The following is a 57671-nucleotide window of genomic DNA, read 5'->3' on the forward strand; positions in this document are numbered from 1 at the left end:
AAAATGAAAGACAACAACCTTGGTACTATACTCACTAAAAAGAGGACCTTGGGCTCGAAAAAAAATCCTTTGAAGGTTTCTGCAATTCAGTTGGGTTGTATGGGTATGCACACGGGTCGTGGCGTTCACCCAGACCATAAAACAATGTTGAAACTGATACGGAATGCGGCAGAACGTGGCTGTGATTTTTTTGATACTGCCGAAGTGTATGGTCCATACATCAATGAAGAACTCGTGGGCGAAGCTATGAAACCCCTCCGAAATCAAGTAGCAATATCCACAAAATTCGGATTTGCCATTGATGGTACCAATGCTTTAAACAGCAAGCCGGAGCATATTCGCAAAGTGGTGGAACAATCGCTCAAACGTTTGCAAACCGACAGAATTGACCTTTTGTATCAACATCGGGTAGATAAAAATGTTCCGGTTGAGGATGTTGCCGGAACCGTAAAAGACCTTATAAAAGAAGGAAAAGTATTGCATTTCGGGCTTAGCGAAGCAAAGGCAGAAACCATCCGGAAAGCTCACGCCGTTTGTCCAGTAACGGCGGTGCAAAGCGAGTATTCTTTAATGACCAGACTGCCGGAAGAGTTTATTTTTTCTACTTTACAGGAGCTGGAAATAGGTTTTGTGGCATACAGTCCGTTGTGTAGAGGTTTGTTGGGCGGAAATTTGAATGAATATTCTGATTTAAAAACAAATGATATTCGTGGAGCCTGGCCAAGATTTCAGCCCGATGCTATAAGGCAAAACCTTCGCATTGTAGATGTGTTGAATGAATTTGGCAAAACGAGAGGAATGACCTCTTCCCAAATATGCCTCAGCTGGATGCTTTCAAAATATCCTTTCATCGTTCCATTACCCGGCACCACCAAACTTTCACATTTAGAAGAAGATTTCAGAGCCGCAGATTTTACATTATCTCTGGCAGAAATTACTGAACTTGAAACCAAAATAGCAAAAATAGGAATTGTTGGAGACCGCTACGATGCCAAACAGCAGGCACAGGTAGAATACTGATACTTGCCTGGAAGAAATCATTTAAAATAAAATAACAATCAATTATGGAAAATAATATCAAAAATAAAGTAATAGTTATTACCGGTGCAAGCAGCGGAATGGGCGAAGCTGCCGCAAAACATTTAGCTGAATTGGGTGCAACAGTAGTTCTTGGCGCAAGAAGAGCCGAAAAAATTGAACAGTTAGCAAAACAAATCAATGAAACCGGCGGAAAAGCACTTGCCGTAAAAGCAGACGTAATCCATCTGGAACAGGTAAAAAATCTTGTAGATACGGCTGTAAAACAATTTGGCAAAGTAGATGTGATTTTAAACAACGCCGGAATAATGCCTTTGTCGCCTATGGACAGAATTAATGTGGAGGAGTGGAACTCGATGATAGATGTGAACATAAAAGGTGTACTGAATGGTATTGCTGCGGTTCTTCCGTATATGAAGGAACAAAAATTTGGTCAGATTATCAACACAGCATCTGTTGCCGGTCATAAAGTGTTCAATGGTTCTGCTGTTTATTCTGCTACCAAATATGCAGTTCGTGCCTTAACCGAAGGCCTGCGAATGGAAGTGAAACCCTATAACATCCGTACCACGATTGTCTGCCCCGGAGCTGTAAAAACAGAATTGCTGGAACATATTTCCGAAGCAGATATTCAGCAGGCCAATAAAGATTATGTGGGCGAAGTGGGCATCAGTCCGGACAGTTTTGCCCGTGTAGTAGCTTTCGCCATCAGCCAGCCAGAAGATGTGGATATTAATGAAGTTATTTTTAGACCGACGGCGCAGGAGATGTAATAGATTTATTTCTATAAAAAATGAGGTTTACGTTGGTTTTTTTGGTAAAACTGAGGTAATTGTTTACTACTGAAACTGAAGATTTTTTAGAACAAATTTAAAATCAGACAGAACTAAGAAGAAGGGCATCCGCTAACAAGGTATTGGCAAAAGCAGGGCTGAAGTGCAAACTTCGGCTTTTGTGCTTCTATTGAACTTTTGTACATTAGCCGAACGGTAGTGCTTCGATTGCCCTGCCTTCGCCAATACCCGAAACGTTGGCAGTAATGCTGAAAATCCGACGAAATATGAAACACACGACAATAATATTTGTATTTTTATTGCTTCTTTCCTCAATAACTTTTGGACAGACAAAAAAAGATTTGGTCATTGACTTTATGCTTCGTGGAAACATTTATGCTCAATCAAGCATTGAAGATTCTACCGCTTTGGGTGGATTTGGTGGTTCAGAAAACTTACCTAAAATTATTAACGCCAAGAATGATTTTTCCGAAAATGGTTTGTTTTTAAAAATCGACACGACAAATTTAGTTACAATAAATGACAAATTTAATGGCTACAGATTTTATATCGTCAACAAAAGCGACACCATTACCAAACTTGATGCGTCTGACAGCCGACTTTATGTTATAGCAGAAGTATTATACAAAAATGAGTGGAAACCGATAGAATATTTGCCAAGTAGTTCGTGTGGAAATAGTTATCACCAAGTTTATTTAAAACAAAATGAGTATTGGGAATTTACTGTTCCGAAATTTTCAGGAAAGATAAATACCAAATTAAGATATAAACTTATGATAGGCGAACAGAAATATATTTACTCAAACGAAATATTGACAAGTATTAACAAAAATCAACTAAAACAAAAACAAGGACATAAACCTAATGGAATTATGGACCCATATAACGATTGACAAAGCACTACTGCCAACATGAACTGTGAAAAAATCAAACATTTTAAGCACTTTTTATAATAAAGCAATATTTAAAAAGCTGTATCCTAACAAGATTATAAGACAAAACACAAAATTTTAATGAATCAAATCCGCAATAAAAATTCTTACGAAATTTTAGTTTATGATTTTACTGGAGAAGTCTATGTGATTTGTCCGAATTGTGATAAAAAAGCAATCGTAAAATCTGAAAAATTTTATGATGAAAATGTGAAAGTAATTTGTACGTATTGCGGGTTCAGTAAAACTCCTGAAAAAGAATATAGTGGACATTCAAACATAAAAAATCCTAATAATTTATTTAAAAATATAGTTGTAATTGGAGGAGGAATTGACCCATATTTTCAATTACCATTATGGCTATCAATGTACGTTGGAGAAAATTTATTTTGGGCACATAATTATCAACATTTGAACTTTATCAAAGCTTTTGTTTCGGCTAAACTGAGAGAAAGAAATATTGAAAATATGAGTAACAAAAGCTTAGGAAGCAGGATACCAAGATGGATTGCATCGCATAAAAACAGAGATTTAATTCTCAAAGCTATCGAAAAACTTGAAAAAAAATAATCCTGTTGCTAGCGTGAACTGTGCAAACATAAATCAAAACTCCAAGCTGTGAGAAATCATTGCGAATTTATGCAACGTGTTCCCCAATATTTAATCGCTTCTTATCCAGGTTTCACTCCCGAATATTTAAGCGAAATCTGAAGGAGGCTTCTTTCTTAAACCAGTTTAAGTTTTTTTATTTTCTTATTTTCCAATTTTGCAGTAAACAATTTTAAAAGAATTATATAATGCAAAAACGATTTAACTTTAAGGAAGTTGCACCAAGCGCACTAAAAGCAATGGTTGGTTTAGAAATGTATCTTTCAAAGGCTTCAATATCTGAAACAGCCAAAGATCTTATAAAGATCCGAGCATCACAAATTAATGGCTGTGCCTATTGTATTAACATTCACACTCAAGAGGCAATTAAAAATGGTGATACAAACCAACGAATTTTTTTATTGAATGCTTGGAGAGAGGCTGAAGATATTTTTACGGAAGAAGAAAAAGTAGTGTTGGCGATAACGGAAGAGATAACATTAATCCATCAAAATGGATTGTCAGATGACACCTATTCAACCGCATTACAGTTTTTTAGCGAAAGTCAAATTGCAGATATTATAACTGCCATAATTACCATTAACCTCTGGAACAGGGTCGTATTAAGTACTCACTTACTGATAGGACAAAGTCTGGCATAGGAAGAACTTTATGTTCAAACAAACCTGTATGGTTTCGAGCAAGAATATGAGCAGGGATAATCATGTTTGTGAAGCCTAATTCTTAAAGCATTTGCAATCATATTCTGCTCATTTTTTCTTTCTATTTTATAGTATTATATTTAAGGAATTGCAATCACAGGATAAAATGCACAAACATAAATCAAACAATGACAGTTTTTTAAAGAATTTATTACAATCAAAAGTAAATGTTTTAAATAAAACTCCACTCAAAAAAATTTTACGCTAAAAAAAAATCCCTCTCAAAACTGAAAGGGATTTATTATATAAAAAAACTTTGAATTACATATAAGCTTCAATCGGCTCACAAGTACAAACCAGGTTTCTGTCTCCGTAAGCTTCATCAACTCTTGAAACTGAGGCAAAGAATTTGTGCTCTCTTACCCAATCCAAAGGATAAGCTGCTTTTTCTCTGCTGTAAGGTTTGTCCCAGGAATCAGAAATAACGATCTGCTCGGTGTGAGGAGCGTTTTTCAGTACGTTGTTTGCTTGGTCTGCTTCACCATTTGCGATCTCGTCAATCTCCTGTTTGATTGAGATAAGCGCTTCAGCAAAACGGTCGATTTCAGCTTTGTTTTCAGATTCTGTTGGTTCGATCATCAATGTTCCGGCAACCGGGAAAGAAACCGTAGGAGCGTGGAAACCATAATCCATCAGTCTTTTGGCAACATCAGCCACTTCAATTCCTAAAGATTTGAACTGTCTGAAATCTACGATACACTCGTGTGCAACCCTACCCTCAGTATTTGAGTATAAGATTGGGAAGTGTTCTGCTAAAATTTCTTTTAAATAGTTAGCATTTAAAATTGCGTGCTCAGTTGCTTTTTTCAATCCGTCAGTTCCTAACATTTTAATGTAAGAATAAGAGATATTCAGAATTAAACCTGAACCGTAAGGCGCAGCAGAAATACCTTCAATCGAATCTTTAGTTCCCACTTTAATGTTCGCATTTGATGGTAAGAAAGGAACCAAATGTTTAGCCACGCAGATTGGGCCTACTCCAGGACCTCCACCTCCGTGAGGAATAGCAAAGGTTTTGTGAAGATTTAAGTGACAAACGTCTGCACCAATATTTCCAGGACTTGTGTATCCTACCTGAGCGTTCATATTGGCACCGTCCATATAAACCTGTCCGCCGTGCTCATGAACAAGCGCTGTAATCTCTTTAATGTTGGCATCAAAGAATCCGTAAGTCGACGGATAGGTAATCATCACGCAAGATAAATTTGCAGAATGCTGTTCTGTTTTTGCTTTGAAATCTTCGAAATCTATTTCTCCGCTTTCAAGGTTTTTAACAACAATAATTTTCATTCCAGCCATTGCTGCAGAAGCCGGATTGGTTCCGTGTGCAGACTGAGGAATAAGCACTACATTTCTGTGACCTTCGCCTCGTGAAATGTGATATTCTCTTATCACCATCAAACCTGCATATTCTCCCTGAGCCCCTGAGTTTGGCTGAAGTGAAGTCCCCGCAAAGCCGGTGATTTCAGCCAAATCCTTTTCAAGTTCAAGAATCATTTCCTGATATCCTTTCGCCTGGTCTACAGGTACGAAAGGGTGCACACTTCCCCACTCACCCCAAGATAGAGGCAACATTTGAGTCGCTGCGTTCAGTTTCATTGTACAGGATCCCAAAGAAATCATTGAGTGCGTTAAAGAAAGATCTTTTCTCTCCAAACGTTTGATGTAACGCATCAATTCTGTTTCTGTATGGTATTTGTTAAATACTTCTTCCGTCAGAATTTCGTCTTTTCTCAACAAATCATCAGGAATACTGTATTCCTCTTTCAATTCTAATTTTGAAACCTGTTTTTCTTTAAAATAACCGAATGAAGACATCAGATCGTCAAGCTTCTCAACTGTCGAACTTTCATTGATGGCGATACTTACAACACCTTCTGTGAAATAATTCAGATTGATCTTATGATCCTTCATCATTCTGAGAAGTCTTGTCTTTTCTTCTTCACTCATAAAGATTTTTACAGTGTCAAAGATCGGCTCTTCTGCAACATCATAACCTAAGGTTACTAATCCTTTTTTAAGTGCATTGGCTTTATAATGAATCTGATCTGCGATGAAATTTAATCCTTTCGGACCGTGGTAAACAGCGTACATTCCAGCCATAACAGCCAAAAGAACCTGAGCCGTACAGATATTTGACGTAGCTCTCTCTCTTTTGATATGTTGCTCTCTTGTCTGCAAAGCCATTCTCAAAGCACGTTTTCCGTAAGCATCCTGAGAGACCCCGATAATTCTTCCCGGAATATCTCTTTTGTACTCTTCTCTACAAGAGAAAAATGCTGCGTGAGGACCACCGTAACCCATCGGTACACCAAATCTCTGTGAAGTTCCTACCGCACAGTCAGCACCCATGGAGGCCGGAGATTTCAGTTTAACTAAAGCCATCGGATCACAAGCTAAAACAACCTGTAGATCTAATTTTTTATATTCTACAATATCTTCTGTATAGTCTAAAACGATTCCGTTTTTACCAGGATACTGTAATAAAACTCCATAGAAAGAAGCATCCAACTGGTGAGCTTTGTGATCTCCCTGTACGATTTCTATTTCTAAACCTTCTGCTTTAGTTCTAAGAACCGAAACAGTTTGAGGCAACACCAAGTCTGAAATAAAGAACTTGTTTGCTCCTGCCTTCTTCTGATCTTTTGTCCTGTTATTAAAAAACATGTGCATTGCTTCTGCTGCTGCCGTAGACTCATCCAGTAAAGACGCATTAGCCAAAGCAAAACCTGTCAGGTCACAAATTACGGTCTGATAATTAAGCAAAGCTTCCAGTCTTCCCTGTGCAATTTCTGCCTGGTACGGCGTGTAGGCTGTGTACCAGCTTGGGTTTTCAAAAATATTTCTTTTGATAGCCGCCGGTAAAAGCGTATTGTGATATCCGAAGCCGATATAATTGGTAAAATCAGCATTTTTCATAGCCAGTTCTTTTGAATGTCGAATCATTTCGTATTCTGAAAGTGGTTCTGAAATGTCTAAATCCTTGGCTAAACGGATGGAAGAAGGTATTGTTTGGGAAATTAACTCCTCAATACTTGAAACGCCAACTTTTTCCAGCATCGCCTGTTTATCGGCTTCATTTAAGGAAATGTGACGGCTCACAAACTGTTCTGTATTCATTTTTTATATTAGATTTTGTTTGTAAAAAAAGATTCGTAAAATTACGTTTTTTTAAGCAGATTCACAACCTAAGTCGCTGTCGGCGATTGGCTTTTTACAATTGACATTAAAATATTAGTTTTGAAACTTCGCAATGTCTGATTAAAGGTGATAAAATGGAATTTATTTAAATCTTCTATGGAAGCGATTTTACCTGATATCCCATGAAATACTGACTCTTTCTGAACATAAAAAACCCATTTTTTTTTGCATCTGACTGTTTTTTAGTTTCACAAAAACCGTTTGACTTCGTCGAATTTTCGATTTCACTCAGAAAAGCTAACGACCTTTTTACGTGATGATATATTTAAGATTTCTTTGCAATTTAAAGCCAAAAACATTCTCAAATCATTTGTTAATCAGCATTTAAAGAAAATTGAAATTTTATTAATTATATTTATTCTAAATTAATATATTTGCAGTATGAATATGACTGTACCTTTCAAAATTGCTCCTTTGGCTCCCGCATTTCAATTGAATACTGAAGAAATCTTCTGTGGCGATAAAAAATCTTGCTGTAAGAAATTCAAAAAAGGAAAGCGTTGCAAGAAATGCCCGGGGAATAAGAAGCTGGCTTAGAGCTGAGTGTTGGATGATGGAAGTTTGCAATTCGGAAACTTTGAACTTTGAATTCTGAATTTTAAACCTTGAATTTACACAGCATCAATAATCCAAAAATAAATAAGAATTGCTAAAATAATAATTCCCCAGATCAAAAACATGATCTTAGGATAACCTCTTTTATTAATCACTGTTCGTGATTGTGGTTTAAATAATTCCTCCGCTCTGTCTCTGAATTTCTCACCGTCAGATTCAAAAACTTCTGTAATCGTAATTCCCTGAACAACCGTCTTATGCAAAAGTGAATTGGTCGCATGCAGCAGCAGCTGGAACTTTCCGTTTTTGAATTCAGTGATCTTAAAAACTCTTTCTCCGTAAGCTTTCTCCAATCCAAAGGGTAAAACTTTCACTACATCAGTGTTCTGTGTCTGCCATGTGATGATGATTTCCTCTCCTTTTTTCGCATGAATTTTATTTGCCGAAAAAGTTTTAATCGATGGCGGAACGGTATATCTGAAACTTTTCTGTAAACTTTCTAAATTCTGATCGTAGGTAATTCTTCTCCCTTTATCACTCAGCGTTTCATACGCTTCCTGAATTTCTTTAAAACGATCGGCAAAAAAAACATCGTTTTGGTTTTTATCGGGATGGTATTTTAATGAAAGTTTTCTGTATGATTTTTTGATGTCTTCATCCGAAGCATCACGAGAAATCCCGAGAAAATAGTAATAGTCTTTCATTTAGGCTAACAAAAATAAGGATTTTGTTTTTGTGGCAAAAATAATGATGCCACGAATGCACATATTTATGACGCTGGTCATTTTTTAAACGCAAAGTTCGCTAAGGGTTCTTTAAATAATTGAGAATATTATTCGTTCGCAAAACGAAGTTTCGCCGATTCAAAGGTAATTAAATTTAAAAATGAGGTGTTTCACTCAGCAAAGCAAGACTTATTTTTCACTTTAATATTTACCGAGTTTGTCATTCAGAAGGAATGTAAACTATTATTTAGATTCGTTGCAGAAGTTCCTCCGGAAATCAAAGATTCGACGTAGTCAATGACAAACGTTGTGTTGATTTGAATTTAAGGATATTTGTGCATTCGTGGCATAAAATATTCACCAAAAAAATTCCGAAACAAATCTGTATCGGAATTCAACAATTTCAATTTAGTTATTTTTGATTATGCTTCTGCAAAATCTTCTTTTCCCGCATTTTTTCGGCAACATCTCGAAGCAAATTCTTTTTTGAACTTCCCTTTCAGTTCCTGATATTGCTCTTCATCCATTTCTCTGATTTTGTCAGCCAACCCGAAAGGTGATTTTTCTTTGATTCCGTATTCGTTGAAAATACCTCTTACAAATCTTTTTCTTTCGATAACTTTTTTGGCAACCATTGCAACTCCGGCAACGGCAAGTGCTCCAAGAACACCTTTTAATACTGAATTTTTCATTTTCTTAAATTTTAAATTTTACTACTTCTTGTTTTTATAATGACGAATTCGTTTTGATTTTTACTTTACTACTTCTTAAAAATTTTAAACTACTCGTTTGTTTTTTTGTTGCGGTTGAAGAATCCGTTTTCGCATTTCTGTCTCCAAACTTCTTTGAATTTTTCTTTTTCTTCGTCAGACATTCCTTCCATTTTATGCTGCAGATGCTTCTCCTTCATATCCCTCATTCCTCTTCCGAATTTTCCGTGAAAACCCCCAAAAAGAATTTTACTCAACACCAAAATTCCCATCGCCTGCCAGTAATTAATCGTTTTCACACCAATAACTTCAGGCAAAATGCAGTTCCAGAGCCACATCACAATCAGCCCAACAGCAAGGAAAATCAATGGCGGACATAAAATTAAAAGTGCCCAGCTTTTTTTATATTTATTGTTCATTTTATTTATTTCTAATTATTTAAATCTTCGTACAACTGTCTCAATCTGTTTCTCAAATGCTTCACCGCGTAATTTTTGCGGCTGATGATGGTTTTTATGTTTTCTCCCTGTTCATCGGCAATTTCCTGTAGCGTTTTGTCGTTCAGCTCATTTTCCATGTAAACCAGTTTCTGTTTTTCAGGAAGTTCTTCTAAAGCTTCAAACAATTTTTTCCAAATCTCATCCTGAAACATTTTCACATCCGGTCCGGCACTTTCATCCAAAAGCAAAATATCTTTTATAGAAAACGAACCATCTTCATCTTCGTAGACGAAATCCTCAAGATTTTCAGTTTTCTTTTTCCTGTATTTGTCTATGATTTTATTGGAAGTGACGCGATACAGCCATCCGCCGACATTTACAATTTCAGAAAGATTGGTCAAACTGCTGAACTGATACCAAACCTCCTGCAGAATATCCTCCGCATCTTCGGTATTTTTCACTTTCGGGCGAATAAAAGACATCAGTTTTCCGCCGTAATTCGATACGGTCTGCGAGATGATATTTTCTTTCTCCTTTTTTGGCATTGTTATTTTCTCGGCAATCTCCATATTGCTATGACGATTGTACTTTTTATTTTACTTTAATGAATGTAAAGATTTTTTCTGACATTACAATTTTTCGTCTGTCAATCAAGTTTTTGTAGATTCTTTTTCAGGAGCTAATCCGGCTATCCACTATTACTCCTCGCAAGCCCGCCTGCCCTGAGCCTGTCGAAGGGCTTGCTGTGGGGTAACCGTTACTATCCGGGCTAGGAGACAATTCCGCTAAATTTCAATCTTTTTTTTTCGCTAAAACCTGTAAATCTAAATTCTTATTTTTAGAAAATTCAATAGTATACAAACAACCCTGCCAGCGTTTGAAACGCTGGCAGGGTTCGATGAGTATATTTTTTATTTAGAAAATTCTAGTTTGCTTCTGCAAGATTCTTCACTACTTCAAGACCTTGTGTAAATCCTTTATTCATGTGCTCACGCCAGTCTTTTTCCACCTGAACTTCCACATGGAGTTTGGTTTGTCCGTCGTAATCGATGAGAATATACTTTTCAAAACATCCGCTCCATTGTTTGATTTCCATACTCTCGGTGTCTTCTACTCCATCTTTGTCCACCATTCCCAGATGTTTAAAAATAACCTGATCCGGTTTTTCCAAACTGTCGATGGTTGAGACCATTCCTTCCCCTTCAGGATTGGTAAAATAGGTTTTTCCGCCGACTTCCCAATCTGTTTTCATTTGCGAACCCGGACTGAAAAACTGCGTCCACTTTCCATAATTTTCGTTTCCGAAAAGTGCGTCCCAAACTTTTTCTTTTGGGGCATTGATGATGATTTCGTAATCTAATGTTTCCATATTTTTGTTTTTTTAAATGTATTTAAAAGTATTTTCAATGTTTTTTCACACAAGTGGACATGAAATTTATTTCAAATTACTGAGAATATTCCAAGCAAAATTGAAATTCTTGATTCAGTAGCAAAATCAGATCATTTTCCAATACAAACTGAAGATTCATCTCGTGAAAATTCGAAAAAATTCGGGTCATTCGCAAAATTACAGTTGATTTTCAGAAAGATGCTTCACATTTTGGATTGCCATAGGAACTTTTTCTTCAAAAAAACTTTTAAATTCTTCAGAACTGTTTATCTCTAATCTTAGCTTTGTAGAGTATTCTGTTTCTTCAAGAAAGTAAGATTCCGTTGCGTCGCCCCAATCCATAGGGGTTTCGATACCACTGTAAATTTCCCCAAGATGCAGAAAAACCATTTCTTTCTGCGGAATGTTTTTTACTACTTTACTGAACATTCCATTATTATCAGGATCTAAAAACTGTACTTTACTGTCTTCTTCCAAAGTTCCTATGTAAAAAGAGCCTTCTGTGAACGCCGATGTCCATTGACGGTAGGAGAATTCGTCCCAAAGCACACTCCAGACCTTTTCGGGAGCAGCATCTATTGTAATTTCAAATTTTAAAAGTTGCATATTGTTTAGTTTAGGTTTAGGCTGAGGTTAAGGTTAAGGTTGAGATTGAGATTGTGGATTATCCGCCGACGAAATCGCCGCCGTTGATGTGGATAATTTCTCCGGTGATGTAACTTGAATCTTCTGAAGCCAGAAAAACGTAAGCCGGTGCAACTTCCGAAGGCTGACCTGCCCTTTTCATAGGAGTATCTTTTCCGAAAGATGCAATATCTTCAAAAGTTTCTTTCACTAATGGTGTCCAGATTGGTCCTGGCGCAACTCCATTCACGAGGATTTTCTTTTCTGCTAAATTGACGGAAAGTGATCGGATAAATGTCGCGATCGCACCTTTCGTTGCCGAATAATCGATAAGATGATCGCTGCCGCGATAGGCCGTCACCGACGTCGTGCAGATAATTCTTCCGCCTTTATTCATCAAATCTAAACAATCTCTGGTGAAAGAAATCATGGAAATAATGTTAACATCAAATGTTTTTGAAATTTGGTCATCCGCTATTTTTTCAAAATCGATTTTCGGAAACTGAATTCCTGCATTATTAACCAGAATATCTAAAGTTTTCCATTGTTTTTTAATCCTTTCAAGACATTTGGTTCTGAATGCTTTTTTAGAAATATCACCTTTCATCAGAATACATTGCTGACCTTCTTTTTCAACGAGTTTTTGAGTTTCTTTGGCGTCTTTATCATTTTCCTGATAAATAATGGCAATGTCTGCTCCTTCACGTGCAAAATGGACTGCAACTGCCTGACCAATTCCACTGTCACCACCTGAAATGACAGCTTTTTTATTCAGTAATTTTTTACTTCCTAAATAATTTTTACGGATAATCTCCGGATGAAGTCCATCTTTCGGGACTTTTGATAATGATTTTGACTTGTTCTGCGTCTTCATAGGCAAATCTTTTCGGTGAAAGTATCAAACAGCAAGCCGAAACGGGGCGGGATGAGGGTTTAAGGTTTGAGATTTGAGATTCAAAATTTAAAGTTGTAATTTAGAGTTTAATGAAATAAAAGTGATATTTCTTTAATTAACTCTAATTATCTTTTTTGACACTCGAAATTTTTCGCATTGTCCCAAAAAACCTAACCACTTGTCACTTCTTATTTTCCGTTGCATCCAAGCCGCTCAGCAAAACCTGAAACACGAAAATAAATATGCAAAAAACCGAAACTGCCCTTCCAAAACTCAAAATTCGAATCCCGAAACACGAAACACAAAACACGTAACCCGCATCTTCACCCCGTATACGCCTCCTCCAAATCTTTAATCACAATTTTCTGCATTTTCATCATTGCCTGAACGACTTTCTGTGCTTTTTCCGGATTTGAATCATTCATCAGTTCAATTAGTCTTTTAGGAACAATTTGCCAGCTTACACCAAACGGATCTTTCAGCCAGCCGCACATACTTTCCCTGCCTCCGTTTTGAGTTAAAGAATTCCATAGGTGGTCGGTTTCCTCCTGATTACCGGTCATCACAACGATTGAGATGCCTTCGTTGAAATCAAATTTGTGGTCGTAGGAATTGTCCATGCAGAAAAAACTGTAACCGTCGATTTCAAAATGAGCATGCTGTATATTTTCCGGAACTTCGTGATTTTCATCGCCAACGCCTTCTCCATACTTCAAAACTCCGCCGATTTTTGAATCAGGAAAAATTTCAGTGTACAATTCCATTGCTTCTAGCGCTTTTCCGTTGTTTTGGTGGATATACATCAATGTCGGAACAATTTTCTGTTCGCCCTGTTTTTCACCTAAATAGACCTGCCACGTCACTCCATATTTATCGCGGACCCAGCCGTATTTCTTGCTCCATGCGTATTCGCCAAGCTCCATGAGAACGATTCCGCCATTAGATAACTGATCCCAATAATTCTGAACTTCATCTTCAGTTTCACACAAAACCATAAATGAGATAGATGCATTTTTCTCGAATTGCGGACCGCCATTCAGCAACATGAGTTTCTGTCCGAAAAGTTCAATATTTAAAACGACGGGAGTATCTGCTGTAATTTTTCCGCCAAAAACTTTGCAGTAAAATTCTGCTGATTCTTTCGCATCTTCGTTATACCAAAGGCAAGGAAATATGTTGTTATTCATAATTGAAGTCTAAGATTTTAAAGAAACATTTTTTTCTTTAAGATGATTTTTAAGTTTTAGCATTGCATTTTTTCCGAAACCGTGCAGTTTCATAAGCTCAGATTCTGAAAAGCCGCAAAGTTTTTCCAGAGAATCTATTTTTTCTTTTGCCAATGCTCTTCTAGCAGGCATGGCAATAATTCCGTGCAAAAATGAGTTCTCCAGATTTGAACTCTCCGGATTAAAATTTTTAAGACTTTTTGCCATAGTTATGAGATTAATAATGATGAAAAATTTTATTAGTTTATTAAGATCATAAGTATTAGTGAGTAGACCTTGGTAACTTTTGTTTAATGTACATCCTTCGAAAAACTCAAAGTGGTTATCTTTTATTCAAATATTTCAGACAAATCCCGCAGAGGCTCTTTACTGTCAAAACATAAGCCTGAATTTCATTATTTAATTATTTTCAACATGTTTATGAAAATTATTTAAAATCGCATACCAACCTTCACGCTGCATCTCTACAGAATTCTGAGTTTCAGGATCAAAACTGATTTTTATTTTCGTTGTATTTTCGTCAATCTCTTCAAAAATAATTTCTACTTTCCGGCCGTCTTCCATGTGGTATTTAATTAATTGGTTTTGTTCAACTTCATCATAAACTCCCACAAAATCAAACCCGAAACTTCCGTCCTTGGCTTCCATTCTGTTGTTGAATTTTCCACCAACCCTCAGGTCATTTTCCGATTTTGGGCATTCCCATGATTCATGTGCAAAGTTCCATTTAACAATATGTTCTGGGTCGTTGTAATAATCCCAAACTTTTTCTACAGGTGCTAAAATCGTGATGTCTATATTAATCTGATCCATTTGTTTCTGTTTTTTTAGTTTAAAATAAGGGCGACTTTAGCCACCCTTTTTGTTTCTTTAAATATAGTTTATTTTGAGCCTTCGTAGCCCTGATCTGTAGAAAAATTGATCATCCAATAGACTCCGAATTTATCCTGAAAACTTCCGAAATAATCGCCCCAAAACTGGTCTTCCAACGGCATTTCAATATTTCCATCCTCAGATAATGCTTTGAAAATTCTATCGGCATCTTCTCTGGAATCGGGGAAAATTGAAACATAATTATTGTTTCCAACGGTTAAATTCTGTCCGAATGACGGCACAATATCCGAAGCCATCAAAAGGTCGCCACCCACAGGAAGTGCGATGTGCATCACCCGGTTCTTCTCTTCGTCTGAAAGATTTTCGGTACCGGGAGCATTGCCCATTTTGTGGACTCCGCCCACGAACTCGCCGCCGAAAACGGATTTGTAAAATGTTAAAGCTTCTTCGGCTTTACCGTCGAAATTGAGGTAGGGATTTAATTTAGGCATAATTTTAATTTTTAGGTTAAGGTTTAAGATTTAAGGTTCGGGATGCGGGATGCGGGATTTCGGATCTAGGTTTTAGACCTAACATTTTATCAGAAAATAATTTTTAATCCGAAATCTCGAAACACGAAACACGTATCCCGAAAACCAGAATTAATATTTCATGTTTTCATCAAAGTCGTATTTCATTCCTTCGTAATTGAAAATTCTGCGCATCAAACCGATTTGTCCGGAAAGATAATCTTCGCGACCGATGCACATTCCCACAAAATTGAGAACGTTTTCGGGAAAGAAATCGATGTTCATTCCCATTGGAAAGTCTTTGTCTAAATCTTCATCGCTTGTCTCCAGTAATTTATTGTACAACAATGGCGAAATGTGATGAAAACTTTTTTTGAGCTGCTCCAAAGTCGGATATTTAAAACTTTCGTCCAAAGCTTTTCCTTCAGCGAAATATTCTTTGAACTCAAATTTTTCTTCCAGTCCGAGCACATTTCCCATGGCGTAGCGCATGTCGAGCCAATTTCCGACCATCCAGATGATGTGGTTGGTGCGTCCTTCTATTCTTTTCAAAGCATCTTCTTCAGAAATTCCGTCGAGAACCATCAGAAAATTCTGACTGTGACCGCGGAATGCAGGAATGATGATGTCTAATTTTTGTGATTTTGGTTGGTCCATAAATATTTGAGATTTGAGGTTTGATATTTGAGATTTTTGTGTTCCTACAGATTGCACAGATTTACACAGATGATTGTAGGAATTAATTTGAAATTTGAGGTTTGTATTCGCACAGATTTCACAGATCTGCACGGATGATTATGATTATTAATTGTGGTATTCCTGAATAATTTTAAACTTTATCTCACGCAGATTTTACGGATTGAGCAGATGTTTTTCACATTTAAATCTTTTGTATCAGCTCGATCTGCGGGAGTTAGAATTTACTCTGTCGGCATCTGAGACATATCTGCAAAAGTGACGTTCCAGCCGTGACCGTTGATGTCCCAGAACGAGTTTTGATACATCCAGCCATAATCCTGCGGTTCTTCATGTTGTGTTGCGCCATTTGCCACTGCGGTGTTGACAATCTGATCAACTTCCTCACGGGAATCCATGCCGAGTGCTACCAAAACCTGCGTGGTGTCGCCCTTGGGAACGGGTCTTTCGGAAAACGTCATAAAATATTCTTCGGTAATGAACATTACGCAGATATTTTCGCCCAAAATAAAACATACCGCCTTTTCATCTGAAATATTTTCATTCACCGGAAAACCCAGATTCGTCCAGAATTCCTTTGTTTTCGGAATATCTTTTACCGGAAGATTCACATAAATTTGATTGATTTTCATTTTATTTAAATTTATAGTTGTTTAAAATTTTATTCTGAAGGAATCTGAGAAACATCTCCGTGCATCACTTCCCACTGATGACCATCGGGATCTGCAAATGCCCACTGATACATCCAGCCGTGGTCCCGTGGTTCACTGTATTCAGAACCTCCGTTTTCCACGGCAGTTTTCACCATTTCATCTACTTCGGAACGGCTTTTAACACCGATTGCCAAAAGAGTCTGCGTGGTTTGTCTGTTTGCAACAGGTCGGTCGGTAAAAGTTTTGAAGAAATCTTCATGCAGAAACATGGTGTAAATATGATCTGTTTTCATAATGACACAGATTGCTTTTTCATCTGAAAACTGTTCGTTAATCGAAAAGCCCAGCTTCGTCCAGAATTCTCTGGTTTTCTGAACATCCTTTACGGGAAGGTTGACATAAATATCTGTGATTTCCATTTGTAATTTTTAGTGTTAAATTTTAAACCAAAATTAGCAAGTCGGAGTGGAAATCTACTTGCCATAAGACAAGATTTAAACTTTTCTGGGATGCGAAACCAATTCTTTGCGGATTCTGCTTAATGAAGTGTCTGTGACACCCAAGTAGGAAGCGATTTGCTTTAAAGGTGCGAACTGTACCACCTGCGGTTTCTGTTCTAAAAGATTGAGATATCTTTTCGTTGCTGAAAGCGTAAACATCTCCACGGAACGTTGTTTATAGGCAAAAAGTTCGTTAGACATCCATGCCCTGCCCCATTCACTGAGGTTTTGTATTTTGTGGTAAAGTTCCTGAAATGTATCGAAGTCAATTTTTAAGCACTCACAATCTGTGATGCAGACGATATTTTCCTGTGTGGGAATTCTCTGAAATAATGATGAAACTTCAATAATGATTTCATTTTCAACAAAAAAATGTGTGGTCACATCATTTCCGTTAAAATCGGTGACAAATGATCTTGCCAGACCTTTTTCCAAAATAAAATATTCATTGGCCGTCTTGCCTTCCTGCAAAATAAAATCTCCCTTTTGAAAAACCACTTTTTCGTGAGCCTGAAAGATTTCTGCAAGCTCTTCTTCGAAAAAAAACGGAAAATCTGAGTATACTTCAAAGGCTTTGCTGGTCATGAATTTCTTGTTTGTGTTCAGGTTTTAAATTTAAAATTTTTATTTGGAATATTGGAGAGAAAATTTTCAGATCAGAACATCAGAGTTTTAAACAAAAAAAAATCGCTTCTAACATAAACGCTTCGACAGGCTCAGCGTGACAGTGCATAAAACAAGTATCGATTGATTTGTCAGGCTGAACTTGTAAAAGCCCTTATTTTGTTTATTTATTACAAGTTTAAAACAAAGAAAGCTGAATCGGTTTGGAAAGAGCGGGTTTTTCAGCGTCGCCAAAGACGGTTTTTCCGCCGAAGCGCCATGAATTCTGCCTTTCTTCTTCAATCACATCATTAATATCGAAGTCAGGCGTGAAATTTTTCTCAGCCTCCGAAATGATTGTATGAAGCTTATTAATAGACTGCAATTTATCTGAATTTCCAAGTTTTGATTTTTCAATTCCCTTCTGTAAAATAGAAATTGTTTCATCATAAACATTGATTGGCACAGGAAACGGATGCCCGTCTTTCCCACCATTGGCAAAGGAAAATCTCGCCGGATCTCTGAATCTCGAAGGCGCACCGTGAATGACTTCACTTACCAAAGCCAGACTTTGCAATGTTCGTGGGCCGACTCCTTTTAGCAAAAGTAATTCTTCAAAATTCTCAGGCTGATTTTCTCTGGTCATGTACAACAACGTTCCAAGCTTTTTTAAATCAACATCTGACGTGCGAACGTCATGATGGGCAGGCAAAATCAAATTAGCAAAATCCTGCATGATTTTTTCTGAGTTGGTATGAGAAATTTCTAAAATTCCCTTTCGGCTGTCTGCGGCTTCATGGGCAGTTAAATTCAGAATATTTCCACGATTGATGCCCTGAATTCCTTTGTGTGGTTCATCGACAAAGGATTCCATGTTTTCTGAATGCCAGTGATAACGGCGAGCTGTTCCGTCAGCATCGTTCATTCCCTGTTGCACGACAGACCAATTTCCTTCATCGGACAAAATAAAATTGTGGAGATACAATTGATACCCATCCTGAATCGCCGTGTTATCAACCTTTGCGGAGAGTTTGCTGGCGCGAACAAATTCATTTCCATTCAATCCGGTTTTATCAGCAATAAGTAAAAGTTCGTTTGGAGTTTCTTTTGAAAATCTTCCCTTTCCGCCACAGATATAAATTCCGAGCTCTTTAGAATTGGGATTGATGGAACGTTTTAAAGCGCCCATAACGGAAGTTGTAATTCCTGAAGAGTGCCAATCCATTCCCATCACAGCACCAAAACTCTGAAACCAAAACGGATCTGCCAATCTGCGGAGAACTTCGTTTTTTCCGTAATCGGCCAACATCACTTCAACGATTGAAAGTCCGAGTGTCGCCATTCTTTCATAGAGCCAAGGCGGGACTTTGCCGTAGTGAAGAGGTAATGTTGCAGTTCCGGAGCGTTTCATATTTGATGATTGATGATTGATGTACAAAATTAAAGCCTTACGAAAGAAATTCAGAAGGCTTTAAACATATTTTTTAAATTTTTAATGTTTTACTATTCTTGTACATTTAGATTTTAAGATTATCATAAGGTCTGAAATATCAACAAAGTCTGCAAAAGCAATTTTCAGAATAACTTACGACTGAAAAATATTCATTATTTCAAAGCCGCTACAGCCGCTTCATAGTTCGGCTCCTGCCCGATTTCGGGAACCTGCTCTGTGTAGATTACTTTTGTATCTTCATCCAAAACCACAACGGCTCTGCTCAAAAGTCCTTTCATCGGAGAATCTGTAAGGGTAACTCCGTAATCTTCGCCAAAATTACCTCTGAAATCAGATAATGTTTCAACATTTTTCAAACCTTCAGCTGCACAGAATCTCGACAATGCGAAAGGCAAATCTCTTGAAACGTTGATGACAACTGTATTCTCGAGTGCTGAAGCTTCTTCATTAAATTTTCTTGCGGAAGCCGCACAAATTCCTGTATCGATGCTTGGGAAGATGTTTAAAACAACTCTCTTTCCTGTGTAATCTGCAAGATGTTTTTCAGATAAATCTCCGGCAACCATGGTGAATTCCTGAGCCTGATTTCCTACCTCGGGAAGATTTCCTATTGTGTTTATCGGGTTTCCTTTAAATGTAATTGTAGACATAAATTTATTTTTTTAATGTTACTTCAAATTTAGTCAAATCATAAAATATCTGCTTTCTGAGAAAGGTTAAATAATTCTTAAAATATCATCCGGTAAATTCCTTTTAAATATAAATCAAATCAGTTAAAACGGAAGTTTTTAAATCAAAAATTTCCACCTAACTTTAATGTTTCAAAATCCAAAACTATTAAATCAAAAATTTATGAATTCAGAAAACACATCACCATTCGGAAAGATTTTTAAAGGCGAAAACGATATTCCCGAAGAATTTAAAATAAAAGAAATCCATCAGCGAGAATACCTTCTCAATGGTGAACTCATCCCATGGAACGGCGAGACAACGGATATTTATTCTCCTGTTTGCATTCGCACAGAAAATGGTTTACAAAGAAAACTTTTGGGAAGCATCCCAAATATTGGTGTAAAAGAAGCAATGGAGGTTCTTGATGCCTCAGTAAAAGCCTATGACAACGGCTTTGGCGAATGGCCAACCATGACCGTAGAAGGACGAATAAAATGTATGCAGAAATTTGTGTATCTGATGATTAAGCAGCGTGATTTGATTATTAAATTACTCATGTGGGAAATCGGAAAAACGCTTCCGGATTCCACAAAAGAGTTTGACAGAACTGTAGATTATATCAACCAAACCATCGACGCACTCAAAGATCTCGACCGTGAATCTTCCCGTTTTCAGCAGGCTGAGGGAACGATTGCCCAGATCAGGAGAGCGGCACTCGGTGTGGTTCTGAGCATGGGACCTTTCAATTATCCTTTAAATGAAATTTTCACCACTTTGATTCCTGCATTGATTATGGGAAATACGATTTTGTTTAAACTTCCGAAACATGGCGTTTTAGCACATTATCCATTATTGAATGCTTTCAAAGAAGCTTTCCCGAAAGGAACTGTAAATACTTTATACGGCAAAGGTTCAGAAATCATTACCCCAATAATGGAAAGCGGAAAAGTGAATGTTCTTGCCTTCATTGGATCGAGTAAAGTTGCCAACGGACTGAAAAAACTGCATCCAAAAGTCAACCGTTTGAGAGCAATTTTAAGTTTAGATGCAAAAAACGCAGCGATTGTCACTAAAAATGCAGATCTGGATGTCGCAGTGAGCGAATGTCTTTTGGGCGCTCTATCTTTTAACGGACAGAGATGTACAGCTTTAAAATTGATTTTCGTTCAGAATGACGTTGCTGATGAATTTACACAAAAATTGAGCAAAGCCGTCAGCGAAATGAAAGCTGGTTTGCCATGGGAAAACGATGTAAAAATCACGCCACTTCCAGAAGTAAACAAGCCTGATTATCTTAAAGAATGCCTTGAAGACGCTCAAAATAAAGGTGCAAAAATTTTAAATGAAAACGGTGGTTTTACCGAGGAATCTTTTGTTTTTCCTTCCGTAGTTTTTCCTGTAAATTCAGATATGAAACTGTACCACGAAGAACAGTTTGGGCCGATTATCCCAGTGGTTCCATTTGAAAATATTGATGAACCAATTGAATATCAAGTCAATGCATCGCACGGAATGCAGGTGAGTATTTTCAGCGAAGATCCTTTGGAAGTTTCAAAACTGATAGATTCTTTCGTCAATCTGGTAAGCAGAGTGAATATCAACTGCCAGTCTCAGCGTGGTCCGGATGTTTTTCCGTTTACAGGAAGAAAAGACAGTGCTGAAGGTACCTTGTCGGTTTTTGATGCACTGCGTTCGTTCTCAATTCGCTCATTGGTTGCTGCAAAAGCTACAGATTCAAACAAAAATCTTTTGAATACGATTGTGAGAGATCATGATTCTAATTTTTTGAGTACGGATTATTTGTTTTAAGATTTAAATCATAATTAAACACAAAGGGCACTAAGATTTTTTCCTGCAAAAACGTTTTGAGGCTCACAGAGCCGTAAACTTGCAGAAGATGAATGGGTTTTAAAATTAAAATCGATGAACTTTAGTAAGCTTTAACGGTTTTGTGAAACGAGAACAAGCTGAATATTAAAAAACTTAGCGAACTCTGTATTCAAAATTAAAAAAATCCAAAATATTATGAAATTCAAACAAATCTGGGCAAATTTTGCCGTAGAAAATCTTGAGAGAACAGAAAAATTCTATAAAGATTTAGGTTTAAAATTAAATTATTCCGGTGTTGAAAAATCGGACAAACCAAAGCTCGTGAGTTTTTTCTTTGGTGAATCTGATTTTGTAATTCACTTTTTCGAAAAAACACAGCTTGAATTTGCAATGAATGGAAAAGTTAGCGATACGCAAAATGGTAATGAAATTATCTTCTCCATTTCGGCTGAAACTGTGGACGAAGTAAATGAATGGGCTGAAAAAGTCTTGATTGCAGGTGGAAAAATTCACAAAGAAGCCAAAAGACAGGAAGACGGTTTTTACTATTGTGTTTTTGCTGATCCGGACGGGCACAAATTTAATGTCTTATTAGTGGAAAAAGGGATGTAAAAATCATAGAGCCTGTTTAAAAATAATTAAAAAACAAATTTTCAAGTCATTTTTCTTTTCCCCAGCCCTAAAGGGTGTAACAATGCCTTGAAAATTTCATCAAAATTAACTCCCTTTAGGGTCGGGGAAATTAATTTTTATGAAATTTCAACAGGCTATAAATAAAAAAAATCGGGCGGTCAAAAATGGCCGCCCGATTCACTGATATATAAATGTCTAATTTGAAGTCAAAAATCTGCGCAGAATTTCGTTTAACTTGTCTGCATGGGTTACGTTAAGTCCGTGTGGAGCACCTTCAACTACGATAAATTCGTTGCTTGCAATGCCTGTTGCAGCCTGTCTCGCGGAAGTTTCTATCGGAACAATCTGATCGTCGTCACCGTGAACAATTAATGTTTTCTTATCAACATTCGCCAGTTCCGAACGGAAATCCGTATCAGCCCACGCTTCTGCTGTTTTGATCGTCGCCAATGGCGATGCCTGCGAAGAAGTCTGCCAATCGTAATTCAATTGTGCCTGAGTGACTGTTTGAGACAATAATCCGTAGTTGTAGAAATTTTTGTGGAACGTTTCAAGAAAAGTAACTCTCTCTTTTTTCAGACTTTCTAAAATTCCGTTTAAATCATCCAAAGGAACACCGTCAGGATTATCATTTTTCTGTTTTACCAGAGGAATAATTGATGCAATTAAAGCCACTTTATCAATGTTTTCTGAACCGAAATTGGTAAAATATCTCACCACTTCGCCACCACCCATTGAGAAGCCCATTAGAATAACATGTTTTAGCTCCAGCTGTGTAATCAACTCGTGCAAATCGGCAGTTAATGCATTATAGTCGTATAAATCTCCCGTTGGAAAAGACTTTCCGAAACCTCTTCTGTCGTAAGTAATCACTCTGTAGCCCAAGTCGGTAAGTGTGGGAATCTGAAGTTCCCAGCTTCTTCCGCTCAACGGCCAGCCATGAATCAGTACAATCGGCTGTCCGGAACCGTAATCTTCGTAATACAGATTAAAATCTTTGTCATTTTCTTTTGTGATGTAAGGCATAATTTGAATATTTTAAATTTGATGTTGATTAGATTTTAACAAATACTAAGCCATGAAAAATACTGTGGTACGAAAGGTTGGATTTATAAAACCCAGCCAGCGTTTTGAACGCTGGCTGGGTTGAGTCCAGCCGTACAAGCAATTTCTACTAAAATCTGTAACATTATTTAATTTTGTACACTAACTTTTCAGAGTTAATTAAACCATGAACTTCGAAAAAGAATTTTTAGAACGTATTGAAAAACATAAAGGAATCATCTTTAAGATTTCGAAAATGTACATGGACGATTCTGAAGACCGCGCTGATCTTTTTCAGGAAATAACATTTCAGGTCTGGAAGGCATATCCAAAATTCCGCGGAGAATCTGAATTTTCGACATGGCTTTACAGAATTGCTCTGAACACCGCAATTGTATTTTTAAAATCTGAAAAGAAAAGAAGTTTCATCGGAAATGAGGATTTTTCAAACTATAAAATTGTTCAGGATGAATATGATCTGGAGAAAGAGGACAAACTCAACAAAATGTATAAAGCTATCAACCAACTGAATGCCATAGACAAAGCTTTTATTTTTTATTATCTCGAAGATTTCTCTGGAAAACAGATTGCCGACCAGATGGGGATTTCCGAAGGAAACGTGAGGGTAAAAATGAACAGAGCGAAAAATAAACTGAAAGAAATTTTGAGTAGATAAGATGGGAGATGGAAGTCTGAAGTCTGAAGTCTGAAGACAGGAGATATTCAACACCCAGCATCAAACACCCAGCATCCATCATCCATCATCCAACCAAAAATTATAAAAACAAATATTATGAATATCGACGATCTAAAAGATACGTGGAACAGAGAAAATCCCGAAGCCACACCCGAAATCAGCACCGAACAGAGAAAATCGATGAACCTTCCACTGGAAAAGATGCGTAAAAATATGCGTGGAGAATTCTGGTCCACGGTAGGAATTTTTGTTTTTGCCTTTGCCTTGATGTCGGTGAGTCCGGCTCCTTTTAAGTTTAATTTTTATGTCAATCTGCTCCTTGTATCAATGCTTTTTGTAACCGTTTTTTACTTCAGCAAATTTTTTAAACTGTATAAGGAAATGGGAAATCCCGAACTCAAAACGTACGACGGACTGAAAGATCTTCTTCACCAACTCGAGCTTAACAAACAGTATTACATGTCATTTTACGTAGCGTTCGCTCCGTTTATCGTTTGTGAAATGATCATCGTTCTGGAATTCATCCCAAGACCGGTTCCGCTAAGCAATATTCAGATTGCTTCTATATCGATTGGAACTTTGGCAGCAGGAATTTTCGCTTTGTTCTATCTCGGAAAATGGTGGTTCAAAAGATTTTATGGCAAAAACATCGACACCATAAAAAAAATGGTAGATGATCTGAAATAAATTCCAAAAAAATCGGCAACCCTCACGAATTGCCGATTTTTTTTATTTTAATTCAAATTTAACTTGCGTTTCAACTGAACCTCAACCTCAACCTCAACCTCAACCTCAACCTTAACCTCAATTTCCCGCTTTCTCCTTCTCAATCTCAGCCTTAATCCAGTCCAGTTGCGGATCCTGTTTGTTTAAAGTGCTTTCGAGATTGTTTAAAATTTCAACATTGGGCCTAACCCCCTTTTTGGTTCCTGTAAAATCAATATTTGGCTGTACTAAAAGTAATCCGATCGGAAGCTGAAGTTTGGAATTTGGAAGACTTTGGTAAGAATAAAATCCCGCAACCGTTCCGTCATTCGCTCCGCCTGTTTCTTCGCCCACCAGGATTGCGCGCTGGTCATTTTTAAGTTTGGAAGTAATGATTGATGATGCTGAAAAACTTCCGCCGTTGATCAAAACATATACTTTCCCGTGAAAAGCAGTTTCCTTTGGCTTCGTTTCCTTGCTTTGTTTCATTCTGTAATACACTTTTCCGTCTTTTCCTTTTTTACTGACGAAAAGTTGTCTGGTAAAAACAAATGGCGACAAAATTCCTTTGATTAAATATCCAACCGGACTGGTTTTTCTGAAATAATTGGTCTTCAGCGGACTGTATCTTGATGTCATCTCAGGCTTATTAACCAAAGTAAAAGGTTCTTTTGCCAGATACGAATAGAGATTATTGATTTCAGATAGTGAACCACCATAATTTTCGCGAACATCGATGACCAGATGAGTTGCTTTTTTATCTTTTATTTTCTGAAAAGTTTCCTTGTAAAAACGGTCGGAGTAAGATCTTGAGAAACTTTTCACTTTAATATAAGCAATCGTGCTGTCTTCATCCAGATATTTGAAGGTTCTGTTGTAAGAATCCGTTGCGGCGACGTAATCGTTTGTTCGTTTTTCTGTATTTAATTTCTTTTGCGCCTTGTCTTTTTCTTTATCGGCCTCAGATTTGGATTCGCGGGTAAGATGAACTGTTTTAATGACATCTTCGTACCTTGTTTCAATCTTAGCACTGTCCATAAACCCGTTTTCAGCGGAATAATAATTGAAAAAACTGTCTTTCAGATAGTACGGATAAAATGTAGAATTATATCCGTCACTCGTCATCAGTTTTCTGTATTTCTTAATATAATTTTCCACAGGAACGCCGTTGATTGCAAGAATTTCTGTTCCCGGAAGAATGTTTTCTATTGAATCCTTATTTGCTTTTACAAACAATTTTTGGTTTTCAACATAATAATCCAGTCTCGTAAACAGACCTTTTTTATTTTTCATCCCACGGATTTCCTTGTTGGAATATCTTTTTCCCGGAATTCTCACTGCCAAATGCCCCTCTCTGACATCCGCCACGACAGGCTGTATTTTAAAATAAAAATCCACTGGTGAAAGTGAATCTGTAATGCTCAGTTTCAGGCTGTCAAATTTTTTATTTAAATCTTTTTCAGATACGTACCAAAATAAGTTCGGATGAAGTTCTTTAAGCTTTTCGTAGGCATAATCTACATCATCTTTAAGTTCGTTTGGAGGTAATTTTGTTTCCCGCTGACGGTTGTATTTCTGTACAGAATTGCACGATATAATGACGGCTAGTACGGCTAATAAAGAAAATTTTTTCAAGGTTTAAGTTTTTGATGTCTAAAAATATAAAAGTTTTCACAAAAAACTGAGGCAAATAAAAAGTAATTTGATTTTTAAACCGTTATTAAAGGTAGATTTGATTTTTTTTAATCGTTTAATTTTAATTTATGCTCTATTTATTGATTTTGGTTTTGGCACTTGCCGGATTTGCGTATTACGTTTTATCACAGGAAGTTTTCGGTGCGAAGCCTCAGGGAAAGCGTCTGGAGAAAATGCTTCTGTCTCAGAATTACAAAAACGGACAGTTTCAGAATCTTAGTGTGACGCCACAACTTGCAGAGGGTCAAAGTATGCCGAAAGTGATGTTTAATTTTCTTTTCGGTAAAAAAAATCCGGATTTGAAACCCAAAAACAATATTCCGTTCGTGGAAACTGATCTTAAAAATTTAAATAAAGAAGAAAATGTTTTTATCTGGTTTGGGCATTCATCGTATTTTATACAATTAAATGGCGTGCGGTTTCTTGTGGATCCTGTCTTCAGTAAATTCGGTTCGCCTTTCAAATTTTTCAACAAGGCTTTTTCTGGTGCAGATTTCTATACTGCTGACCAGATGCCTGAAATAGATTATCTCGTAATAACCCATGATCACTATGATCATTTGGATTATCCAACTGTAAAAAGTTTAAAAAATAAAGTGAAACAGGTGATTCTTCCTTTGGGAGTTGGTTCTCATTTTGAAAAGTGGGGTTATGCAGAAGAACAGCTTTTGGAAGAAGACTGGGGCGGAAATTTTGTTCTGAAAAACAATCTTCAGATCACATTCACGCCTGCGAGACATTTTTCCGGACGAAAATTTAGCAGAAACAATACGCTTTGGTCTTCTTTTGTGTTGCAGAGTTCTGATAAGAAAATATTTTTGGGTGGCGACAGCGGTTACGCCAGCCATTTTAAAATGATTGGTGAAAAGCATGGCCCTTTTGATTTTGCCATCCTTGAAAACGGGCAGTACAACGAGGCGTGGAAGTACATTCATGCACTTCCGGAAGACGTTATTCAGGCTTCTGAAGATTTGAATGCGAAGAAAATAATTCCAGTACATTCAGCGAAATTCGCATTGGCACTTCATGCATGGAATGAACCTTTACAGAAAGTTGCGGAATTTGCACAAAAGAAAAATCTACCCGTTCTCACACCGAAAATCGGACAGATTTTAAATTTAGATCAGGAAAACAATACGTTTGAAAAGTGGTGGAAATAGGCTAATCATGCCAGATTCCCCTGTATCTTTTTGGATGGTTTTCGAGCTGCTGTCTTACAAAATCACACTCCGGATCGATCATATAATCTTTGTCTTCGGCAAAACGCACAAGCTCGTCAAGCAGTAATTTGGCATAACCCTGACCTTCCAGTTCGGGGTTTATTTTTGTGTAATAAACGTTGATGAGCCTGCCGTCTACCGCAATCGACATGTAACCGACCTTCTCGCCGTCTTTAAACATTTGAAGCTCATCCTGATATTCTGATATTTTGAAAGTTACATTATCCATAATTTCTTATATTTTATTAGACTTCATTTTCATTTTCTCAAAATTATTTCAACTTTGATTTCCTTAAAATTACAAAATTTAAATGAAATCAAAACTTTTTAAAACTGATTAACCTAAATAATCTCCGAAGTTTCATCAATTTTTGTTGCTAAAATCTTATCTACACGATTGCCGTCTTTGTCTACGATTTCCAGAAGAAGATGGCTGATTTTTACTTTGTCACCCGTTTTGGGAATGCCTTCAGCTTCATTGAAAAACAAACCCGAAACACTTACAAATTTGCTTTCAATCTCTTCATCCACTTCGATGTCGAAATACTTTTTAAAATCATAAATTGTACATTTTCCGTCAATCAGCCACGAAGTTTCATCACGCTGAATAATTTCCGGTTCGGTATCAATTTCATGTGAAACAGTTCCCACAAGATCATCGAGAATGTCATTTAAAGTAACAATTCCTTTTGTACTTCCATATTCATCAATCACAACAGCAATATGCGATTTGGTATCCTGAAAACTCTGCAAAAGCGGATAAATAAAAGAATTTTCACTTACGAAAATCGTTTTGTGCATGTGATCACCCAGTGAAAATCCGTCTTCACAAAAATCGAAGAGATCTTTCATCTTCACAATCCCGACAATATGATCAATATTTCCGTTTTCGGTAACCGGATAGGTGGAAAAAGAGGCGTTTTTTATTTTCTCTTTCACAGTCCTGCAGTCGTCTTTTAAATCAAGAGAAATTATTTTTGTGCGGTGGGTGATGATGGAATTGACCTTTCTGTCACCAAGATCAAAAGCATTTCTGAGAATATCATGTTCTTTATCTTCGATGATTCCGCCTTCGCTTCCTTCTTTGATCAGAGATTTTATTTCTTCTTCGGTAATGGCTTCCTTGTGGTCATTGTAAATTCCGAAAATCTTTAAAAACAAATTGTTAGTAACCGTCAAAAGCCAAACGAAAGGCGAAGCAACAGCAGAAAGCCAGTACATCGGTCTTGCGATGAATATGGAAATTCTTTCCGGAAATTTCAGCCCCAGACGTTTCGGGATGAGTTCGCCAAAAACAATGGAAACAAATGTAACGGTGAAAACAATGAGAAATGAAGCAACGCCGTGAACGTAATCTGCATTTATTCCCAGATTCAAAAGCTGTCTTTCAAGATCGGAAATAAGCCTGTCACCCGAAAAAATACCGAGGAGAATTCCGATCAAAGTTATCCCAATCTGAACGGTAGAAAGAAATTTGTTTGGATTTCCGGCAAGTTTCAGGGCAGTTTTGGCATTTGACAGACCTTTTTTGGAGGCTGTTTCAAGCTTGTATTTTTTAGAGGAAACCAATGCCATTTCAGACATTGAAAAAATTCCGTTGAGAACAATCAGCGCAATAATGACGAGAATTTCCATATTTTTTGTGTGGTGATTTTTAAATGTAAAAAAACTACAGAAAAAAAGATGCCTGTTTTGATTGAAATTAAAAATATCATATTTAATAATTATTAATCTCTACAAACGTGCTATATCAGATTAATTGTCGGAATTTTGAGCCCATTAAAAATCAGTACTGATGCTTACAGAGAAAAACAGATTTATTGCGACAGTTTTGGCGTTTGCAGTGATACCGATGTCTGGTCTGGCGACCGATATTTATTTGCCAAGTATGCCGAGCATGGCGAGAGATCTTCATCTTCCTGAAAGCAGCATCCAGCTTACACTTTCTCTTTTTCTCATCAGCTATGGCGTGACGCAGTTTTTTGCGGGAAGCGTTGTAGATTCTTACGGTCGTTACAGGATTACACTTATTTCACTGGCTCTTTTTGTGATTTCATTTTTAATCACTGCCAATACAGCAAATATTTATGTGATTTATGCGATGAGAATTCTTCAGGGCGTACTTTCGGGATTTGCAGTGGTCGCCAAAAGAGCTTTCTTTGTGGATGTCTACGAAGGCGATGAGCGCAAACATTATCTCAGCATTATGACGATCGTATGGTCTGTAGGTCCCATCATTGCTCCGTTTATCGGTGGTTATCTGCAGAAAATTTTTGGTTGGGAATCCAATTTTTATGTGCTGGCAGGTTACAGTTTTATCCTTTTGATATCTGAATATTTTTTCTCCGGTGAAACTTTAAAATTGAAAAAAGTTTTAAGTTTAAGTCTGCTGAAAAAGGAATACAACATGATGTTCAGAGCAAAAGATTTCTTCTACGGAATGCTGATGTGCGGTCTGAGTTACTCGATGATTATGTTTTTTAATCTCTGCGGATCGTTCATCATCGAGCACAAAATGGGATATTCTGAAGTGGTTGCCGGCTATGTTTCCTTAATTTTAGGTTTTGCGTGGATGCTCGGCGGTTTTATTGGTAAAGCTTTAATCAATAAAGCATTTTTACCTAAAATAAGAATTGCTAATTTTTTGCAGATCGGTTTAATTGGAATAATGATTTTCGCATCGTTTTTTCTGAATACCATTTACAGCCTCGTCGCTTTTGCATTTGTTATTCATGTGACAGCAGGATTTATTTTCAACAATTATTTCTCGTACTGTATCGGAAGATTTCCAAACTCTGCGGGAATTGCGGGTGGATCAACCGGCGGGATGGCTTTCATCATCACTTCTGCAATCAGCTATGGAGTTGTGGCTGTTTTAAAACCTGAAATCCAACTCGACGTTGCCGAAGGGTATCTGGTGATGGGAATTTTAGGGCTGTTGGTTTTAAGTTTAATTAAATTCAGAAAGGCGCATATCTGATTTCTGAGCACAAAAAAAAGCCGCCAATCGGCAGCCTGATATTTTTTTGTTGATTCTTAGTCTTCCTCTTCTTCGTCGTACTTAGCCAACTCTTCGTCGCACCATTTGAACGCAGCTTCAACTACTTTTGTAGCCTCATCTGCCATCGATTCTTCATCATCGCCTTCCAAATCGTCTAACCACTCAACTTCCTCTTCTTCAACGTTCAGGATAAATCTTGGATACTCTGTATGAACCACGAATAAATCTTCTGGAAATTCCGAATTGTCTGCTAATAAAAACTTTGGTAATTTCATTTTTTGTAATGTTTTAACTTTAATCAAAGATAATAAAATTATTGAAACTTATTCTTTCTGAGCTTTATTTTTTCTAAAACTTTATGTTGTGTTAACGTTGTTTTCTTCAAGGTGTCTTCCACCTTGGAAGTGAGATCAATATCCGGATTTACAGTACTTATGAGTTCAGCAATCTGCACTTCATCAAGTTTTTCAACATCTTTCACATAAAACAAAAGCTTTGTATTTTCAAGTTTTTCCTGTTTAAGAAACCGTGTGATTTCTTTTCGGTTTTCAAGGTAATCTCCTTTAGATAACCATGTAAATAAAGCTCCTGAAATTAAACTTAAAAACCCCAACGCATAGGTTTTAACATTAAAAATCTCAAACAGCTTTTTGAAATAAACCAACCAAACCGGAAATGAAAACGGTGCCAATAAACGATAATCCAGCGGCGTAATCCAGTAAAAATACTGTATAAAATATGAGCAAACTATACCGCAAACACCAATTAGCAAAAGAAATTTATCAGTTTCAGAAAGTCTTTTAGTAAAAAACAGATAAAGCATTAGCACAATATTCATAGCCCCAATTCCGTAAATGGCGACATTAATTTTTCCTCCACCAGGATCTGCTATATGAATGAAAGGATTAAAGGAAGTCGCAAGTCCCTGAAAAAATTCCGGAACTAATTTTGAAGTCGGATTGAGTCCGATTTCTAAGGCTTCATTGATGTAATTTGAATTAAAGTAATCTATAAACAAAAATTTATATACTATGATAAAAAGAAGACCAATAAATGCTGAAATAATAAAGGTTTTAGCATAATTTCTCTTGCAGAAAATCAATCCGAAAAGTCCGGTTCCTCCTACAAAAAACAAAGAACTGTATCTGATATTATATAAAGCAATCAGCGATATTGACAGGTAAAAAATGGCTTTTCCGCCAGAAATTTCTCCGGTTATAATCTGATGAGCACAATAAAAAAACAGGAATACGAAAGGCAAAATCAAGGCTTCACTCATCGTAAAAGAAAAGATGGAAAGAAAACTGAAAATGGCTGAAATCAAAACCGATTCTTTAAAGAAAAATCTCTTTTTCCAAGCAAAAATGATGATAAAAAGGAAAGCCAAAATACCGACAATTTTACTTGCCCAAAATTCATCTGTTCCGAATAACGTAAAAAACTTAATGGATAAAGGATATCCAAGCGGCGTAATCGTGTTATCCACTTCCGGCAAAACGTGGGCAAACCTCATGTATCGGATCGAATCCGGATTTACCCTACCCTTTTCGTTCAGTAAAAAACGCAAAATGGTCATCACTAAAGTAATGATGACCATTGATATCTGAATGTTTCTTTCTTTAAAATTCAAGGATTCAAATTTAAGATTCAAGATTTAAAATTTAAAATTCAATATTGAAGACTATTTTGACTTCCTACTTCCAGCACCCAGCTTCCTACTTTTTCGCAAACATCTTTGCTACTTTTTCAGCTTTTTTGCTTTCGGAATAATCATAGAAACCTTCACCGGATTTAACTCCTAATTTCCCTGCCATCACCATGTTCACCAACAATGGATTTGGGGCATATTTCGGATTTTTGAAGCCGTCGTACATTACATTTAAAATGGCCAGACAAACATCAAGACCAATAAAATCTGCCAACTGAAGCGGTCCCATCGGATGAGCCATTCCAAGCTTCATCACCGTATCAATTTCCTCAACACCCGCAACGCCGTTGTACAAAGTTTCGATGGATTCGTTGATCATTGGCATCAAAATTCTGTTCGCCACAAAACCCGGATAATCGTTCACTTCAACGGGAACTTTACCTAAAGTTTTGCTCATTTCGTAGATCGCATCGAAAGTTTCCTTTGAAGTAGAATATCCTTTGATGATTTCCACCAGTTTCATAATCGGAACCGGATTCATAAAGTGCATCCCGATTACTTTGTCTGCTCTTTTTGTAGCGGCAGCAATTTTAGTAATAGAAATAGATGAAGTGTTTGTAGATAAAATGCAGTTTTCAGGAGCAAATTCATCCATCTGAGCGAAGATTTTCAGTTTCAGATCCTGATTTTCCGTTGCAGCTTCCACTACAAGATCCGCATCGGTTACAGCGTTCTTCAACTCTGTAAAAGTTGAAATATTTCCTAAAGTTTCAGCTTTTTGGTCTTCTGTAAGGTTTCCTTTTGCAATAATTCTGTCAAGATTGGTGGTTATCGTTTTTAAACCTTTATCTAAAGCATCCTGAGAAATATCTACAAGATTTACTTTAAAACCGCTTTGTGCGAAAGTGTGTGCAATCCCATTTCCCATGGTTCCTGCGCCGATAACTACAATGTTTTTGATCATTTTATTTTCTGTTTTGTTAATTCTGTTTTGTTTAAAGTAGTGTTGGGTAAAGCTGATAAAGCACTTTTCGAAACCATCGAGGTTCCCATGAAATCTACTGTTCCATCGCTTCCTCCTTTTGAATTATTCTGTGCATTAATTGCAGCTTCAAGACCCGAAATAAATTTTCTTCTGTTTGATTTTGACAGGGCATCAATTCCTACAAAAAGTTTGAATTCACCTTCTCTTCCCAAACCGGTCTGCTTATAGATTTCAACGGTTTTACTTTTATTTTTACCCTGAAATTTCTGGATATAATCTCGCACAGGCTTTTCTGAAGGCGGCCCGCAGCAGATGCTGTTGTAGCTGATCTGATAGAAGTTTTCGCTCTTCTGTGCAAAGAAAATTGCAGAAGTGAAAATCCCGAATATTAATAATACTTTTTTCATTTTTGAAGTTTTTAAAATTAAGCTTAAATTTTTATTTATTAAAATAATCCCAGACAACTTTAGAAATATCTGAAATCATTTTACAGTTGACCTCACTGCTTTCTGTTGAGTTGCTGACGAATACAGCTATTGCATAATGTTTGCCATTGGGTAAAGTGACGATGGCAATCTCATTTTCAGCGCCTGTAAGACCGGCATTATTCTTTCCTGAAGCTCCCGTTTTCCTTGCTACGGGCGTGTTTTTGGGAAGCTGATCGATCAGTTTATTTTTTCCTGTGGAAGTTGAGAGCATTACTTTCATCAGATAATCTGTCGATTTTTCAGAAAGAAGTTTATCGTCGTAGAGTTTTTTTAAAGCATCCACCGCGGCGTTTGTGGTGGAATAATTTTTATACTGCACATTCCAGTCTTTGTGCATTTCTGCCTCGCCTGAAATAATCTGAAAGTTCTTTACATTTTTAGAATCGAAAAACTGCTGTACTGTTTTTGGTCCGCTCAAAAGTCCGAGCAAGATATCGCAACCGCTGTTATCGCTTTGTGCCACGGTAAGCTCAACAATTTCACTCAAAGGAACTTCTACTCCACCATTTGGATATTTATCACGCAAAGGCGACCATGTGTTTTGCATTAAATTATCCTTGGTCAGTAAAACTTTCTGATCGAGAGACAGTTTTCCTTTATCAACATAATCCAAAACCGCTGCAGCGATGTGAAATTTGAAAACACTCTGCATCGGCAGTTTTTTTTCCGCGTTTTTGCTATATTTAAAACCATTTTCAAATCCCAAAACAGAAATTCCGACTGTTGCTTTTTTATCTTTTACGATTGCATTTATTTTCTTGTCTAAAACCGATTGCTGTGCACAGAAAAATGCAGAAATCAGGAGGAATAGTAAGCTTATTTTTTTCATATAAAGTCGTGTTGTTTTTTTCTTAATTGGATTGTGTTTCATATTCAACAGATTGCTTCGTTCCTCGCAATGATGTTAACTACGAAATCAATTCCATAATCTCCAAAGCCACTTTCAAAGCTTCAGTCCCATCTTCCAAAGAAACTTCTACATTTTTCTCCTGAAGAATGGCATCTGCAAACGAATTCAATTCATCCAAAATGGCATTATTCGCCTGAATATTAGGATATTCAAATAAAATCTGATTCTTTTCACCTTCAGCATTTTCAATAATCATATCGAAAGGTGTTGGGTTTTCCGGCGCTTCTTTCATTCGGATAACTTCGGCCTTTTTTTCCAAGAAATCTACAGAAATATAAGCATCTTTCTGGAAAAAACGGCTTTTTCGCATGGCTTTCATTGAAATTCTGGAAGTCGTTAAATTGGCAACACAACCGTTTTCAAATTCAATTCTCGCATTTGTAATATCTGGACTTTTACTCACCACACAGACACCGCTTGCGTGAATATTTTTCACTTTGGATTTCACCACACTCAACAAAATATCAAGATCGTGAATCATTAAATCCAAAACTACAGAAACATCGGTTCCACGCGGATTAAACTCTGCCAAACGGTGAATTTCAATAAACATCGGATCCTGAATATAATCTTTCGCACCAATGAACGCAGGATTATATCTTTCAACATGTCCAACCTGTGCTTTGATCCCGTTCTCACGGCATTTTCTCACGATTTCTTCGGCCTGTTCCAACGTTTGAGTCACCGGTTTTTCAATGAAGAAATGAAGTCCTTTTTCAATTGCTTTTAAAGCATAATCGTAATGATAAAGCGTCGGCGTCACAATGTCCAGCATCTCAATCTGATCCAGCAACTCATCAAAATTTTCAAAATATCTGTACCCGAATTCGGCTTCAAGTTTTCTGCCGTTTTCTGCATCCTTATCGTGAAAACCAACAAATTCATATTTATCTGACTGATTAAGAAGCCTCAAATGGATTTTTCCCAAATGACCTGCACCTACCAAACCTGCTTTTAACATAGCTGTATTAAATTTTTGTAAATATAAAGCTTAATTTGAAATTTGAGGTTTGAAAATTTGAGATTCGGGGTGCGGGGTGCGAGGTTCGGGATGCGAGATGCGAGATGCGGGGTTTGAGATTCGGGATTTGTTGTTCGGGGGTTTATTTAATTTTAATATTTGATGGTTATGTAGATTTTTTGAAAATTGAATCATGGAAAGTATTGGTTTAATTTTTATTATATCACGGTAAGATTTCAAATCTCAAACTTCAAATTTCAAATTGAAAATTGTATCATGAAAAGTATTGGTTTAATTTTAATAAAATCACGGCAAAATTTCAAATCTCAAACTTCAAATCTCAAATCAATTCCTTATTTTTGCTCTATGCAGGATTCATTTGTACATAAGGGAAAGAGAAGGAATTTGGTAGATTATCTCAGACGCAGCATCGGGATTTCTGATGAAAATGTTCTCGCTGCCATCAATCACGTTCCCAGACATCTTTTTATTGAAAGTATTTTTGAAGATTACGCCTACGAAGACCGCGCTTTTCCTATCGCTGCACACCAGACGATTTCGCATCCTTCCACGGTAGCAGAGCAGTCTGAACTTCTGGAGGTAAAGGAAGGAGAAAAAGTTCTGGAAATCGGAACCGGTTGCGGTTACCAGACTGCAGTTTTAATCGCTATGAAAGCCTTGGTTTACACCGTTGAAAGACAGAAAGATCTTTTTGATTTTTCTAAAAAGAAACTGAGGGAAATGAATCTCTACCCTAAATTTCAAAGTTTCGGAGATGGTTTTGCCGGACTACCGACTTTTGCTCCTTTCGACAAAATTATCGTGACTTGCGGCGCTTCAGTTTTGCCTACGGAATTATTGAAACAGCTGAAAGTGGGTGGCAAAATGGTGATTCCGTTGGGGCCGACCGATCAGCAGGTTTTGTACAGATTTACCAAAATTTCTCCCACGGAATTTGAAAAAGAAGAATTCGGTGCCTATAAATTTGTTCCGATGCTGAATAATACCAATCAATAAATATGATTAATCCTGATATTCTTGATTACATTGAAAAACAGTCAGGTTCAGACAAAGAAATCTGCGATATACTTTCAAAAATAATTGATGCGGAACTGAATGATGCAGAAAATAAAATCTGGCATTCTCATCCCGTTTGGTTTCTGGAGGAAAATCCGATTGTAGGTTTCAGCAGACAGAAAAAAGGAATCCGTCTGATGTTTTGGAGCGGAAAATCTTTTCAGGAAGAAAAACTGAATGTAGAAGGCGATAAATTTCAGGATGCTTCAATATTTTTCAATGATAAAACTGAGATTAACGAAGTTGATTTGAAGCGATGGCTTAAAAAATCTGTAGAAATACAGTGGGACTATAAAAATTTAGTTAAAAGAAAGGGCGAATTGATTAAACTTAAGGGCTAAATTTCCGGCGTTCGGAATGATAATTGAATTTAAAAGTACTTTAAAAACAATTTAAATTAACACTAACACACCTCATTTTTATATAGTGAGGTTTTTTATTTGAATAAAAAGATAGATCTTATGAAAGTATTTGTAAACAAAAGAATTCCGGAAGTTGGAATGAAGATAATGAAAGAAAATGGTCTTGATGTTTTCGTCCCTGAAAACGACAATCTTTCCCATGAAGAATGGCTGAAATATTGTCAGGAAAGTGATCTGATTCTGAATGTGGGTTTTCATAAATTCGATAAAGATTTTTTCGAACAATGCCCAAACTTAAAAGCTATTGCTCTTTTTTCAGTAGGTTTTGATCACGTTGATATTAAAGAAGCTACATCAAGAAAAATTCCTGTTGGAAACACACCGGATGTTTTAAGTGCAGCAACGGCAGATACTGCGTTTCTTTTAATGCAATCGGTAGCACGCAGATCAAGCTTTTATTTTGAAAGAGTAAAAAACGGCGAGTGGGGAGATTTCGATCCTCTTTTTGCACTGGGTCAGGAACTTACAGGGAAAACTTTGGGAATTTTCGGTTTGGGAAGAATTGGTTTTGAAATGGCTAAAAAAGCGAAATATGCTTTCGGAATGAATATCATTTACCATAACAGAAATCACAACGAAGAAGCGGAAAAAGAGCTCGATGCTAAATACGTTTCGTTTGATGAACTGGTGGCTCAGTCTGATGTGCTGTCCATCCATGCAAATTTCAAACCTGAACAAAGCGAACTTTTTAATGCTGAAGTTTTTAAAAACATGAAGCCTAATGCAATTTTTATCAATACAGCGAGAGGAGGATTTCAGAATGAGCACGATTTGTACGAAGCCCTGATCAACAAAGAAATCTGGGGAGCCGGTTTGGATGTCACCAATCCAGAACCCATGAATAAAGAAAATCTTTTGCTCGGCCTATCCACCGTCTGTGTACTCCCACACATCGGTTCGGCAACCGAAGAAGCCCGAAACGGAATGGCAAAAATGGCCGCCGAAAATCTGGTCGCCATCTCAAAAGGAGAAAAAATGCCAACCTGTGCGAATGAGGAAGTGTACGGGTGAGATTTGAGATTTGAGATTTGAGATTTGAGATTTGAGATTTGAGATTTGAGATTTATCAACAACTTTTTTCTCAAGCACTTATTGTGTGAAGCAAAAACTTGAACATATTAAACTTGGATCATTTTACTTTCCCTGACTCTTAATCCTACTTGCCTCTTTCTACTTTTTACTTGGCTCTTTCATAATTGGACTCATTTTTGTCTTATCCGAAACATCACAAAAAATAATATTATGATTACAGAAGACAATGCCGCAGAGCAAGAAAGAAAGCTGGATGAGATGGATTACAATCCGGGTGAAGATATTTTCAACAGGGAAGAGCACATCCCTTTGGATGGAGACGGAAACCCAATTTTAAATCCCGGCCATGTAAATGATGGAATGCCTTACGGACTGGATATTCCGGGAGCGGAAGATGACGACAATTTTGAACAGATTACCGATCAGTTACCCGCAGAAGAAGACGATGTTTACAATATCGCTGATGATGAAGAAGACCAGTTTGAAGACGAAGATGATCTGATCGATGACATGGAAAATGAAGAGGAGGATGAGAATTATGAAAACGAAGATAGGGAAGATGATATTGATAATTAAATCAATATAAAATTACAAATTCTACATAAGCAAAAACAAAGGCTGTCTCAATAGGGACAGCTTTTCTTATGTTAATTCATTTTTAAATAATTATAAATAAATATTTATGAATATGGTATTAATATTTTAAAAGTTATAAATTTGCAAAATATTTAAACATAACCAAGTTTAATTAGAAAATAACTAAATATTTATTTTTAATGAAAAGAATTTTACAAATTATTTATTTTTTCATCAGTTTTACAGTTTATTCGCAAAACAACTTAAATGTTTTAATAAAAGACAATTCAGGAAACGAAAATTTTCATGTGACCTGTACGAATGATTTAAATACAAACGGATGTATAGCCCTGCACGCAGAATATCCTACGATAAAACAGACGACAACATACAATCTTACGCAAGGCACTTACACTCCTGCGATTGCATTAAATGCGGGAACATCAGTCAATGCGAATTTTGATGATGCTTTTACCTCAGCAATCAATTTACCATTTACATTCTGTTTTTTCAATCAGAATTTTAATGCTTTGGTGATTGGCTCCAACGGAATGATCACTTTCGACGCCTCTCAGGCAGGTAAAATCAATTTCCCGAATGTTAACTGGCAAAATCCAAACACTTCACTTCCGAAAAATTCAATTTTCGGAGTTTATCACGATATGGTTTTTTCGGCTGCCGATCAGTCTGAAATTTATTATTCAACGATCGGGACAGCCCCCAACAGAAAATTTGTTGTGAATTTTTACGAAGGAAGAATGGCCGGATGCACCGAAAGATCATCTTCCCAGATTGTACTGCACGAAACCACCAATATCATTGAAGTTTTCATTGACAAAAAGCTCATCCCATGCGCAACAAGAAAATTTGAAAATGCTCTTGTGGGAATTATCAATGACAGCGGAACTTTGGGCTACTCCCCTGCTTCAAGAAACACAGGAAACTGGGAAGCACAGCAGGAAGCATGGAAATTCACCCCCTCAGGAAACGACATTACACCTGAAGTGATCTGGAAAAATGCGGCCGGACAAACCCTTGCCACGGGAATTCAGGCGACACTCTGCCCTACTCAGAATGAAATTTACACCGCTGAAGTCAATTTCAACACCTGCGGAAACAGTGTTCTGACGCTTACAGACACTTTTAATCTTACTTTTGATCCGACTTATCCTACGGCAGTCAATTACAGTCAGACTTTTTGTGGAAACAATCCTATAAATCTTAATCTGGACAGTTTTAAACCTAATTTAATTTCACAAAATCCCTCCAACTTTAATTTCACCTATCACAATACTTTACAGGATGCCCAAAATAATGTAAATGGAATATCAAATTCCTATCAGCTGAATTCGAACAAAATTATTTATGTCAGAATTCAAAACCCAAGTACAACCACGTGTTTCAGAGTAGCGACACTGACCTTAGGATTTTTCACAAAAGAGCTTCTTACCAGTCCAGTAGTTCTTTGCGACACCAATAATGACGGAATTGAAACTGATTACGAATTAAGCCTTCTAAACAATTCTCTTCTTGCACCGGGAAATACTTCTGTGGCTTATTTTTTAAGTCAAAATAATGCTCAGAATAACACAAATCCTGTTATTGTAGCCAACATTTCTGCGGGAACACAAGTCTGGCTGAGGGTTCAGGATACCAACTGCACCTACATCTTAGGTCCGGTGACCTTCCAGTTTAAGCCGGGAGTAAATGCCCATGGAATCAACTATCCGATAACGATTTGCGACATTAATGATGATAATAACGAGCCTTTTGAATTTGCTTTGCAACTCGGTCCGTTAATCAGCACGCAGGCCGGTGCAACTTTTACAGCCTATTCAACTTACGCTGCTGCTTATGCCGCTCAGGGAACAGTTTTGCAGACCATTAAAGAAGGTGTTTATCCTGTCTTTATCAGAGTACAAATTCCTGGAGGATGTTTTACAGTCGTTACGGTGAATATGAATGTGACTTTCACAAAAATTAAAGCCAATCATAAAAATGAATACATTTGCTTCAACGGAACTGAAGATATTACGGTAAATCTCAGCACTTTATCATCCAATCTTCTGATAGATCCGCTTACTGTGCCGGTTACAGAGTTTTATTCAAGTGCAGATGATGCATTTTATGCCAACAATCCCATCCCGCCAACTCAGACGATAACAGATAACGGAAATTTAGTTTCCCAAACCTTTTATGTAAGATTTGAGCAGAGTGATGACTGTTTTACCGTTCGACCGATTACTGTGAATCTTGTACATCCTGTGATTGTCAGTTCCAGTTTTACAGTTTGCGATTTTAATAATGATAATTCAGAAAATATCAATTTAAATCAATTCTCTGCAGCTATTGTCGGTAATCAAAATGCAACAACTACATTTTATAATTCTCAGGCCAATGCACAAGCGGGAACAAATCCTTTAACAACTGTTAATTTAAATGGCTCTCAGCAATATTTTGTCAAGATCAATTCCTACAACTGTACTCAGGTCTATCCGTTTACAGTTGGTTTGGTTGCAACACCATCCGTCAATCCTAATGTAAATATTGTTCTGAATAATATTTGCGACAACAACAATGACGGTGTGGAAAATTACAATCTCACTCAGGCTCAGCCGCAAATCTACTCAGGTTCATCTGCTGTCACTTTTACGTATTATCAAAATTACAATGCCGCCAACCAGACGTTTTCCAACGAAATAACCAACATAACAAGCTATCCGGTAACCGGAAATGCAACGGTTTACGTTAAAGTTAAATTCAATTCAGGAGAATGTTTTTCAGCTTCAAAACTGACCATTCAGATGAACTTTCTGCCTGTTGTTGTCATCACCAACAATACTGTTCTGAATAAATGTGATGAAGATTTCAATTTAAGTGAAACCTTTACCCTCACCGATGCGATTCCGCAGATGTATAATCCTGCGCAAAACACGTATCCTTTATCAAATATCAATGTTAAATTTTACCTTACTCAGGCTGAGGCCAACGCAGGAAGCCCTGCAAATCAGATAGGAAACACTTTGATTACAGATATTTCAAGCGTTCAGGTTTGGGCAAGATTTACTGCTACCACTACAGGATGTTTTTCTGTTGCCCCATTGCAGCTGAACACGTATTTCCCTCCAAAAGCCATCAATTCAACCATAAAAATATGCGATGAAAATCTCGACGGAAACTACGAGGTCAATCTGATGAATTTCACAAATCAGTACGTGGATCTGCCCAATCCGATGAATACATTCAGCTTTTTCCTGACGCAACAGGATGCCCAGAACGGAACCAACGGAATTCAAAATCCAACGCTGTTCACAGCAAATCCTTTCCCTGCACAAATTTGGGTTCGCGTGATGAATATTCCAGGTTGTGATGATATTGCCTGCATCAACTTTGTTTTCGGAGATAAAATTATTACGCAACCGGGACCTTATTTACTGAATAATGTTTGCGATCAGCTGAATGACGAAATTGAAAACGTGAATCTAACCCAGTTTCAGAATCAAATTTATCCAGGAAGCAATCCGACTTTTACTTATTACCCTTCTTTGGCTGATCTTCAGGCAAACTCCAATGTAATTTCGAATCCGGCTGCATATAATTTCAATCAAAACACAGGTCCCAACACCATTTTTGTCAAGGTAGAAGCTGCAGGACTTTGCCCTGAATACACTACCATTAAGGTCAGTTTAAAAGTGGTGCCTATTTTTGAAATTCCAACACAATATTTTTGTCCGGATGGAAAATTCAGCTATACTTTAAAAGTAGAAGGACACACTATTGTAAGCTATGTCTGGACAAATCCCGCAGGTCAGGTCGTTTCAAATTCAAACACCATTACGGATGTGAATATGGTGGGAACTTATTCTGTAACCGTAACTGCAGATAACGGATGCTCATATACAGCGACATTTGAAGCCAAATATTATGATGTACCCGTAATCCAGCAAATGGTAGCGAGCGGAAATACCTACACAGTTACAGCGACAGGTTCACAGCCGATTGTCTATTCAATTGACGGCATCAACTGGCAGCAAAGTAATATTTTCACAAATCTTCCTACCGGAATCACAACATTTTACGTGAAATATGTCGAAGGAAAATGTATAGTAAAACAGGACGGAGTAATTCTGGATATTAAAAACGCCATCACACCCAACGGAGACGGAATGAATGATAAATGGATCATCAAAAACCTTCACGTTTTCGGAAAGAAAATGACGAATGTAAAAGTATTTGACCGCTATCAGTTCAAGATTTTCGAACAGGATACCAACACCCAAATAATCTGGGACGGCACGATTGCCGGAAGACCAATTCCGTCATCAAGCTACTGGTACGTCATCACACTTCCCGACGGCAGAAGTTTCACCGGTTGGGTCTTGGTTAAGAACACAAATTAATTATATATTGAACGATAAAACCTCGCCTTTGAGCGGGGTTTTGTTGTTTTGGAAAAAATTGAAATTAATTCTGTAAAAAATCAGCAGTGTCAGAATTCCCCTCCTTTGGAGGGGTGGATTCGACCAAAGGGAGAAGACGGGGTGGTTACACGCACTTTGAACAGAAATTATTATTTTCAAATAAAAAATATTCTTACCTTTCATTAAACACTTACCGATGAAAGAAATCCTAACAGAAATAAACGGAGTTCCGATTTACAAGAATTGCACTCACTATCTACCCTACAATCCAAATTTAAAAATACTGTTACCTCAAAAACGCAAAGCAGGAATTCTAAATGAAGTAATATTCTGGAAGAAAGTGAGAGCAAAAAATTTCCATAATATTGATTTTGACAGACAGAGAATTATCGGAAATTATATTGTTGATTTTTATGTAAAAAATCTTGGCTTAATTATAGAAATCGATGGTTCAAGCCATGATGAAAAAGATATTGATGATGGTATAAGACAAGATTATCTGGAATCATTGGGATTGAAAGTTTTCAGAATTTCAGATTTTGATATTAAAAACAATCTGTCCGTAGTAATGAAGGAACTGGAAGATTTTATCATTAAAAATTACAGCAGGTAAAACTTCCTATGAATGGCTAGATTCGATCAAAGGGAAAAGTAAGGGTGGTTGAATTGCGCATAAACCACCCCGTCAAAAAATCAAAGATTTTTCGCCACCCCTCCAGAGGAGGGGAATTTTCATCGCCCCTTTATATTCTCTTTCTTTGTTTGCAGGGATTTTTTAATTTGAATATCTTTAAAACCACAAAAAATCAAACCCAATAAAAGAAACCACAAACTTAAACATGATGTTTTTACGTTATTCTTGGATAATTTTAAGGCTCATAATAAAATATTTCAGTCTGATTTTATTAGTTGCTTTAGTTTTATTTTTAACAAAAAAATACGTTGATTACTCATCAACTGTTTATTTAATTTTTATAATTCCAATTCTATCACTGCTAATTTTAATTAATTTAATTGTCATTTATACCAGAGACTACTTAAAATATAAAAAGAAAAAAGGAAATTTTAGAACTTCAAATATTGTTATTTTGACACTTTTTGCTATTTGTGTCCTTCATTTCTCAGTTAACTATTATATGGAAAACAAGAGTGTTTACCTTTCAGCAAATCTCAATGAAAGCAATACAAAATTATTTTTATATAGTGATAAAACTTTTAAAATAGCAAAATATTGGAATCATGGGGGTGACAATATTTTAGGAAAATACGAATTGAAAAATAATATATTGACATTAAAAAAGGATGATTTAGAAAAAATATCGAACTTTGAAATCACTCATCGTTACGACATTTTCTCTAAAGCCAGAATCATTACAACAGATAAAAAAGGCTTTAAGAACTTAATTTTTGAATAATTAAAAATGACTTTCCAACAACAAATACAACAGGGAATTCCCACCGAATTACCTCAGCCAAAACCATACGAAACCCAAATCAACCACGCTCCGAAACGTAAAGAAATTCTTTCAGAAGAAGAGAAAAAACTCGCTCTGAAAAACGCGTTGCGCTATTTCGAACCCAAATTCCACGCAGAATTGTTGCCGGAATTTAGGGAAGAACTGGAAAAATACGGCAGAATCTACATGTACCGTTTCCGTCCCGACTATGAGATGAAAGCGAGAGATATTGCCGAATATCCAGGAAAATCTGAGCAGGCAAAAGCCATTATGCTGATGATTCAGAACAATCTGGATTATGCTGTGGCACAACATCCGCACGAACTGATTACTTACGGCGGTAACGGTGCCGTGTTCAGCAACTGGGCGCAGTATCTTCTGACGATGAAATATCTGTCTGAAATGACGGACGAACAAACGTTGACGATGTATTCCGGTCATCCGATGGGATTATTTCCTTCGCATAAAGATGCGCCGAGAGTTGTGGTGACGAACGGAATGATGATTCCAAATTATTCCAAGCCGGATGACTGGGAAAAATTCAATGCGCTGGGTGTTTCGCAGTACGGACAAATGACGGCCGGATCTTATATGTACATCGGTCCGCAGGGAATTGTACACGGAACGACGATAACTATTCTCAATGCTATGCGCAAAATTGGAAAAAGCCCCTCCTTTGGAGGGGTTGGGGAGGATTCTGTATTATTCGTCACTTCCGGTTTAGGTGGAATGTCCGGAGCTCAGCCAAAAGCGGGAAATATCGCAGGTTGTATCACGGTGATTGCAGAAGTGAATCCAAAGATTACCAAAATCCGTCACGAACAGAAATGGGTGAATGAAATCCACGAAAATCTGGATGAATTGGTGGCAAGAGTAAGAAAAGCTCAGGAAAATCAGGAAACGGTTTCTTTGGCTTACCTTGGAAACATCGTCGATATCTGGGAGAAATTTGATGAAGAAAATTTAAGAATCGATATCGGTTCAGACCAGACTTCGCTTCACAATCCGTGGGCGGGCGGTTATTATCCGGTCGGGCAAACCTTTGAGGAATCGAACACGATGATGGCAGAAAACCCTGAATTATTCAAAGAAAAAGTTCAGAAAACCTTGAGAAGACACGCTTCCGCTATCAATAAACACACCGCAAAAGGAACTTATTTCTTCGATTACGGAAATGCCTTTTTACTCGAAGCTTCCAGAGCCGGAGCCGATGTAATGTCAGACAATCCTACGATTGGAAGGGAATTCAAATACCCATCTTACGTTCAGGATATTATGGGGCCGATGTGTTTTGATTATGGTTTCGGGCCGTTCCGTTGGGTTTGTACCAGCGGAAAACCTGAAGATTTGCAGAAAACAGATGATATTGCGTGTGCCGTTTTAGAGGAAATGATTAAAACATCGCCGGAAGAAATCCAACAGCAGATGAAAGACAATATTACGTGGATCAAAGGTGCTCAGGAAAACAATCTGGTCGTTGGTTCGCAGGCGAGAATTCTGTACGCCGATGCAGAAGGCAGAATGAAAATCGCTGAAGCTTTCAACAAAGCCATTGCCAACGAAGAAATCGGAGCGGTGGTTTTGGGAAGAGACCATCACGATGTTTCGGGGACAGATTCGCCGTACAGAGAGACTTCCAATATTTATGACGGTTCAAGATTTACGGCAGATATGGCGATTCACAATGTGATTGGCGACAGTTTCCGTGGGGCGACCTGGGTGAGTATTCACAACGGTGGCGGCGTTGGCTGGGGCGAAGTGATCAACGGTGGTTTCGGGATGTTGCTCGATGGAAGCGATGATGCCGACAGAAGATTAAAATCAATGCTTTTCTGGGACGTCAACAACGGAATTTCCCGAAGAAGCTGGGCAAGAAATGAAGGAGCTGTTTTCGCGATTAAAAGAGCAATGGAAGCGGAGCCGAATTTGAAGGTGACGCTGCCGAATTTTGTGGATGAGAGTTTGTTTTAAAACTTTTTAGATATGGAAAAAACCTGCTGTGAGGCAGGTTTTATTTGGTTAAATAATATCTTTATAATAACAGTCAATATCTTGTATTCCATCTATAAATTGTTTAAATGAAGGTGAGTTTTTGTAGATTATTTTTGAATCACATTTTACAAACAAATTTACACCATCAATTGTTTTACTATAACTTCCAAGTGACTCTTTAATAATTTTTGAACCTCTTAGACCATCTGTTATTAAAGGTTTATCTTTTGAGTTTTTAAGTATATCCCAATCTGCTATAATCCAATTTTCAATCATTCTATCTGCAAAAAAAACTCTCATGTCTTGATCTTCACAACCATTTTGTTTTAATTCTGTTGTTAATTCATCTATAAGTTTATCACATGATTCTTCTCTGTCTTCTTTATCAACTACAATAATGATTGGATAAAATTTGTTTCCTAATAATTTTATAAGTGAAGATATTTTTTTAGCAATAGCTTTTATTGTTACTGTTTTACCATTTAAGTCTGTTCTCGTAATTTTAGATCCAGGACAGATTTTTTCTAAAATTAATTTTTCAGTAAATCCATCAATTATAAAGGCGGGTTTACTCATAATTAATAACGTTTGTAAAATAAAAATGTCCTAGGCCAAACCCCGTATTTGCAATTTCGTTTTTTAAAATATCAATATTTTCGATTCGTTTGGCAATAGTTGAACCGCAATCAAGCGTTACAAACAAAACTTCATTTGGATTAGAATGATTTAATAAAGACTCACTATGAGTTGTCATAATTACAAAAGATTCGTATTCCTTATTTATTATTTGCTCTCTCATTATGTTAACAATTTCGGCTTGCATCCATGGGTGGAGAAAATTTTCAGGTTCTTCTATTGAATATATAGATTTTGATGTTAAAATAGCCGTTATAAGAGTTAGCCATTTGATAGTTCCGTCTGACATGGCTGATAGAGGTAAAACTGCAGAATAATCTTTTGTTTGAATGTGTATTTTAATAATTAATCTATTATCAAATGGATCATTAATAATATCCAAATTTGAGACAGTACTATTTGCTAATTGCAGATAAGAAATTATTTTTTCTAATGTACTCTTATTGTATTTTATCTCATATGGATCTTCAAAAAGATTGAATTTGAAAAAATCCTTAATAAATGACTTGTTAGTCTCCATCGCATATAAGGTTGTTGCTAAGCCGGAACCATCTTTTTTTATTCCAGGTGGTGATGCGGCATCTTCTTGTTCTTTCACTTTACTAGGAACAATATTAAAAGATTCTCCACCGTTAAAGTCAGAAATTAAATAACTGAAATAATTACTTATAAAAGGGAACAAACCTTTTATAAGACTAGTATGATGTAAATTACTATTTTTTAAAAAATCAGTGATTCTCTTTTTTACATCCTTTCTATTAGAATCAGAAAAGATTCCACCTTTGAATTTTTTAAAATCATATTCATGTATTGACAATTGTTCTATCTCTTCAATTGATTTGAAATCTATATCTATATCCCATTTCGGGCTTTCAATTTTTGATGTATCATCAATGAAATTTTCGGTAAAAAAAACTTTAAAGTTTTGATGTGTATATCGTATTATGTCTTTTTCAAAAGAGATTTCAATTATAGCTGAATATCTGTAATTGAAATATTCTTTATCCTTTATCCTTCTCGATCCGCTAATTTCAAAAGTTAGTTTATCACTATAACTTTCATTGCCAATTTTTTTAAAGATTGAGCCAGCACCTCCCAAAGCACTAATAGAATGACTTACGGTATTATCCATAATTTTTGAAATAAATTCAAAAAATAAAACAATATTTGTTTTACCAGATCCATTTGGCCCAACCAATATATTTATTCCTTGTTGAAGTTTTAGTTCAAAATTTGATAATGATTTGAAACCATCCACTTTTATATTTGTTATCATAGTTAGACAGGTAATTAATTAGAGGTTACGATATATATGTTTTACAAAAATAAGAAAGAAATAACATTATAAAATACGGTTTCCCTTAAAACACCGAAAAAAACAACAAACATTCTTCTAAAAATATTCAAATCAAAACCTCCCAACACCTCCGTTTATTTAAAACAACCCTGTTAGTACCTTCCGTACTCCTCCGGAAGTCTCCCACAAGTTTTAGGAAACCTTCGGAGGACTTCTTTGATTTAAAACAACCCTGTTTGTAACTTCCGGAGCACTCCGTTGGTTTAAAATAAGACTGTTTGCTACCACAGAAGTTTTTTATATATTTGATTTCTAATTTATTAATTAAAAACGCAAACAGATGAAAATTGCACTCACTAAGCTGAGCACTAAAGATCTTGCGACTTTGGCTCAAAGAATTATTTCAAACATTCAGTCAGGAAAATATCCTGTCATTTCCAACCATCCTCTTACCGCAACTCTGCAGAATTCCTACACCGAATACGATGCGGTCTACACCAAGCAAATCTACAGCGGAAAAGGAAAAGACGTTGCCACGGCAGACTTTGAAAGGGATGTTGCCTACAGCAGTCTCAAAGCTTTTCTGAACGGCTACCGAAAGCTACAGTCGGCACCCAATTCTCAGTCGGCGGAAGATCTGTACAGTGTTTTCAAAACTTTCGGACTGGATCTCAACCGCCTCAGCTACTCCTCACAAACCGCCCAGATGACCAAGCTCATTGAAGCATTGGAAAGTCCTGAAAACCAACAGAAAATTGCCCTTCTTTCTGTGAACACTGCATTCGCAGATATGAAAACAAAACACGAAACTTTTGAAACCGTGTTTGGCGAACAGGCAGAAGCCAATGCCGGTCTCAGACAGATGACCAGTGCAAGCGCCATCCGCCGCGATCTGGAGAAAAACCTCAAAACCTATCTCAATCTCCTCACCGCTATGAAAAACGTCCCCGACTGGAAACTCCTCTACAGCGATACCAACGAGCTGGTAAAAGCAGCAAAAAATTCGGAGATCAAAAGGAAAGAAGAAAAACCGGAATAAATTATAAGTACTCAGCGGAATGCTGAGTTTTTTGTTTAAATAATCTAAAGTCGAGCTACCGTCAGTTCGAGTAGGTTTTTGAAGAAAACCGTATCGAGAACTTTTTGTTTGACAGACAGATTTTATTCTTCGGTTCACTGGTTCTCGATACATTTTTCTCCGCTTTGCTGCGAAAAACACTCGAAATGACGGTTATAAAATAGGCGTCGAAGCAGTGCGTCAGTTCGAGTAGGTTTTTGAAAAAAACCATATCGAGAACTTTTTGTTTGACAGACAGATTTTGCGCTTCAGTTCACTGGTTCTCGATACATTTTTTCTTCACTTCGTTTCGAAAAAACACTCGAACTGACGGGGGAATTCACTAACGTGAATGTGGCGTCAGTTCGAGTAGATTTTTGAAAAAAAACATATTGAGAACTTTTTGAATGACAGACAGGTTTTGTGCTTCAGTTCACTGGTTCTCGATACATTTTTTCTTCACTTCGTTTCGAAAAAACACTCGAACTGACGGGGGAATTCACTAACGTGAATGTGGCGTCAGTTCGAGTAGGTTTTTGAAGAAAATCGTATCGAGAACTTTTTGAATGACAGACAGGTTTTGTACTTCGGTTCACTGGTTCTCGATACATTTTTCTCCGCTTTGCTGCGAAAAACACTCGAATTGACGGATTTTTTCATGACTAACCGCAATACGTTTTTGTTTTAAAATATTAATAATAAATCATACTTTTGAACTTCAAAAAAAATCAAATTTTCAAAATTAATATCAAAAGAAATTAAATGAAAAAACTAGGAATCATCGGTTGCGGCTGGCTTGGAAACCACGTCGCAGATCGGCTATCAAACCAATATCAAATTTTCGCAACAACGACTACAAAATCGAAAGTTGACGAGTTTGAATCTAAAGGTTTTCAGGCAACACTGGTAGATTTCCCGAATGAACTGGATTCTGAAATGAAAGCATGGGAAGCTGCAAAAGAATTAGATGCAATAATCATCAGCGTTCCGTTTTCGGGAATCAGAGGTGCGCAAATTCCTATGAATGACAAGAGAGAAAACCTGCTGAATTTTCTTGGGGATTTTCAAGGTCAGCTTTTTCTGATGAGCTCCACTGGCGTTTATGCTCAGGAAGATCGGGAATTTACTGAAGACGATCAGCCTGCAAAAGATGTAGAAAGTGAAAGTTTTATTTTAGAAAAATTTTCTAAAACAAATATCCTGAGATTGGCAGGATTGATGGGCGGTGCAAGACTTTTGAAAAATTATAACATCTCAGGTCTGGATCAGTTGGTGAATCATATTCATTATGCAGATATTGCTTCGGTCATTGAAAAAATGCTGGAAAATCATTCTGAATCTAAGGTTTACAATGTCGTTGCCCCAATTCATCCGAATAAAGAAGAGGTAATCAATGCGCAGCAAGATTTGCCTTATGATGGTGAGAGAACGACGGTGGGAAGAACTATTTCTCCTGAAAAATTAATTAAAGAATTGGATTTTGAATTTCAATATCCCGATCCGAGGTATTTTCATTTGTAAAAATTCTATCCGGGAATTTCAACGCAAAGATTTAATTTAAAGCTGAAAAAATTTTAAGGAGCAAAGGATTGAGGCAAGCCTCATTAAGCGTGAACATATCAAAATACAACTGTTTTATCAAGTCAAATTTTATGATTCTTTTTTGCTTTTTATTTTTATTAAGAATTGGATTAAATCTTTGCGCTAATATTATTTTTCCATTTCAAATAAATTAAGAATTTTACTATATTTGTCTCATAAAATGATATTAAATCTATAAAATTATGATAGCTGAAATAGAAAAATATATAGAAATTCAAAATAACATTGATGAGATTCTGAAAAATTCTCCTTTTAAAATGTCTTACATTATAGAGAAATCAGGAATTAAAAAGCCTACGTTTTTCAAGAAATTAAAGGAAAAAAGATTTACACCTGAAGAACTTTTGGTTATTTCAAAAACCATCGAACCTAAGGAATGGAGAAATGAAACAAAAGGAGAAATTCTGGAATCGTTGAAAAAGGCTCAGGAAGAAATTGATAACGGAGAAACAACAGACTTTTATGACTTCGTAGCAGAACGCAGAGAAAGATTAAAAACTCTTAAAAATGCGAAAGGTTAAAATTTCTTCCCAAGCAAGGCTTGACTTAATCAGAATTGAAGAATATCTTTTAGATAATTGGAGTGAGAAAGTTGCCGATGACTTTTATGAAAAACTCCTTGATGCTATTGATATTCTGGAAATGACCAATGTGAATTTTGAAAGATATTTGGATACGGATTTTAGAAAATTTCTTTTAACAAAACATAAATATATCATATATAGGGTTATAGGTAATGAAATGACCGTAGTTCGCATCCTACAAAACTTCAAAAACCCTGAAGATAATTACGATTCTCTGAAAGATCTGTAAAAACACAAACTCTTGTATTCAAAACTGAAATATTTTGCCTTTGCATCTTTTTTACTGCTGCTGTTTTCCTACAGTCTGCAGGATATTGGGTTGATTTATCCCTCCTATTTTCCAAAACCTGTTTATGATTTTAAAAAGAAGCCGCTGAAAAAGGCGACAATTGAGCTTGGAAGAAAGCTTTTTTATGATCCTATTTTATCGAGAAACAATACCATTTCCTGTTCATCCTGTCATAATTCCAATCAGGCTTTTTCGCATGCGGGAAATCATTTGAGTAAAGGGATTGAGGACGGAATCGGGGACAGAAATTCTCCTGCAATCTTTAATCTTGCGTGGCAGAAAAATTTTATGTGGGATGGCGTGATTCCAAATATTGATGCACAGGCTTTGGCTCCGATCAATCATCCTGCGGAAATGGGGGAAGATATTAATACTGCTGTTCGAAAACTCAATAAATCAAAGGAATACAGAACGCTTTTCTACAAAAGTTTTGGCGACAGTGTGGCAACTTCTGAACGTCTGATGAAGGCGCTTTCACAATTTCAGCTGACGATTGTTTCGGCCAATTCTAAATATGATAAAGTGAAACAGAAAAAGGCTCAATTTACAGATTCTGAAAAGAAAGGTTATCATCTGTATCAGCAAAACTGCAGTTCATGCCACAGCGAACCTCTTTTCTCCACCTACGGTTTTGCCAATAACGGGCTTCCCGCCGACCCCAAATTAGACGACCACGGAAAATGGAATAAATCTTTTGAGCCGGCTGATCAATGGATGTTTAAGATTCCAAGTCTGAGAAACCTCGGTTATACTTATCCTTACATGCACGACGGCAGATTTAAAACTTTAGATGAAGTTTTGGATCATTATGAAAAAGGAATTGTGAAAAGCGCGACTTTAGCGAAACAGCTTGAAAAACCGGTAGTTTTTAATGTAAAAGAAAGAAAAGATTTGCTGTCTTTTTTGGCAACTTTAAATGATTCTACTTTAGTTTCAAACCAAAATTATCAGAAAAAATAATTTAAGATTTAAACCAATAAAAAACCTGTAATGAAGCAGGTTTACGTTTTATTTATTGACTAAAATATTCTCAACCGATTCTAAAATTTCTCTTTCAATATCTTCTTCAGAAAGATTATCGAGTGTGTAATTTTTTTCTTTCAAAGCTGCATTTCCCGTTCCGTTCTGGAAAATTGTGTCCTGATGAATGACGATTCTTTTTAAATTTTTATCAGCCACAAACATAATATGGGGAAACTTGTCATTTGCATAGAAATTAGAATCCACATTTCTGGAAATCTGCAATTTGATATTGGTGTGAGAATTAATACCTAAACCGTTTTTAATCTCTTCACTAAAGGAAATCTTACAGCCAAAACCGTTCTCACGAAGCATTCTTCTGAATTCCTGCATTTTGGGATCGATAAAGTTCTTACACAAAGTTCTGAAACCTTCGATAAATAAATCGTCTTCACTTTTTTTCTTTTCCATGCTCTCTTTGAGCTTCTGTTCTTCAGATTTTAAATTGGAAAAGAGAGAATTGAGTTTATTGATATTTTCTTCTTTCATTTTTTGGTTAAGGCTGAGGTTAAGGTTAAGGTTAAGGTTGAGATTGAGGTTGAGGTTTATAATTAAAATCTTCTTTCTCTTCTGAGTTCTGAAACAACGATTGTGCTTGAAATACTGTCGTGCAGGCACTGATTTCTCCTGTTGAAAAAGAACATGAAAAAGCCTATAAAAAATGTCATTACATTTAGGATATTGACGAAAAACCTACCGGTTGCCTGTCCGAAATTTACTTTCATTCCGTCTGTGCTCAAAAGTTTTATGTTTGCTGCTTTTTGTCCGAGTGTCTGCTGATCGGTACCGCTGTGCATCAGTGAAAAATACAGCCATCCTGGCAGCACCAGAATAAGCATTGCCGGTAAAATTATTACCAAAACATCCAGCAATCTCGCTCCGAGTCTTTCTCCGAAATTAGCAAAGCGGTACTGAACAATCTCGTTTTCGTAATACACTTTAATAGTATTATCATTCAGATATTCAATATTCCCGATTCTGTAATTGACATCATTGGTTGTTTGAGGAAGGCTGGGTGGCACTACCTGAATTTCTTTGCTTAGATTGATGGTTGGAGAAGCTGTTTCAAAAAGGCATTTGAGTTCGTACAGTTTTTCAGCTTCTGTCCAGTTGTTGAGGCCGCCATGCCAGATCAGGGTATATCTTTTTACATCCTGCGACCTGAGTTCTTCCAAAGTATAGGGACCTTTTTTGTCTATCCCGTCATGAATAAAATACTTTTGTTCCATCGTTGTTGTTTATATTTATGAGGCGTAAATATATAAAATACGAACAATTTTTTTGTATTTTTTTTCACAATATAAAGAAAATATTGCATCAAATTCTACTATTTAAGTTTCATTCTCAACAGCGGATAAGCTCTACCCTGCTCATCTTTTTCGGTTCTTTCCAAAATTTCAAAGCCAGATTTCCGATAAAACTTTAAAGCATTTTCATTTTGCTCGTTCACGTCAAGCTGATTTGCTTCCAACTTGTTTACGGCAAATTCCAGCAGACTTTTTCCTAAACCCTGACCAAAATACTGAGGTTCGAGAAACAGCATTTCAATTTTATTACTGTGTACTCCAACGAAACCTATAACGATATCTTCATCGGTGAGACAAAAGACCTCAAATTGATTAAAATCTATACTGTTGACGAGTATTTTTATCTCTTCAAAATCTGTCTGACTCAAAAAATGATGTGTCGCAAGAACCGATCTTTCCCATATTGAAAGAATTTGTGGCCGGTAAATATCCTGATAAGGTTTGATTTCAATCAACCTGTTCACAGAAATTTTGTTTTCAGAAGTATTCATTTGATCTTAGATAATCTGTTTCAAATTTAATATAAAAATATTTTTGATAACAGATAAAGTGGACATGAAGATTAAGTTTTTTGTTGATTATATTTCCTATTTTCGTGAAGTCAAAATTACATAGCTGATGGAAAAAATCTTCGTTACATTCATTCTTTTGCTGAGTTTTGCACTGTTTCATTCCCAGAAAAAGATCAGAGAAAAACATGTTGTCTTTTCTGATGCAAAGTATTATTATAAAAAAAAGATAATAAATGGAGAATTTCTTATAAAATTTGAAAAGCCAAAAGAAATTTTCTCAGAAAAATCATACTTCAGCGAGGGTATTAAAAACGGATTCAGTTCTATTTACAGATTTGGAAAACTGGAAGAAAACGGAAAATATAACAATAATTTAAGGGAAGGTCTTTGGTTTAAATATTTTCATCACAATACGGAAGTTGTTCAAATCAGTTATTATAAAAAAGGCAAAAAAGAAGGACTGGAATTAAAAAATAATTTTTCCGGATCAATTGACAGTCTTTATTACAGAAATGGCGAATTGGATGGTCAGAGTAAAATCGGTGGTCAGTATGAAACTTATCGATCCGGCAAACTCGTTTTCAGAGAAGTGAAAGACAAATATAATAATCCTGAGCTACAATGTAAGTACACAGATAAGACTTCACTTTGCGTGAGAAAACAGCCCTCGGATGAGCAGGTTGAAGGATATGTGATTATTGATTCGATTTCCAAAAAAGACAATTTTACAGAAATGAAGACTTTTGTGAATGGAAATTACCATCGGAAAGTAACTTTTTTTAAGGAAAAACTCAAGGATATTTATCACTACGAAATTAAGATTTATAATTTTGACAGCCTCACAAAGGTCTATGATTTAACATCATATGACACCGAAAATGAATCGTTTTATTTCACTCAATATAATTACAGAACTTATTATTCAAAAGAGAAAAAAGAATTTATTGACACAGATATCAGCGAATGTAACCTGTATCAATTGAAATTTTGTGAAGATAATTATTCGGCGGAGTTCAAAGTCACCTACATTAAAAAAAATCCTGCGGGAAATACTACGATTGAAACTAAACAAATTGAACGTGCTGACTTCCCTTACCGTTGTCGCTGTGATAAAGAGAATTTTATTTTAGACTGAAAAAGAAATCCCAAACTTCCATTTCGGGATTTCTTATAATGATTTTAAGATATTTTTCTACACTTTATTTACTTTTTTGCAGCAAAAACAGTTTTAATTTTTTCCAGTTCGTCCTTTTTTAATTTGGTTGTTTTGGCCAGTTTTTTAATGAAACTATCCACTTCTTCAGGCGCAGACGGGCAGCCAATATTGTCCTTCTTTTCGTCGATTGAATTTTCTTCCATCTCACCATTTGAATTGATAATTACCCAAAACGGAATTCCCTGATCTTCACTACCACCGTACTTTTTTAAAACCTGATCGCCTCCTGCATTCTCAAGATTTTTTTTGTTTGGAGATTCCATCACAGTCAGATGTGTTGTAACAAAATATTTAGTAAAGTAAGGTTTAACTTCCGGTTTCTGAAGATTCTGATCCATCTTTTTGCACCATCCACACCATGAGGCATGAAAAATGAGAAGCACTTTTTTCTGTTCTTTTTTAGCCTGCGCCAAAGCATTGGACATTACAACATCTGCACTTTCCTGAGCACTGACAAAAGAAATACTGAAAAGGCAAACGATGAAGGTGAGGATTAGTTTTTTCATTTAACTTAGAATTAATTTTAAGCAAATATAACAAAAGTACGTTCCGTTTTGAAAAATGTTCTGGTAATATTATTTTATGTCAAAAATCAGACAGACCTCACTGATTCTCACAAATTTCAGTTTTTACTATGAGAAAATTTTATCAAATTTAATATTAAAATTGAAAATCAGTTGATCTTTCTTATCCTGATAAGTTTGGTAATGTCATTCGCTGCTTTGGAAACTATTCCGGAATCAGTTCCATAGTTAGGCGTAGTTGCTCCGCCGGGCTTTGTCATGACAACTCTGATCAGGTCATTCTGATTAAAACTGAGTATCGTTCTCGGAATAATGATGGTCTGTACTTCGTTGGAGGCGGCGTTGTCAAAAGGCATGGTTGTTCCGGCAACTGCAGTCCATGTGGCTCCGCTGTTTTGTGATCGCATTACTGTGAACGAAACTGATGTGTAATTGGAATTGTCGGTGGCTACATTTCTCCTGGGATTGAAAGTAAAATTTGCGAGAATACGGTATTGACCTGTTGTCAGCACTCTGAAATTCTGAGCCGTTGCAAGTTCAACATCATCTGTATTATCAAGATAAATATCAGCAGCCGTCCATGTAAGAGGGATATCCGCAATTTCCGAACTGTTGACTGGTGTAAGTTGCGCCGTTGAAAAAGGTTGCTGGGTGAATGACTCCAATACATACTGGCTTGAAAATGCAAGGTTATTAAGTTCGGTAGCCGAAGCAAACTTTTGCCAGATATTATTCTGTCTGAAATAGAGTGAATTTGCCACCACAGCATTTGTGGCAGTACCGGCTGCTGCAAGATTAAAAGCAATCAGTCCGTTTGCGGGTGCGGAAATTGTTGACACATCGCTTCTGCCTGTAAGATTGAGCCTTGGCAATAAAATCCCTTTGTTGGCCGAAAAAACATCAAGTGCTGCTGAGGCATTTGGAGTTGTGGTTCCTATACCTATCTGAGCAGAAGAATTGCTGAAACATAAAATTGCTGAAAGTAAAGTGATAATACGTTTTTTCATTGCGTTCCGGAATTAATTAATTTTCTGTAATCTCAACAGTCGTGAATACTGAAGACCTGTCCCCGA

At 36.6% G+C, this 57671-nt stretch carries 61 protein-coding genes and 1 pseudogene (2 of these 62 running past the window's edge); 26 read left to right on the forward strand and 36 right to left on the reverse strand.

Going from position 1 to position 57671, the window contains the following annotated elements:
• The 6 genes and pseudogenes from NG809_RS03540 to NG809_RS03565 all read left to right on the forward strand — a co-directional run.
• Positions 1–1020 carry the 3' portion of an aldo/keto reductase gene (locus tag NG809_RS03540; RefSeq protein WP_262148129.1) on the forward strand. The gene continues 138 nt to the left of window position 1, outside the view, so the window shows 1020 of its 1158 coding nt (coding positions 139–1158); its start codon lies off the left edge, out of view; its stop codon occupies positions 1018–1020.
• A gap of 44 nt (positions 1021–1064) precedes the next feature.
• The gene (locus tag NG809_RS03545; RefSeq protein WP_262148130.1) at positions 1065–1811 is read left to right on the forward strand and encodes an SDR family oxidoreductase; all 747 of its coding nucleotides are present in this window, start codon (positions 1065–1067) and stop codon (positions 1809–1811) included.
• 287 nt (positions 1812–2098) lie between these two features.
• Positions 2099–2725, forward strand: coding sequence for a hypothetical protein (locus NG809_RS03550; RefSeq protein ID WP_262148132.1), 627 nt, complete (start codon positions 2099–2101; stop codon positions 2723–2725).
• A gap of 120 nt (positions 2726–2845) precedes the next feature.
• Complete coding sequence (locus NG809_RS03555; RefSeq protein WP_262148134.1) at positions 2846–3334, forward strand: hypothetical protein; 489 nt, start codon at positions 2846–2848, stop codon at positions 3332–3334.
• A gap of 63 nt (positions 3335–3397) precedes the next feature.
• Positions 3398–3475: pseudogene (locus NG809_RS03560) on the forward strand (Crp/Fnr family transcriptional regulator); the annotation flags it as partial.
• A gap of 86 nt (positions 3476–3561) precedes the next feature.
• Complete coding sequence (locus NG809_RS03565) at positions 3562–4014, forward strand: carboxymuconolactone decarboxylase family protein (protein WP_262148136.1); 453 nt, start codon at positions 3562–3564, stop codon at positions 4012–4014.
• A 321-nt stretch (positions 4015–4335) separates the two neighbouring features.
• Here NG809_RS03565 and gcvP read toward each other — a convergent pair whose 3' ends face one another.
• The 18 genes from gcvP to tpx form a co-directional block, all read right to left on the reverse strand.
• On the reverse strand, positions 4336–7194 hold the full coding sequence (gene gcvP, locus NG809_RS03570) for an aminomethyl-transferring glycine dehydrogenase (RefSeq protein WP_262148138.1): 2859 nt from the start codon (positions 7192–7194) through the stop codon (positions 4336–4338).
• Between the two features lie 692 nt (positions 7195–7886).
• Positions 7887–8534: a J domain-containing protein gene (locus NG809_RS03575; protein ID WP_262148140.1), complete on the reverse strand. Its 648-nt coding sequence runs from the start codon at positions 8532–8534 to the stop codon at positions 7887–7889.
• Positions 8535–8977: 443 nt separating this feature from the next.
• A complete protein-coding gene (locus tag NG809_RS03580; protein WP_262148142.1) occupies positions 8978–9247 on the reverse strand; it encodes a hypothetical protein in 270 nt (89 codons plus the stop codon).
• Between the two features lie 89 nt (positions 9248–9336).
• Positions 9337–9684: a hypothetical protein gene (locus NG809_RS03585; RefSeq protein WP_262148144.1), complete on the reverse strand. Its 348-nt coding sequence runs from the start codon at positions 9682–9684 to the stop codon at positions 9337–9339.
• An 11-nt stretch (positions 9685–9695) separates the two neighbouring features.
• Positions 9696–10250, reverse strand: coding sequence for an RNA polymerase sigma factor (locus NG809_RS03590; RefSeq protein WP_262148145.1), 555 nt, complete (start codon positions 10248–10250; stop codon positions 9696–9698).
• A gap of 380 nt (positions 10251–10630) precedes the next feature.
• Positions 10631–11074: an SRPBCC family protein gene (locus tag NG809_RS03595; RefSeq protein ID WP_262148147.1), complete on the reverse strand. Its 444-nt coding sequence runs from the start codon at positions 11072–11074 to the stop codon at positions 10631–10633.
• A 198-nt stretch (positions 11075–11272) separates the two neighbouring features.
• Complete coding sequence (locus NG809_RS03600; protein ID WP_262148148.1) at positions 11273–11701, reverse strand: SRPBCC family protein; 429 nt, start codon at positions 11699–11701, stop codon at positions 11273–11275.
• A 58-nt stretch (positions 11702–11759) separates the two neighbouring features.
• The gene (locus NG809_RS03605; RefSeq protein ID WP_262148150.1) at positions 11760–12593 is read right to left on the reverse strand and encodes an SDR family oxidoreductase; all 834 of its coding nucleotides are present in this window, start codon (positions 12591–12593) and stop codon (positions 11760–11762) included.
• A 344-nt stretch (positions 12594–12937) separates the two neighbouring features.
• Positions 12938–13801 (reverse strand): VOC family protein, encoded by an 864-nt coding sequence (locus tag NG809_RS03610; RefSeq protein WP_262148152.1) that lies wholly within the window; start codon positions 13799–13801, stop codon positions 12938–12940.
• A 9-nt stretch (positions 13802–13810) separates the two neighbouring features.
• A complete protein-coding gene (locus tag NG809_RS03615) occupies positions 13811–14047 on the reverse strand; it encodes a helix-hairpin-helix domain-containing protein (RefSeq protein WP_262148154.1) in 237 nt (78 codons plus the stop codon).
• Between the two features lie 192 nt (positions 14048–14239).
• Positions 14240–14653 (reverse strand): SRPBCC family protein, encoded by a 414-nt coding sequence (locus NG809_RS03620; protein ID WP_262148156.1) that lies wholly within the window; start codon positions 14651–14653, stop codon positions 14240–14242.
• Positions 14654–14721: 68 nt separating this feature from the next.
• Positions 14722–15165, reverse strand: coding sequence for a VOC family protein (locus NG809_RS03625; protein WP_262148158.1), 444 nt, complete (start codon positions 15163–15165; stop codon positions 14722–14724).
• 150 nt (positions 15166–15315) lie between these two features.
• The gene (locus tag NG809_RS03630; protein ID WP_262148160.1) at positions 15316–15840 is read right to left on the reverse strand and encodes a DinB family protein; all 525 of its coding nucleotides are present in this window, start codon (positions 15838–15840) and stop codon (positions 15316–15318) included.
• Positions 15841–16103: 263 nt separating this feature from the next.
• On the reverse strand, positions 16104–16511 hold the full coding sequence (locus tag NG809_RS03635; protein WP_262148161.1) for a VOC family protein: 408 nt from the start codon (positions 16509–16511) through the stop codon (positions 16104–16106).
• 29 nt (positions 16512–16540) lie between these two features.
• Positions 16541–16951: a VOC family protein gene (locus NG809_RS03640; protein ID WP_262148163.1), complete on the reverse strand. Its 411-nt coding sequence runs from the start codon at positions 16949–16951 to the stop codon at positions 16541–16543.
• A 75-nt stretch (positions 16952–17026) separates the two neighbouring features.
• Positions 17027–17617 carry a Crp/Fnr family transcriptional regulator gene (locus NG809_RS03645; protein WP_262148164.1) on the reverse strand — a complete coding sequence of 197 codons (591 nt, stop codon included), beginning with the start codon at positions 17615–17617 and terminating at the stop codon, positions 17027–17029.
• A 217-nt stretch (positions 17618–17834) separates the two neighbouring features.
• Positions 17835–19046: a DUF763 domain-containing protein gene (locus tag NG809_RS03650; protein ID WP_262148166.1), complete on the reverse strand. Its 1212-nt coding sequence runs from the start codon at positions 19044–19046 to the stop codon at positions 17835–17837.
• 194 nt (positions 19047–19240) lie between these two features.
• A complete protein-coding gene (gene tpx / locus NG809_RS03655) occupies positions 19241–19738 on the reverse strand; it encodes a thiol peroxidase (RefSeq protein WP_262148168.1) in 498 nt (165 codons plus the stop codon).
• A 202-nt stretch (positions 19739–19940) separates the two neighbouring features.
• Between tpx and NG809_RS03660 the strand changes: the two genes are divergently transcribed.
• Together NG809_RS03660 and NG809_RS03665 are read left to right on the forward strand one after the other, a co-directional pair.
• Complete coding sequence (locus NG809_RS03660) at positions 19941–21569, forward strand: NADP-dependent glyceraldehyde-3-phosphate dehydrogenase (RefSeq protein WP_262148169.1); 1629 nt, start codon at positions 19941–19943, stop codon at positions 21567–21569.
• A 216-nt stretch (positions 21570–21785) separates the two neighbouring features.
• Positions 21786–22202 (forward strand): VOC family protein, encoded by a 417-nt coding sequence (locus NG809_RS03665; RefSeq protein WP_262148170.1) that lies wholly within the window; start codon positions 21786–21788, stop codon positions 22200–22202.
• Positions 22203–22418: 216 nt separating this feature from the next.
• Here NG809_RS03665 and NG809_RS03670 read toward each other — a convergent pair whose 3' ends face one another.
• Entirely contained in the window at positions 22419–23249 is an 831-nt protein-coding gene (locus NG809_RS03670) for an alpha/beta fold hydrolase (RefSeq protein WP_262148171.1), read from the reverse strand.
• 205 nt (positions 23250–23454) lie between these two features.
• Between NG809_RS03670 and NG809_RS03675 the strand changes: the two genes are divergently transcribed.
• Both NG809_RS03675 and NG809_RS03680 read left to right on the forward strand, forming a co-directional pair.
• Positions 23455–23943, forward strand: a complete 489-nt coding sequence (locus NG809_RS03675; RefSeq protein ID WP_262148172.1) for an RNA polymerase sigma factor — start codon at positions 23455–23457, stop codon at positions 23941–23943.
• Between the two features lie 117 nt (positions 23944–24060).
• The gene (locus tag NG809_RS03680; RefSeq protein WP_262148174.1) at positions 24061–24651 is read left to right on the forward strand and encodes a hypothetical protein; all 591 of its coding nucleotides are present in this window, start codon (positions 24061–24063) and stop codon (positions 24649–24651) included.
• Positions 24652–24768: 117 nt separating this feature from the next.
• On the opposite strand, the gene NG809_RS03685 is transcribed toward NG809_RS03680, so the two are convergent.
• Positions 24769–26304, reverse strand: coding sequence for a S41 family peptidase (locus NG809_RS03685; protein ID WP_262148175.1), 1536 nt, complete (start codon positions 26302–26304; stop codon positions 24769–24771).
• 128 nt (positions 26305–26432) lie between these two features.
• Here NG809_RS03685 and NG809_RS03690 point away from each other — a divergent pair, with 128 nt between their 5' ends.
• A complete protein-coding gene (locus NG809_RS03690) occupies positions 26433–27524 on the forward strand; it encodes an MBL fold metallo-hydrolase (protein WP_262148177.1) in 1092 nt (363 codons plus the stop codon).
• Position 27525: 1 nt separating this feature from the next.
• On the opposite strand, the gene NG809_RS03695 is transcribed toward NG809_RS03690, so the two are convergent.
• A complete protein-coding gene (locus tag NG809_RS03695) occupies positions 27526–27813 on the reverse strand; it encodes a GNAT family N-acetyltransferase (RefSeq protein ID WP_262148179.1) in 288 nt (95 codons plus the stop codon).
• 113 nt (positions 27814–27926) lie between these two features.
• The gene (locus NG809_RS03700; RefSeq protein ID WP_262148181.1) at positions 27927–29219 is read right to left on the reverse strand and encodes a hemolysin family protein; all 1293 of its coding nucleotides are present in this window, start codon (positions 29217–29219) and stop codon (positions 27927–27929) included.
• 160 nt (positions 29220–29379) lie between these two features.
• Between NG809_RS03700 and NG809_RS03705 the strand changes: the two genes are divergently transcribed.
• On the forward strand, positions 29380–30564 hold the full coding sequence (locus NG809_RS03705; RefSeq protein WP_262148183.1) for an MFS transporter: 1185 nt from the start codon (positions 29380–29382) through the stop codon (positions 30562–30564).
• Positions 30565–30620: 56 nt separating this feature from the next.
• On the opposite strand, the gene NG809_RS03710 is transcribed toward NG809_RS03705, so the two are convergent.
• From NG809_RS03710 to NG809_RS03735, 6 genes are all read right to left on the reverse strand, one after another.
• The gene (locus tag NG809_RS03710; protein WP_056032111.1) at positions 30621–30860 is read right to left on the reverse strand and encodes a hypothetical protein; all 240 of its coding nucleotides are present in this window, start codon (positions 30858–30860) and stop codon (positions 30621–30623) included.
• Between the two features lie 38 nt (positions 30861–30898).
• Positions 30899–32215 carry a hypothetical protein gene (locus tag NG809_RS03715; RefSeq protein WP_262148186.1) on the reverse strand — a complete coding sequence of 439 codons (1317 nt, stop codon included), beginning with the start codon at positions 32213–32215 and terminating at the stop codon, positions 30899–30901.
• 85 nt (positions 32216–32300) lie between these two features.
• The gene (locus NG809_RS03720; protein ID WP_262152552.1) at positions 32301–33194 is read right to left on the reverse strand and encodes a 3-hydroxybutyryl-CoA dehydrogenase; all 894 of its coding nucleotides are present in this window, start codon (positions 33192–33194) and stop codon (positions 32301–32303) included.
• The gene (locus NG809_RS03725) at positions 33194–33625 is read right to left on the reverse strand and encodes a hypothetical protein (protein ID WP_262148188.1); all 432 of its coding nucleotides are present in this window, start codon (positions 33623–33625) and stop codon (positions 33194–33196) included. The genes NG809_RS03720 and NG809_RS03725 overlap by 1 nt, the downstream gene beginning before the upstream one ends.
• A gap of 31 nt (positions 33626–33656) precedes the next feature.
• A complete protein-coding gene (gene bla-A / locus NG809_RS03730) occupies positions 33657–34535 on the reverse strand; it encodes a CGA/CIA family class A beta-lactamase (protein ID WP_262148191.1) in 879 nt (292 codons plus the stop codon).
• A gap of 79 nt (positions 34536–34614) precedes the next feature.
• The gene (locus NG809_RS03735) at positions 34615–35577 is read right to left on the reverse strand and encodes a Gfo/Idh/MocA family protein (protein ID WP_262148193.1); all 963 of its coding nucleotides are present in this window, start codon (positions 35575–35577) and stop codon (positions 34615–34617) included.
• A gap of 366 nt (positions 35578–35943) precedes the next feature.
• Here NG809_RS03735 and NG809_RS03740 point away from each other — a divergent pair, with 366 nt between their 5' ends.
• The 8 genes from NG809_RS03740 to NG809_RS03775 all read left to right on the forward strand — a co-directional run bounded on the left by NG809_RS03740 (position 35944) and on the right by NG809_RS03775 (position 46533).
• Entirely contained in the window at positions 35944–36594 is a 651-nt protein-coding gene (locus NG809_RS03740; protein ID WP_262152553.1) for a protein-L-isoaspartate(D-aspartate) O-methyltransferase, read from the forward strand.
• A 2-nt stretch (positions 36595–36596) separates the two neighbouring features.
• Positions 36597–36995 (forward strand): DUF1801 domain-containing protein, encoded by a 399-nt coding sequence (locus tag NG809_RS03745; protein ID WP_262148196.1) that lies wholly within the window; start codon positions 36597–36599, stop codon positions 36993–36995.
• A 120-nt stretch (positions 36996–37115) separates the two neighbouring features.
• A complete protein-coding gene (locus NG809_RS03750) occupies positions 37116–38087 on the forward strand; it encodes a 2-hydroxyacid dehydrogenase (protein WP_262148197.1) in 972 nt (323 codons plus the stop codon).
• 231 nt (positions 38088–38318) lie between these two features.
• On the forward strand, positions 38319–38684 hold the full coding sequence (locus tag NG809_RS03755; RefSeq protein ID WP_262148198.1) for a hypothetical protein: 366 nt from the start codon (positions 38319–38321) through the stop codon (positions 38682–38684).
• 200 nt (positions 38685–38884) lie between these two features.
• Positions 38885–43084 carry a T9SS type B sorting domain-containing protein gene (locus NG809_RS03760; protein ID WP_262148199.1) on the forward strand — a complete coding sequence of 1400 codons (4200 nt, stop codon included), beginning with the start codon at positions 38885–38887 and terminating at the stop codon, positions 43082–43084.
• A gap of 217 nt (positions 43085–43301) precedes the next feature.
• A complete protein-coding gene (locus NG809_RS03765) occupies positions 43302–43718 on the forward strand; it encodes an endonuclease domain-containing protein (RefSeq protein ID WP_262148201.1) in 417 nt (138 codons plus the stop codon).
• Between the two features lie 226 nt (positions 43719–43944).
• The gene (locus NG809_RS03770; protein WP_262148203.1) at positions 43945–44520 is read left to right on the forward strand and encodes a hypothetical protein; all 576 of its coding nucleotides are present in this window, start codon (positions 43945–43947) and stop codon (positions 44518–44520) included.
• Positions 44521–44526: 6 nt separating this feature from the next.
• Positions 44527–46533, forward strand: coding sequence for a urocanate hydratase (locus tag NG809_RS03775; protein WP_262148205.1), 2007 nt, complete (start codon positions 44527–44529; stop codon positions 46531–46533).
• 48 nt (positions 46534–46581) lie between these two features.
• On the opposite strand, the gene NG809_RS03780 is transcribed toward NG809_RS03775, so the two are convergent.
• Both NG809_RS03780 and NG809_RS03785 read right to left on the reverse strand, forming a co-directional pair.
• Positions 46582–47130 (reverse strand): DUF4276 family protein, encoded by a 549-nt coding sequence (locus tag NG809_RS03780; RefSeq protein ID WP_262148208.1) that lies wholly within the window; start codon positions 47128–47130, stop codon positions 46582–46584.
• Entirely contained in the window at positions 47123–48466 is a 1344-nt protein-coding gene (locus tag NG809_RS03785; protein WP_262148209.1) for an AAA family ATPase, read from the reverse strand. Before NG809_RS03785 ends, NG809_RS03780 begins: the two co-directional genes overlap by 8 nt.
• Before the next feature lie 361 nt (positions 48467–48827).
• On the opposite strand from NG809_RS03785, the gene NG809_RS03790 reads away from it, so the two are divergent.
• The 5 genes from NG809_RS03790 (at position 48828) to NG809_RS03810 (ending at position 52979) form a co-directional block, all read left to right on the forward strand.
• Positions 48828–49526 (forward strand): DUF6261 family protein, encoded by a 699-nt coding sequence (locus NG809_RS03790; protein ID WP_262148211.1) that lies wholly within the window; start codon positions 48828–48830, stop codon positions 49524–49526.
• Positions 49527–50306: 780 nt separating this feature from the next.
• On the forward strand, positions 50307–51065 hold the full coding sequence (locus tag NG809_RS03795) for a Rossmann-fold NAD(P)-binding domain-containing protein (RefSeq protein ID WP_262148213.1): 759 nt from the start codon (positions 50307–50309) through the stop codon (positions 51063–51065).
• Positions 51066–51328: 263 nt separating this feature from the next.
• Positions 51329–51667, forward strand: a complete 339-nt coding sequence (locus tag NG809_RS03800; protein WP_262148214.1) for a hypothetical protein — start codon at positions 51329–51331, stop codon at positions 51665–51667.
• Positions 51654–51959: a type II toxin-antitoxin system RelE/ParE family toxin gene (locus NG809_RS03805; RefSeq protein ID WP_262148216.1), complete on the forward strand. Its 306-nt coding sequence runs from the start codon at positions 51654–51656 to the stop codon at positions 51957–51959. Before NG809_RS03800 ends, NG809_RS03805 begins: the two co-directional genes overlap by 14 nt.
• A gap of 12 nt (positions 51960–51971) precedes the next feature.
• Positions 51972–52979, forward strand: a complete 1008-nt coding sequence (locus NG809_RS03810) for a cytochrome-c peroxidase (protein WP_262148218.1) — start codon at positions 51972–51974, stop codon at positions 52977–52979.
• A gap of 48 nt (positions 52980–53027) precedes the next feature.
• On the opposite strand, the gene NG809_RS03815 is transcribed toward NG809_RS03810, so the two are convergent.
• From NG809_RS03815 to NG809_RS03825, 3 genes are all read right to left on the reverse strand, one after another.
• Positions 53028–53528 carry a hypothetical protein gene (locus NG809_RS03815; RefSeq protein ID WP_262148220.1) on the reverse strand — a complete coding sequence of 167 codons (501 nt, stop codon included), beginning with the start codon at positions 53526–53528 and terminating at the stop codon, positions 53028–53030.
• A gap of 62 nt (positions 53529–53590) precedes the next feature.
• Positions 53591–54268 (reverse strand): RDD family protein, encoded by a 678-nt coding sequence (locus tag NG809_RS03820; protein ID WP_262148221.1) that lies wholly within the window; start codon positions 54266–54268, stop codon positions 53591–53593.
• A gap of 98 nt (positions 54269–54366) precedes the next feature.
• A complete protein-coding gene (locus NG809_RS03825) occupies positions 54367–54837 on the reverse strand; it encodes a GNAT family N-acetyltransferase (RefSeq protein WP_262148223.1) in 471 nt (156 codons plus the stop codon).
• A 127-nt stretch (positions 54838–54964) separates the two neighbouring features.
• Here NG809_RS03825 and NG809_RS03830 point away from each other — a divergent pair, with 127 nt between their 5' ends.
• Complete coding sequence (locus tag NG809_RS03830) at positions 54965–55993, forward strand: hypothetical protein (protein ID WP_262148225.1); 1029 nt, start codon at positions 54965–54967, stop codon at positions 55991–55993.
• A 68-nt stretch (positions 55994–56061) separates the two neighbouring features.
• On the opposite strand, the gene NG809_RS03835 is transcribed toward NG809_RS03830, so the two are convergent.
• The 3 genes from NG809_RS03835 to NG809_RS03845 all read right to left on the reverse strand — a co-directional run.
• Positions 56062–56580 carry a thioredoxin family protein gene (locus NG809_RS03835; protein WP_262148227.1) on the reverse strand — a complete coding sequence of 173 codons (519 nt, stop codon included), beginning with the start codon at positions 56578–56580 and terminating at the stop codon, positions 56062–56064.
• Positions 56581–56747: 167 nt separating this feature from the next.
• On the reverse strand, positions 56748–57605 hold the full coding sequence (locus NG809_RS03840; RefSeq protein ID WP_262148229.1) for a hypothetical protein: 858 nt from the start codon (positions 57603–57605) through the stop codon (positions 56748–56750).
• Between the two features lie 12 nt (positions 57606–57617).
• A protein-coding gene (locus NG809_RS03845) for a hypothetical protein (RefSeq protein ID WP_262148230.1) crosses the window boundary here: on the reverse strand, positions 57618–57671 show its final stretch. The gene runs 828 nt beyond the window's last position; only the last 54 of its 882 coding nucleotides appear in the window; the start codon falls outside the window, past its right edge; its stop codon occupies positions 57618–57620.

This window comes from Chryseobacterium foetidum (genome assembly GCF_025457425.1).
GTDB classification, from domain to species: domain Bacteria; phylum Bacteroidota; class Bacteroidia; order Flavobacteriales; family Weeksellaceae; genus Chryseobacterium; species Chryseobacterium foetidum.

Coding starts and splice junctions, on each gene's coding strand:
- NG809_RS03545 (WP_262148130.1), top strand. CDS start 1,065: ATGGAAAATAATATCAAAAATAAAGTAATAGTTATTACCGGTGCAAGC.
- NG809_RS03550 (WP_262148132.1), top strand. CDS start 2,099: ATGAAACACACGACAATAATATTTGTATTTTTATTGCTTCTTTCCTCA.
- NG809_RS03555 (WP_262148134.1), top strand. CDS start 2,846: ATGAATCAAATCCGCAATAAAAATTCTTACGAAATTTTAGTTTATGAT.
- NG809_RS03565 (WP_262148136.1), top strand. CDS start 3,562: ATGCAAAAACGATTTAACTTTAAGGAAGTTGCACCAAGCGCACTAAAA.
- gcvP (WP_262148138.1), bottom strand. CDS start 7,194: ATGAATACAGAACAGTTTGTGAGCCGTCACATTTCCTTAAATGAAGCC.
- NG809_RS03575 (WP_262148140.1), bottom strand. CDS start 8,534: ATGAAAGACTATTACTATTTTCTCGGGATTTCTCGTGATGCTTCGGAT.
- NG809_RS03580 (WP_262148142.1), bottom strand. CDS start 9,247: ATGAAAAATTCAGTATTAAAAGGTGTTCTTGGAGCACTTGCCGTTGCC.
- NG809_RS03585 (WP_262148144.1), bottom strand. CDS start 9,684: ATGAACAATAAATATAAAAAAAGCTGGGCACTTTTAATTTTATGTCCG.
- NG809_RS03590 (WP_262148145.1), bottom strand. CDS start 10,250: ATGCCAAAAAAGGAGAAAGAAAATATCATCTCGCAGACCGTATCGAAT.
- NG809_RS03595 (WP_262148147.1), bottom strand. CDS start 11,074: ATGGAAACATTAGATTACGAAATCATCATCAATGCCCCAAAAGAAAAA.
- NG809_RS03600 (WP_262148148.1), bottom strand. CDS start 11,701: ATGCAACTTTTAAAATTTGAAATTACAATAGATGCTGCTCCCGAAAAG.
- NG809_RS03605 (WP_262148150.1), bottom strand. CDS start 12,593: ATGAAGACGCAGAACAAGTCAAAATCATTATCAAAAGTCCCGAAAGAT.
- NG809_RS03610 (WP_262148152.1), bottom strand. CDS start 13,801: ATGAATAACAACATATTTCCTTGCCTTTGGTATAACGAAGATGCGAAA.
- NG809_RS03615 (WP_262148154.1), bottom strand. CDS start 14,047: ATGGCAAAAAGTCTTAAAAATTTTAATCCGGAGAGTTCAAATCTGGAG.
- NG809_RS03620 (WP_262148156.1), bottom strand. CDS start 14,653: ATGGATCAGATTAATATAGACATCACGATTTTAGCACCTGTAGAAAAA.
- NG809_RS03625 (WP_262148158.1), bottom strand. CDS start 15,165: ATGCCTAAATTAAATCCCTACCTCAATTTCGACGGTAAAGCCGAAGAA.
- NG809_RS03630 (WP_262148160.1), bottom strand. CDS start 15,840: ATGGACCAACCAAAATCACAAAAATTAGACATCATCATTCCTGCATTC.
- NG809_RS03635 (WP_262148161.1), bottom strand. CDS start 16,511: ATGAAAATCAATCAAATTTATGTGAATCTTCCGGTAAAAGATATTCCG.
- NG809_RS03640 (WP_262148163.1), bottom strand. CDS start 16,951: ATGGAAATCACAGATATTTATGTCAACCTTCCCGTAAAGGATGTTCAG.
- NG809_RS03645 (WP_262148164.1), bottom strand. CDS start 17,617: ATGACCAGCAAAGCCTTTGAAGTATACTCAGATTTTCCGTTTTTTTTC.
- NG809_RS03650 (WP_262148166.1), bottom strand. CDS start 19,046: ATGAAACGCTCCGGAACTGCAACATTACCTCTTCACTACGGCAAAGTC.
- tpx (WP_262148168.1), bottom strand. CDS start 19,738: ATGTCTACAATTACATTTAAAGGAAACCCGATAAACACAATAGGAAAT.
- NG809_RS03660 (WP_262148169.1), top strand. CDS start 19,941: ATGAATTCAGAAAACACATCACCATTCGGAAAGATTTTTAAAGGCGAA.
- NG809_RS03665 (WP_262148170.1), top strand. CDS start 21,786: ATGAAATTCAAACAAATCTGGGCAAATTTTGCCGTAGAAAATCTTGAG.
- NG809_RS03670 (WP_262148171.1), bottom strand. CDS start 23,249: ATGCCTTACATCACAAAAGAAAATGACAAAGATTTTAATCTGTATTAC.
- NG809_RS03675 (WP_262148172.1), top strand. CDS start 23,455: ATGAACTTCGAAAAAGAATTTTTAGAACGTATTGAAAAACATAAAGGA.
- NG809_RS03680 (WP_262148174.1), top strand. CDS start 24,061: ATGAATATCGACGATCTAAAAGATACGTGGAACAGAGAAAATCCCGAA.
- NG809_RS03690 (WP_262148177.1), top strand. CDS start 26,433: ATGCTCTATTTATTGATTTTGGTTTTGGCACTTGCCGGATTTGCGTAT.
- NG809_RS03695 (WP_262148179.1), bottom strand. CDS start 27,813: ATGGATAATGTAACTTTCAAAATATCAGAATATCAGGATGAGCTTCAA.
- NG809_RS03700 (WP_262148181.1), bottom strand. CDS start 29,219: ATGGAAATTCTCGTCATTATTGCGCTGATTGTTCTCAACGGAATTTTT.
- NG809_RS03705 (WP_262148183.1), top strand. CDS start 29,380: ATGCTTACAGAGAAAAACAGATTTATTGCGACAGTTTTGGCGTTTGCA.
- NG809_RS03710 (WP_056032111.1), bottom strand. CDS start 30,860: ATGAAATTACCAAAGTTTTTATTAGCAGACAATTCGGAATTTCCAGAA.
- NG809_RS03725 (WP_262148188.1), bottom strand. CDS start 33,625: ATGAAAAAAGTATTATTAATATTCGGGATTTTCACTTCTGCAATTTTC.
- bla-A (WP_262148191.1), bottom strand. CDS start 34,535: ATGAAAAAAATAAGCTTACTATTCCTCCTGATTTCTGCATTTTTCTGT.
- NG809_RS03735 (WP_262148193.1), bottom strand. CDS start 35,577: ATGTTAAAAGCAGGTTTGGTAGGTGCAGGTCATTTGGGAAAAATCCAT.
- NG809_RS03740 (WP_262152553.1), top strand. CDS start 35,944: ATGCAGGATTCATTTGTACATAAGGGAAAGAGAAGGAATTTGGTAGAT.
- NG809_RS03745 (WP_262148196.1), top strand. CDS start 36,597: ATGATTAATCCTGATATTCTTGATTACATTGAAAAACAGTCAGGTTCA.
- NG809_RS03750 (WP_262148197.1), top strand. CDS start 37,116: ATGAAAGTATTTGTAAACAAAAGAATTCCGGAAGTTGGAATGAAGATA.
- NG809_RS03755 (WP_262148198.1), top strand. CDS start 38,319: ATGATTACAGAAGACAATGCCGCAGAGCAAGAAAGAAAGCTGGATGAG.
- NG809_RS03760 (WP_262148199.1), top strand. CDS start 38,885: ATGAAAAGAATTTTACAAATTATTTATTTTTTCATCAGTTTTACAGTT.
- NG809_RS03765 (WP_262148201.1), top strand. CDS start 43,302: ATGAAAGAAATCCTAACAGAAATAAACGGAGTTCCGATTTACAAGAAT.
- NG809_RS03770 (WP_262148203.1), top strand. CDS start 43,945: ATGATGTTTTTACGTTATTCTTGGATAATTTTAAGGCTCATAATAAAA.
- NG809_RS03775 (WP_262148205.1), top strand. CDS start 44,527: ATGACTTTCCAACAACAAATACAACAGGGAATTCCCACCGAATTACCT.
- NG809_RS03780 (WP_262148208.1), bottom strand. CDS start 47,130: ATGAGTAAACCCGCCTTTATAATTGATGGATTTACTGAAAAATTAATT.
- NG809_RS03785 (WP_262148209.1), bottom strand. CDS start 48,466: ATGATAACAAATATAAAAGTGGATGGTTTCAAATCATTATCAAATTTT.
- NG809_RS03790 (WP_262148211.1), top strand. CDS start 48,828: ATGAAAATTGCACTCACTAAGCTGAGCACTAAAGATCTTGCGACTTTG.
- NG809_RS03795 (WP_262148213.1), top strand. CDS start 50,307: ATGAAAAAACTAGGAATCATCGGTTGCGGCTGGCTTGGAAACCACGTC.
- NG809_RS03800 (WP_262148214.1), top strand. CDS start 51,329: ATGATAGCTGAAATAGAAAAATATATAGAAATTCAAAATAACATTGAT.
- NG809_RS03805 (WP_262148216.1), top strand. CDS start 51,654: ATGCGAAAGGTTAAAATTTCTTCCCAAGCAAGGCTTGACTTAATCAGA.
- NG809_RS03815 (WP_262148220.1), bottom strand. CDS start 53,528: ATGAAAGAAGAAAATATCAATAAACTCAATTCTCTCTTTTCCAATTTA.
- NG809_RS03820 (WP_262148221.1), bottom strand. CDS start 54,268: ATGGAACAAAAGTATTTTATTCATGACGGGATAGACAAAAAAGGTCCC.
- NG809_RS03825 (WP_262148223.1), bottom strand. CDS start 54,837: ATGAATACTTCTGAAAACAAAATTTCTGTGAACAGGTTGATTGAAATC.
- NG809_RS03830 (WP_262148225.1), top strand. CDS start 54,965: ATGGAAAAAATCTTCGTTACATTCATTCTTTTGCTGAGTTTTGCACTG.
- NG809_RS03835 (WP_262148227.1), bottom strand. CDS start 56,580: ATGAAAAAACTAATCCTCACCTTCATCGTTTGCCTTTTCAGTATTTCT.
- NG809_RS03840 (WP_262148229.1), bottom strand. CDS start 57,605: ATGAAAAAACGTATTATCACTTTACTTTCAGCAATTTTATGTTTCAGC.